Origin of the sequence: Autumnicola tepida (assembly GCF_031846485.1) — a bacterium.
Taxonomy (GTDB): domain Bacteria; phylum Bacteroidota; class Bacteroidia; order Flavobacteriales; family Flavobacteriaceae; genus Autumnicola; species Autumnicola tepida.
Genome location: NZ_JAVRHQ010000026.1, coordinates 1 through 56751 on the forward strand (window position 1 = coordinate 1; position 56751 = coordinate 56751).

The following is a 56751-nucleotide window of genomic DNA, read 5'->3' on the forward strand; positions in this document are numbered from 1 at the left end:
TGAGTTGTGAGTTGTGAGTTGTGAGTTGTGAGTTGTGAGTTGTGAGTTGTGAGTTGTGAGTTGTTTTCGCTCTGCTCAAACTTTTATTCTATAAGAAAATGAAGAGCTATAAAGATTTAGATATTTACAATCTTGCCTTTACCTATGCCATTGAAACGCATAAAGTTTCCCTAAAGTTGCCGAAGTATGAACTCTATGAACAGGGAAGCCAATTACGAAGGTCCTCCAAAAGCATTAAAGATAATATTGTGGAAGGATATGGCCGTAGAATATACAAACAGGATTTCCTGAAATTCCTTACCTATGCTCATGCATCTCTTTTAGAGTGTTTATCACAGTTGGAAATGGTCGATGAATTATATGAGATTGCGGAAATAAAAGAGCTTAAGCAGAAATATGATATTTTAGGCGGAAAAATTTTTTCCTTTATACAGTATGTTGAGAAGAACTGGAGAACATGATCTTTGCTATTTACAACTAATAACGCACAACCGCCAACTGACAACCCACAACTGACAAAAAAATTGCACCTACTAAAATCATACATAAATTTCCTTCGGAAAAGCCAGAACCAGCACGGGCTGCACTCCCCTTTTGTGTATGAACTGGTGACGAAATGTTTTTATGATAAAAAGAATTATCCTGCATATACATTATTAGAAGAATACCGGAAAAGCCTGTTTCAGAATAATAAAAAAATAGAAGTCACCGATTTTGGTGCGGGCAGCAGGGTTTTTAAATCGAATTCCCGCAAAATTTCAGCTATTGCGAAAAACGCCGGAATTACTAAAAAAAAGGCAAAACTCTTATTCCGGCTAGTAAATTATCTTAAATGTAAAAATGCGCTGGAGCTGGGAACTTCCCTGGGCATCGCCACTTCCGCCCTCGCTGCCAACCAAAAAACTAGCGTTACAACAATTGAAGGTTGCCCGGAAACCGCTAAAACCGCACGTCAGCGTTTTGAGAAATTTGGATTTAATAATATCTCTCTGGAAACCGGCAAATTTGAAGAGGTGTTTAAGAAGTGGAGAGTGGAGAGTGGAGAGGGACCAGGGGAAATAGAAAAGAGAATAGAGAATAGAGACAAGAGACGAGAGACAAGAGACAAGAGACAAGAGACGGGAAACAGGAAACAGGAAACAGGAAAAACGACAACTTACGACCTGGTGTTTTTTGATGGCAATCATCAGAAGCAACCCACGCTGGATTATTTCAGGCAAACCCTGCCTTTTGCTCATAATGATTCCGTATTTATTTTTGATGACATTCACTGGTCATCCCAAATGGAAGCAGCCTGGGAAGAAATAAAGAAACATCCGGCAGTCACCGTTTCTATAGATACTTTTTACTGGGGACTTATTTTTTTCAGAAGAGAACAGGCAAAACAACATTTTGTGATCAGGTTGTAGGCTGCAGGCGGTAGGCTTTAGGCTTTAGGCTTAAAAAAAATACTTGAACTATTCACTCTCCACTCTTCACTTTTTCACTTTTTCACTTTTCACTCTCCACTTTCCTCCTTTCTCTTTTTAACTTTTTTACTTTTTTACTTTTCTATAGATGTAACAATTCTTAGTAAATTACGTCCTATAGCAGCAAAGATCAGCATTTATGAGTAAAGTCATTGAAATTAAAGATATCACCCGGGATTTTCCCCTGGGACAGGAAGTGGTAAAGGTGCTTAAAGGTATAGACCTGGAAATTGAACGGGGAGAATATGTTGCTTTTATGGGCCCATCTGGATCGGGTAAATCAACATTGATGAATTTACTGGGCTGCCTGGATACTCCTACTTCCGGAAGTTACATTTTAAATGGAAAAGATGTAAGTAAAATGAGTGATGACGAACTTGCCGAAATAAGGAATAAGGAGATTGGCTTTGTTTTCCAAACTTTTAATCTTTTACCCCGGACAACGGCACTGGACAATGTGGCTTTGCCAATGGTTTACGCCGGCTATTCTAAAACTGAAAGAAACGAACGTGCAAAGGAAGTACTCACCAATGTGGGGTTAGGAGATCGTATGGACCATAAGCCCAACCAGCTGTCGGGTGGGCAGCGCCAAAGGGTTGCTGTTGGCCGGGCCCTGGTGAACAAACCCTCCATTATTTTGGCCGATGAACCTACCGGAAACCTGGATTCCAAGACTTCGGTAGAGATCATGAACCTTTTTGATGAAATTCATGCCGCAGGAAATACAGTGATTTTAGTAACGCACGAGGAAGATATCGCTGAACATGCACACCGTATTATTCGCCTGCGCGATGGCATCGTGGAAAAAGATGAACGCCGGGAAACCGTCAGAAGCTAATTGCCTGATTGAATTGTTTATTTTCCATTGCTGATTTTCCATTGTAAATTGTGCATTGTCAATTATCAATTTCCAATTGTGCATTAACCTTAATTCTTTTATCTTAGAAAAAACATTTCTTCAGGATGTTAGACTTTGACCGGCAAACATGGCTGTACCTCGCGATTATCGCCATTGCTTTTCTTTTCTTCAGGTGGAATTCCCGCCGTGCAAAGCAAAACCGTAACGACAGGAAAAATCGAAATTTCAGAAGAAGGTATGAAGAACGCAAGCGCGAAAATAAAAAAGCGCGGGAGGACCTTGATGAGAAATCTTCAGGAAAATAAGCTTTAAACTTCCCTTCCCTGATATTCTTCGTAAATTTGAATTACAGCAGCAAACACTTCAGCTTCTAAAAAATGCTATTATGAAGATTTATACCAAAACAGGAGATAAAGGTACAACAGCTTTATTTGGTGGAACCCGCGTTCCCAAACATCATATAAGGATAGAAAGTTACGGGACGGTAGATGAACTTAACTCCCATATTGGGCTGCTTAGGGACCAGGAAATAGAGGAAAGCGATAAAAACATCCTGATGCGAATCCAGGACCGGCTTTTTACAATAGGTTCGGTTTTAGCCACAGATCCGGAAAAAGCTGTGCTCAAAAATGGAAAGGAAAGGCTGAATATTCCTAAAATCACCGCACAGGATATCGAGCTCCTGGAGCAGCAAATAGATCAAATGAATGAAGATTTACCGGAAATGACCCATTTTGTGCTTCCGGGAGGTCACCAAAGTGTGTCATTCTGTCACATTGCCCGCTGTGTCTGCAGGCGGGCAGAACGCATGGCAACTGCTTTATACGAAATAGAAGCTTTTGACGAAACTCTTTTAATGTATCTCAACAGGCTTTCCGATTATTTATTTGTACTGGCACGAAAATTGTCAAAATACTTCCGTGCTGAGGAGGTAAAATGGATCCCCCAAAAAGAATAACTTTTCCATACTACTTTTCTTCAAAATAAAATTCTTTCAGGAATTAAAACTGGAATAAGTTCTTAACAGTATTGATTAATTATTAGATTTTTTTCTTGGCTATATCGGTAAAAAAATTATTTTTGCAGAAATTATAAACCGATTTCAACCATGTATTGGACTTTAGAATTAGCATCTTATTTGAGTGATGCGCCCTGGCCTGCCACAAAAGACGAGTTAATTGACTACGCGATTAGAACCGGAGCTCCATTGGAAGTTGTTGAAAATCTACAGGCCATAGAGGACGAGGGAGACTCCTATGATTCTATTGAAGAAATTTGGCCAGATTATCCCACAGATGATGATTATCTCTGGAATGAGGATGAATATTAAAATAAAACATTAAAAAATAAAGCGAAAAAGTCTCCAAAGTGAGGCTTTTTTTTTGCTTACATTTGAACCCTATTAAAACAAAAAACTATTATGAGTTTTTTAGATTCTGTATTAAAGGTATTTGTTGGCGACAAATCCAAAAAAGACGTCAAAGAAATACAACCCATAGTTCAGAAAATCAAGGCCTTTGAAGCCGAATTCGAAGCCCTGAGCCTGGACGAATTAAGAGCTAAAACTTCTTCTTTTAAAGTAAAAATTGCTGAAGCTCTTAAAGAAGTGAATGAAAAGATTGCCAGTTTAGAGAAGGAAGCAGACGAATCTGAAGATATTACCAGAAAAGAGGATATCTATACTGAAATTGATGCTTTAAAAGACAAAGCTTACGAAATCTCTGAAGATGTTCTAAATGAAATCCTTCCCGAAGCCTTTGCCACGGTAAAAGAAACCGCCAAGCGTTTCGTGGCCAATCCTGAACTTAAAGTAACGGCTTCTGCTTTTGACCGCGAAATTTCCGCGGAAAAAGATTACGTAACATTGGAAGGCGACCAAGCCATCTGGAGCAATTCGTGGGATGCCGCCGGTAAACCAGTAACCTGGGATATGGTTCATTACGATGTTCAGCTTATAGGTGGTGTGGCCATGCACCAGGGAAAAATTGCCGAGATGCAGACAGGTGAAGGTAAAACCCTTGTAGCAACCCTCCCTATGTACCTTAATGCCTTAACCGGGAAGGGCGTACATCTTGTAACCGTTAACGATTACCTGGCTAAAAGGGACAGCGCATGGATGGCGCCTATATTTGAATTCCACGGGCTTAGTGTAGATTGTATAGATTACCACAGGCCAAATTCTGCCGCAAGAAGAAAAGCATATAATGCCGATATTACCTACGGAACCAATAACGAGTTTGGTTTTGATTATTTAAGGGATAACATGTCCCACTCTCCAAACGATCTGGTACAGCGCCCGCACAATTACGCCATTGTGGATGAGGTGGATTCGGTCTTGGTAGACGATGCCCGTACTCCATTAATTATTTCAGGGCCAATTCCAAAAGGAGATGTTCACGAATTTGATGAATTAAAGCCTGCGGTTGCCAATATTGTGGAAGTACAGCGCAAGCACCTGGTGAAAGTTCTTGCGGAGGCAAAAAAACTTATTGCTTCCGGGGATACCAAAGAAGGCGGAAAGCAATTGCTGAGAGTGTACCGCGGTTTACCAAAAAATAAAGCGCTTATCAAGTATTTAAGTGAAGAAGGCATCAAGCAGTTACTGCAAAAGACCGAAAATCACTACATGCAGGACAACAACCGTGAAATGCCAAAGGTTGATGAGGAGCTTTATTTCACTATAGACGAAAAAACCAACCAGATAGACCTTACCGATAAGGGTATAGAATTCCTTTCGGCCAACGGTGATCCCGACTTTTTCGTAATGCCTGAAATTGGTATGGAAATCGCCAAGATCGAAAAAGAAGACCTTCCCAAAGAAGAGGAAGCCGAGAAGAAAGAAGAACTTTTCCGTGATTATAGTGTGAAAAGTGAGCGAATCCATACGATGCGCCAGCTTTTAAAAGCCTATACTTTATTTGAAAAAGATACCGAATACGTGGTGATCGAGAATAAAGTTAAGATTGTAGACGAGCAAACCGGTCGTATTATGGAAGGCCGCCGCTACAGTGACGGGCTGCACCAGGCGATTGAGGCCAAGGAAAGCGTGAAAATTGAAGATGCCACCCAAACTTTCGCCACGGTAACCCTTCAGAATTACTTCAGGATGTACCGCAAACTTTCGGGGATGACGGGTACTGCGGTAACAGAAGCGGGCGAATTCTGGGAAATCTATAAACTTGATGTGGTGGAGATTCCTACCAACCGTCCTATCGCCAGAAAAGATAAAGAAGATCTTGTCTATAAAACCAAGCGTGAAAAATATAACGCGGTGATCGATCATGTGACCGATCTTTCCAACGAGGGAAGGCCGGTGCTTATCGGTACCACTTCCGTGGAAATTTCAGAATTGCTTAGCCGAATGCTGAAGCTGAGAAATGTGCCGCACAACGTATTGAACGCGAAATTGCATAAAAAAGAGGCCGATATTGTAGCTGAAGCAGGTAAATCTGGGATTGTGACCATCGCCACCAACATGGCGGGCCGTGGTACCGATATTAAGCTGAGCAAAGAAGTAAAAGAAGCCGGCGGACTGGCAATTGTGGGTACAGAGCGTCATGATTCCAGACGTGTGGACAGGCAGTTGCGCGGGCGTAGTGGCCGGCAGGGAGACCCGGGAAGTTCGCAGTTCTACGTTTCCCTGGAAGACAACCTGATGCGCCTTTTTGGTTCTGAACGTATTGCCAAACTTATGGACAGGATGGGGCTTGAGGAAGGCGAAGTGATTCAGCATTCCATGATCTCCAAATCTATTGAGCGCGCCCAGAAGAAAGTGGAGGAAAATAACTTTGGGATAAGGAAAAGATTGCTGGAATATGATGATGTGATGAACGCCCAGCGCGAAGTGATCTACAAACGTCGTTACCATGCTTTATTTGGGGACCGTTTAAGAGTGGATATCGCCAATATGATTTTTGACACTTCTGAAGTTATTGCCGAAACCAATAAAGCCGCTTCTGACTTCAAGAATTTTGAATTTGAACTCATTCGCTATTTCTCCATGAGCTCTCCTATTTCTGAAGAAGACTTCGGAAAAATGAATGTTCAGAAGATTGCGGGAGAAGTGTATAAATCTGCCTACAAACATTACCAGGAAAAAATGGAGCACAGCGCTTCCAGGGCATTCCCGGTAATTAAGCAGGTTTACGAAGATGAAAGCAATAATTTCGAAAGAATTTCAGTTCCGTTTACCGATGGCACCAAAACCCTTCAGGTAGTCACCAACCTGGAAAAAGCTTATGAAACCGAAGGTAAACAGCTGGTAAAAGACTTTGAAAAGAATATCACCCTCGCCATTATCGATGATGCCTGGAAGACGCACCTGAGGAAAATGGATGAGTTAAAACAGAGCGTTCAGCTTGCGGTTCACGAGCAAAAAGATCCGTTACTAATCTACAAATTTGAAGCCTTTGAACTTTTCAAAACCATGATAGACCAGGTGAACAAAGATGTGATTTCCTTTCTGTTTAAAGGAGAAATTCCTGAAGGAAATACTTCCAGTATTCACGAGGCAAGGCAAAGAAGGCGTGAGAAAGTGGAAACTACAAAAGAAGAAATCCCGAATATAGACGAAAGAGCTGCACAAAGCCGTGCCGCCGGTCAGCGCCAGCAGCCAAAACCACAGGTTACCGAAACCATCGTTAGGGACCATCCAAAAATTGGACGTAACGACAAGGTTACTATAAAAAATGTGATGAGCGGTGAGAACAAAACCGTGAAATACAAACAGGCCATCCCGCTTCTTGACAAGGGAGATTGGGTGCTTGTAAATGAGAAATGAGAAGTTAGACGTTAGACGTTAGACGAAAATATAGATCCCGGAGTCGAATTTCTGCTTCGGGATTTTTTTTCTTTTAGCAAGCGCTCCTCTTTTTTTAAGAAGCGATGACCGTAGGATGGAGTGGTTTTAAAAATTCTGTGCATCAAAATAACAAAAAACTCCCTTCCTTTTAGGTGGGACCGCCTGAATGGCAAAGTCGGGAGAAGACCGTGAAAGGCCGGGGTGATTTAAGTCTGGAGTTTATAGTTCAAGGTCTTTTGTTCTCAAAATTAGCAACTTTCCGCTCCCTCTTTTTTTTCAGGGAGGGGTGGCCGAAGGTCGGGGTGGTTTCTTAGTTTATTTCGGTTCTTTGTTCGGAGTTCTATGCATTACTTAACAACCACCAAAGCGAACAACAATCCCAAAACTTCAAGAAAAGCTCCCCTCATTTTCGAGAAGGGTCCGCCTGAATGACTGCGTCGGAATCTTAAAAACCAGCTGAGTTCAGGCAGCACGTAACTTACAACAGAGACAGAGAACACAGAACAGGCAACAGAAAACACACAACAGAACAGTTTTTCTACTTAATCATACTGCTTTACCAGAAACCTCTTTAAAAACGGGATTTCAAGGAAGAAAAGGGAAATAAAAGCCACGGCATACATCATTGTGCTGGATAAGTTCAGTTTTGGGAAGGAAAGCGCGTTTATAAAACTAAAGTCTATATTTAGAGCCAAATCTGAAGAAATCACATAAAGTCCAATTACAGCAACTATAACTGCTCCTGCTATACCGAACCAGGTTTTTCTGGAAATGAGCGGCTCATATTTTAATACCTTTTGCCTTGCCTCGACAGCTTTCAATACGTTCGCTGAAAAATCTGCCGAAGGTTTTTCCAGTCCGGCATTTTTCATGATTTTTTTAGCTAAAATTTCTTTTCTAGATCGCTTTTCCATTTTCTTCCGGTATTTCTGCCTGCATATACTTTTTTAGCAATGAAAATAATGCTTTTCTGCTACGGTACAGCTTCACTTTAATATTATCTTGAGTTAAACCGGTGATGGCGGCAATTTCTTTAACCGATTGTTCTTCAAAATAAAACAAGGTAATAATTGCCGATTCCTGTTCCGGTAACTTCAAGATACAATTCTGAATGATTTCAGAACGTTCTTCCTGTAACATTATTTCGAGTCCGTTTTCCAGTTTTTCGGTATCATCTTCAGTTATTTCCTCTATTAATTCTGAAGTGGAAAATCGCGAATTTTTCCTAATTCTGTCCAGCGTTTTCCTGTATGCTATTCTGTAAAGCCAGCTGGAAAATTTCGCATCTCCCCTAAAACCTGGAAGTGCTTCAAAAGCTTTTAAAAATACATCCTGAGCAACTTCTTCCGCCTCTTCCCTCACCTTCAGCATCCGGTAAACTATAGTGAAAATATAATCCTGATACCTTTCAACCAATACTCCAAAAGCACGGGTATCGCCATGCATGGCTTTCTCAATGAAATATTGGTCAGGTTGTTGGTTCATTTCACATAAGACGCCAGCTTTTAGGCATTGGTTACAGAAATTCAGAAAAAAGAAGTTAGCTTTTTTTTGTAACCGGACTTAAAAAATCTACGTCCTATGGAAAAACGAACAGTAAATTAACTTTAAAATTTTATCATCATGGGATCTGAAGTAATTGTTTTACCCGTAATTTTTGGCTCTGTTTTCGGCATGTATTATTTATACATTTCTGCCCGTAACCGTGAGCGACTGGCTTTAATTGAAAAAGGGGCCGATGCCACTATTTTTTACAGCAAAAATCGCAGGATTACCCCTGTTTGGAGGGTAGTAATTTTAAATCTGGCCTTGCTTTGTATTGGTATAGGACTGGGTATTTTTTTAGCGAATCTTTTTATCCATAGTTTTAATATGGAGGAAGATGTTGCTTATCCAGCAACCATATTCGTAATGGCAGGAATTGGTTTACTTCTTGGCTTCTACCTTACCAAAAAAATGGATTAAGAAGCTAAGCTGCATTTCTTATAATTTTCAGGTTTTCCTTTTGGCTTAGTTATGAGGCTGAAAGGAAAACTTTTACTTTTAACCTCTGTTTTGCATATACTTTCCTGTTTTAACAGCCATTTAGCAGAGAAAAAATTCTCCTGTTGCTAACTTTAAAGGTATAACCAAAAAAAATTAGTTGAATTATGAAGATTGAAGACAATGCAAAGAAAATTAAACTGGCTGAAGAACAGGGAAACGCACTTAATGCTGCTGCCGACTATATGAAAGGCATGGATAATTATGTTGAAAAGGAGGTAGAAGATTATATTATTTCTGTGGTTTCTGAAGAAGCGGAAGGTACTTACCAGTTTCAGGATGGAGAATTGAAGTGGCACGTACCACCAAAAGAATTTAATACCCATATGGAAATCCTGGTAAGAAACAAGCATGATAAAAGATTTATACCCTGCTTAAAAATTTCAGCAAAAGTCTTTGATGAAAATGATAACCTGGTGGAAGAAAAAGAATTTCCATTTTTCTGGCACCCGTTCCTAAATCACTATGGCGCGAATTTCAAAATCCCAAAAGAAGGAAAATATACTATAGAGGTTAATTTTCCCGCTCCGGAATTCCCGCGGCATGATGAAATTAAAGGGAAAAGGTTCGAAAAAGGCGTAAATGAAAAATTTGGCCCGCTTGCCCTTGAAGCCGGAAGAAAACCTCACGGACCTGAATAAAAATGCCCTAATTTAGCACTATTCCCATATAGCAGAAAATCATGCAGGAAACTAATCTACACGCTAAAGGCAAAGTTTTATTCCTCAATAAAGATTACATCTCCGAATTTGTATACGGCGGTATAGATGGAGCCATTACCACTTTTGCCGTGGTCGCGGGAGCTGAAGGCGCAAGCCTGGGAATTACAGTAGTGATTATTTTAGGAATTGCTAACCTTATTGCCGACGGATTTTCTATGTCTGTCGGCAATTTTTTTTCTACTAAGGCTGAAAGGGATCTGTATGAAAAACATAAGCAGGTAGAATACTGGGAAATCGAAAACCTGAGGGAGAAGGAAATTGACGAAATACGGGAAATTTACGCAGCTAAAGGTTTCCACGGGGAATTACTGGAACAGGTGGTGGAAGTTATTATTGCAGATAAAGAAGTTTGGGTAGACACCATGATGAAAGAAGAACTGGAAATGGTAAAAGATGACAAAACGCCATTTAAAACTGCCGGGGTTACTTTTTTTAGCTTTCTGCTGGTGGGATCGGTGCCACTTCTCTCCTACTTTTTTGCCGGAACCACCGAGGCTAGTGATCAGCAACTTTTTCTTTATTCCTGTATTCTCACCGCCATTGCCCTTGCACTGGTAGGCAACCTTAAAAGTATGGTAACTGAAAGAAATGTGTTCATGGGAATTTTTGAAACCGTAGCCCTGGGAGGATTGGCGGCTATCCTGGCATATTTTGTTGGAGATATCCTGGAAAATTTTCTGTTGTAAACCCGGATGAACTAAAATTTCAGCTTTTTTGGCTAATTTTGCTGTAACCAACCATTCTTAGCATGAAAAAGTTCGCAATCGAAATAAAATGGGGAATCATCTTCTCCTTTGCCGCCCTTCTATGGATGATGTTTGAAAAAAGAATGGGCTGGCATGACGAATTGATAGCGAAGCAGCCTATTTACACCAATCTTTTTGGGCTTGTGGCTATTGCCATTTTTCTTTTTGCCCTTTATGATAAAAGAAAACATTTTTACGGCGGAAGAATGAGCTGGAGCCAGGGCTTTGTTTCAGGAATAGTTCTTACGGTAGTGATCACGCTGCTCACTCCGTTGATGCAATACATTACCAATGCCTGGATTACACCCCATTATTTTGAAAATGTGATTAATTATACGGTAGAAACCGGCCAGATGGAACGTGCCGCCGCTGAAGAATATTTCAACCTGCAGTCTTATATTCTTATGAGCACCTTCAGTGCTTTGGCAATGGGAATAGTTACCGCCGCTATTGTGGCGCTTATTCTTCGGAAAAAGTAAAACCTGCTAAATTTTAAGAAGAAGGTTGGGATCGGGGCAGTTTTGTAAAAACAAATCCAGTTCTTTTTTTGAAGTCACCCCCGGAAAATCCCCAATATTGCCCATTAGGTCTTCCATAACCTGAAAATGAAGGTGTGGCGCATAATCGCCATTTTCTGAAGGTTTTCCCAGTTCTGCTATTTTTTCAGATTGGGCAACTTTCCTTCCTTCTTTTAAACCTTCCAGGGACTTTCGGCTTAAATGGCCGTAAAGCGTATAAAATTTTCTTCCATCCTTTTCGTGCTCCAGAATAATTGTGGGCCCATAATCCCCAAAATTGGCATTATCCCGAAAACTATGAATTTTACCCTCAAGTACGGCAAGCACCTCGGTTCCTTCTGCTGCCCAGATATCCAAGCCAATATGAATATTCCGGTTTAAAAATTCATCTACATTTTTATTGAAAAGCCTGCTTCTTTTGTACAAGTTCCGCACTTCGTTATAACCACCAAAAGCGGCTTTTTTACCGGCGCTTCTAAGGGAATTATTGAGAAAAACCGAGAAAGCTTCAGAAGAAAGCATTTCCAGCTTCATCAATTCAGGATTATTTTCAGAAAGATCTATAGGCACAAAATCTTCATGTTCCAGGTTTTCTCCTACCACGGGAGTATATTCCGTAGTTAGTCCGGCTATAAATTCAGCAAAATTCTCAGGTTTCATTCAGCAATTTTTTCAGCAAAAAAGATCGTCTCAAAAGTACATTTTCGTCTCATGAAACTGTACCTTAAGACGACCTTTTAAGGTAGCTAAAAATAAGTCTTGTGTTTTACTTTACCAAGACATCGCTAAAACTTGCTTTAATGTTTACGCTCGCCGCCCCATCTTTAGATTTATTATACCCGTTCAACAGGACATTGTCGTAGGTTTTAGTAGTTTTTAACTGCATGCCGGAAGGATAATCAATATCACTCTGGGTGCCGTCGTAGCTAAACGTAAAAGCGGTATCGGGCAAAGAAAGTTCAAGATCGCTGTTTTCAAGGCTAATCCTAAGGGTTTTAAAACCAGGGGCCAGCTTCATGATCCCAAGCTCCCCGAAAGAACCGTTTAAAATTCCTGTTTCTCCAATTTCTCCTATCAGCACATTGCTGGAATTGGAATTTAGTTTAATACTTACGGCTTTTTCTATCTCCAGGTCCTGAACGTAACCCGCTGTTAACACACCATAATCCCATTGTTTAATTTTTACAGGGGAATAAGAAACATTCACATCGGTTTTATTACCGGTTAACCTGTTGGCATGAAGGGAACCGTGGGAAACTTTGGCTTTTACATTAGAAGTAGTGCCGCTAAGTTTTAGCTCCCCGTGGCGTACATTTAAATTAAGCTGCGCATTTTTGGGAACACTTATTTTGATGCTCCTGTTGGCCCTGGCGGGAGCGCCGGGCAACATGAATACTTTAGCATCCTTGCCTGCAAATTTAGCTTCCATCTCCTTTCCAAACTGTTCGCCCCATTTTTCCATTTCTTTGCCAAACTGTTCTCCCCATGCTTCCATGTCTTCTCCAAACTCTTCGCCCCAGGCCTCCATTTTAGCACCATATTCTTTTTCCCATTTTTCGGAATTTTTCTCAATCTGCGCCGCCCATTTTTCCATATCCTTTTCAAAATCTTTTCCGAATTTCTCTTCCACCTGGGCTTCCCATTTTTCCATATATTCATCTGGATTGCGCTGGTAGGCTTCATAATCAAAATTCATGTCCCCCACTTTGGCGGTAAAATTCTCCGGCAGGGGATTGGAGGCTATATTCTGGATCATGGGCATAAGGTTCTCCATCATTGGTCCCAGCAACTCCTGTAGGCCTCCCAGGGATTCATTAAGGCTGCTCATATCAATATCCATGTTAACTTCAGGGTTCCAGTTAGCATTGCCCCCAGAAATAATACTCACATCGTTTGATGAACCCGATGCTTCCAGTTTCCAGCTGTTCAACATTTCCTGTACCTGCTTTTTATCTGAGGTTTCAGAATTAAGGTAAGCCTCAACTTTAACTTCATTCCTATCCCATTTTTCGATACTGATGTTGGTGTGTTTGGCATCCACATTTACATTTACTGTACCGCTCGTATTAAAGGATTTTTCCAGTTTTTTCGTCTGTGCCTGCAGCCCCGCGGTTAGCAGGAGCAGCATCAACAGTATATTAAGCCTGTAGGTTTTCATAGTTTTCGTTTTTTGATTCATTGATTTCTTTGATTTTATTTTTCAGTTTAAAGAGCAGTTCCAGCCTAAGCTGCAAATTGGCAACCATGGCTTCCACCGTTTGTTCATTGGGGCCACTTTCATTTAAATCGGCATTAAGGCGTTTATATTCTTTATCCAGCTCGGCAAGTTTTGCCATAAACGCGTCTATTAGCGCCTTGTTATCATCATTAATATTAAGCTTTGCCAATTCCAGGTTTAAACTTGCCATATAATAATTTTCGATTTCCTTATACTGTGGCGAAACATCGCTTAGCTGAAACTGCTTCTCCGGTTGTGTAGTTGTCTTATCTGCATTTTCTTCCATCGGCGTTTCCACGATCCTGTTTTCGTCAGCTCCACTACCAGGCTTCAGGAAAAACATTGCTATTCCAAAAGCCACCACTAACACAGCGGCTATTTTTAAGTAAGGAAACCTGTTAGTTTTTTTCTCCTGCGGTAATGCCTTGTCCAGTTTTGCTTCAAAGCGTCTTTGATGGCCGCTGCGCAGTTTCTCAGATTCGCGGCTTTCATCATTCCTGAACATATCTCTAATATCCTGTGCCATTTTTCATAAGTTTTAATTCTTCCTGCAATTTTTTCTTTCCCCTGTGTACCAAGGTGCGGGAAGCCACCTTTGTGATATCTAGTATTTCTGAAATTTCCTCGTGATCATATCCTTCTATCAGGAATAACATCAGCGGATATTTATACTTTTCCGGCAGTTGCCCTATCACTGCTTTCACCTCCTCTATTCCAATTCCATCTTCAATCTGCCAGTTTTCATCCTCTTCCACCGTGGTCATGGTCCGCTCATTTATGGCGACCAGTTCCATTTTTTTCGCCTTTAATTTGTCCAGGCATTTGTTGATGACAATTCGCTTAAGCCAGGCTCCAAATGTTACTTCCCCGGTGAACTGGTGAAGTTTCTGAAAGGCCTTCACAAAAGCCTCCTGCATGGCGTCCTCTGCTTCAAATGAATCCTGGATAAACCTCAGCGCCACATAATACATACCCTGGCTGTACTTATTGTAAAGCTTCAGTTGGGCCCGGCGGTCGTTTTGCTTGCAAGCTTCTATTAACTGATGTTGTAACAAAATTCTTTTTGGTTTGGTTGCTATTTACTTTAAAGACGATTGCTTTTTAGGCATGTTGCAAAATCGCGGGAATTTTTTCTGAAAATAAATTCAAATTGCTACAAATTTTTGGATGAGCTGCATATTTGCACATTTTTTGAACTTAATACTGAAAATTACCTGAATGAAACCTGTACTGAAAAATGCCCTGAAGTTAGCTGGAGGGATTGCCGTCTTAAGCCTGATAATTGTACTTATCCTGCGCTATAATACCAAAGCCCACAGCCCTGAAGCGACCGTACAATATGAAGATAACGGACTAAAAATGGAGGTTTTTTACAACCGGCCTTACAAAAAAGGCCGAAATATTTTTGGCGGACTTGTACCTTACGGGGAGGTATGGCGCACCGGCGCCAATGAGGCCACAACTTTTGAAACCCATGAAGATATAATGGTGGATGGCTCTTTATTAAGAGCAGGAAAATATACTTTGTGGACTATTCCGGGCAAAAATTCGTGGAAAGTGATTTTTAATTCCCAAATGTACCCATGGGGAATAGACATGGATAAAAAAGCTTACCGGAACCCGCAATATGACGCCCTTGTGGTGGAAATTGGAGTGGACAAACTTCAGGAAAATGTCGAGCAGTTTACCATCTTTTTCAGTAAAAGCAATGATCTTGTTTTTATGATCCTAACCTGGGACCATACCAGTGTTCCTGTTCCCATAAAGCCGGCACCACCAAAAGTCTTTTAGCAAAAAAAAGGCCGCCCGAAAAAAGCAGCCTCTATTTTAAAAAAAATTATCGATTTATTCGTCTTCGTCAAGCAAGAGATTTAGCGTTACATCTATGTTATCCCAGGTTGCACGGGAATAAGGGCAAATTTCATGCGCCTGGTTTACCAGTTTCTCCCCACTTTCCACGTCTACACCAGGAATATAACAATCCAGTGTTACAGCCAGGTCCAGGGCATCCTCATCTTCGTTCTGCCCAATTTCAACAATACCGGTAATACTGAAATCCCCCAGGTCGATTTTGTGGCTTTTGGCTACCAGTTCCAGGGCGCTGCCAAAGCAGGCAGAATATCCTGCCGCAAATAACTGCTCTGGGTTTGTGTATTCTCCACCCTCTCCGCCAAGGCTTTTGGGCATGCTCAATTTCATATCTAAAACACCATCATCACTTGTAGTGTGGCCATTGCGGCCTCCTGTGGTTGTAACGGTGGTTTTGTACAATGTTTTCATTTCGGGAATTGTTTAAAATTATTTTTATCAGCTTCAATATACAAATAATATTGCCACACAGAATGAATTCCTAACTTTGCAAGAAACCATTTCACCCTTTGAGCAAAAGTTCTGAAAAATCAGCTTTAAACCAGTCAGGAAGCAATCCGGCCTCCAGGAATGTCAATCCCGATTCTGCCAGGCGCATCAGGTCCTTCCGGAAAAAAGGCGCTTCAGAAAAAAAACTGCTGGACAACTTGCTGGAGGGAAATAAAACCGCGCTGGGCAGGGCCATCACTTTAGTGGAAAGCAACCAGCCCCTTCACCAGGAAAAGGCGCGCTCCCTGGTGGAGGGTGCCGTAGCATTAGCCGGTAAATCCATCAGGATAGGAATAACAGGAGTGCCCGGGGTTGGAAAAAGTACCTTTATTGAGAGCCTGGGAAAGTTCCTTATTAAAGAAGGAAAAAAAGTGGCCGTTCTTGCGGTAGATCCCACGAGCAGCCTTTCCCATGGGAGTATTCTGGGAGACAAAACCCGCATGGAAGAACTGGTAAAAGAAGAAAATGCTTTTATACGCCCCTCGCCCAGCGGTGATTCCCTGGGAGGCGTATCCAGGAAAACACGGGAGAGTATACTTTTGTGCGAAGCCGCAGGTTTTGATGTCATCCTTATAGAAACAGTGGGCGTGGGCCAGAGCGAAACCAGCGTGCACAGCATGACCGATTTCTTTTTACTGCTGAAACTTGCCGGCGCGGGCGATGAACTGCAGGGCATAAAACGCGGTATTATTGAAATGGCAGACGCCATTGTAATTAACAAAGCTGATGGGGAAAACCAGAAAGCCGCTCGGGAGGCACGCCTGGAATTTAAAAGGGCGCTTCAGCTTTACCCTGCCAAAGAAAGTGGCTGGCAGCCAAAAGTGAATTTATGCAGTGCCCTCTATAGTACCGGCATTCCCGAAATTTGGAAAATGCTGGAAGAGTATCAAAAACTGGCGAAGGAAAATGGATATTTTTACAAAAACCGCCACCAGCAAAATAAACAATGGTTGTTACAAACTATAGATGAACACCTAAAGCGGAATTTCTACCAGCATCCTGAAATAAAAGAGGCGCTTGCCGCACAGCTGGAAGAAATTTCCAGGAATAACACCACGGCATTTGCCGCCGCAAACCTTCTTCTGCAAAAATACCGCGACTTACAGAAAATTTGATTTATACCAGTTTATCTGCAACTGCAAACCTTCTTTTAAGGTGGTAGTAGGCATGTAATCCAGTATTTTTTTTGCCTTGGCGATATTGGCCCGGGTATGCCACTGGTCTCCAGCTCTTTTTGGAACCAGCTCCAGCTCAATTTTTATCCCCAGTAATTCCTGTACCAGGTCTATCCCTTCCTGGGTAGTATATTCTGCTTCAGTGCCCAGGTTGATGATTTCCCCATTAAGCACATGATGTTTCTGCACCGCCATAAAGATGCCTTCAACAATATCACCCACATAGGTAAAGCTCCTTAAATGTTTTTCGCTGCCGCTAAACAAAGGAAAGGACTCTTCTTTATAGGCACAGGCGATAAGCTTGGTGTACAGCTTTTCCGGGCGTTCCCTCGGGCCGTAAACCGAATATAACCTTAAGGAAGACGCATTCATTTTTTTAGTGCGGCTTTCTGCCAGCACCAGCTGCTCTGCCGCCAGCTTTGTTACCCCGTAAAACGATGCCGGTTTGGGAGCGGCATCTTCGGGATAAGTAGCCTCCAGGCCATACACCGAAGAAGTGGAAATATTAAAAAAATGCTTTAACCGCTTGTTCCGGTGTGCAAACCCAATCAAATTTTGAGTGGCCTTGACATTATTTTCCAGGTACTCTTCAAAAGTGACCGAAGCCGATATTCCCGGTTGCGCGGCAAAATGGATGATAAAATCGAAATCCTGCTCCAGTTTTTGGTACTCATCAGGATTTCGTAAATCCATTTCAATAACTTCAATCCCCTGTTGCTCCAGGGTATCCCTGTTCAGCTTTTTAAGAGAGGTGTCGTAATAGTTAGAAAAATTGTCGATCCCTTTAACACTGAAGCCTTCCCTTTTGAGGCGTTCAGCCATATGTGAAGCGATAAAGCCGGCCGCGCCGGTAACCAGAATTTTCATGTAAAACATTTTGAACTTACCGGGAATTTTTTCTTCCCGCTAAAGTTTGCGGCCGCAAAGTACAATGTTTCTTTTTATTTTCCTTTTTTTCAGAAAAGCGAATTCCTGAATTTAATTCATATTAATACCTTTGCGCCCAATCTATGTTATGAATTACGAATTTACCATCATCGTTCCGCTTTACAATGAACAGGAAAATTTAAGGCGGGTGGAAGAAGCCTTAACAAAGTATATCGAAATTGCGAAAAAAAAGACCTGCGTGCTCTTTGTAAATGATGGTTCTGTAGACGAAAGCCTGGTGATCATCAAAGATATTTGTAGTCGCAATCCCGACTTTAAATTTATTTCTTTTGAAAAAAACTGCGGCCTGAGCGCCGCGATAAAAGCCGGTTTTGATTATGCACATACCCCGCTTATAGGTTACATTGATTCTGACCTGCAAACAGATCCTGAAGATTTTAATATTTTAATGGATTATATTGCGGAATACGACCTGGTGACCGGCCACCGTGCAGACCGAAAGGATTCTTTTGTAAAAAACATGTCTTCCCTTGTCGCCAACGGCATACGCAGGAGCTTTACCCATGATGGTATGGACGATACCGGCTGCCCCCTGAAGATCATTAAAGCCGATTATGCCAAACGCATTCCCATGTTTAAAGGGCTGCACCGGTTTTTACCGGCCATGATCCTGCTACAAAAAGGTAAAGTGGTGCAGGTCCCGGTAAGGCATTACCCACGTATTGCCGGAAAAGCCAAATTTCACCTTTTAAATCGCCTGGTGGGGCCTTTTATAGACTGTTTTGCCTATTTATGGATGAAAAGAAATTACATTAATTACAATGTAGTTGCTAAAGATGAATAGCTGGCAAATATATGCGGTGGGGTTCACCGCCCAAATTCTCTTTTCGAGCAGGCTGTTAATGCAATGGATACTTTCGGAGAGAAAGAAAAAGGTAATCACTCCTTCCCTCTTCTGGAAGATAAGCTTGTTCGCCTCTTTCCTTTTGTTCGTGTATGGTTATTTGCGGGAAGATTTTTCCATAATGTTAGGCCAGGCCATCACTTACTTTATTTACATCCGCAATTTACAGCTGCAGGGAGAATGGCAAAAAGCTCCCAAAGCCCTGCGCTGGTTCCTGTATTTTTTCCCAGTGCTGCTCACCATATATTCTTATAATAATGGTACTTATGATGTGCAAAAGCTATTCTTTAACGAGCAGATTCCTTTATGGCTGCTCATAATGGGTTCGGCAGCGCAGCTTATCTTTAACCTGCGCTTTTTTTACCAGTGGATTTATTCTGAAAAAATAAAAGAATCGGTTTTACCGCTGGGGTTCTGGCTGTTAAGCCTGGTGGGGGCATTGCTTATCCTTACCTACGCGATTATAAGAAAAGACCCGGTGCTGTTTGCGGGACATGTACTGGGAAGTTTTATATACGCCCGAAACATCCTTTTAAGCCGAAGTTTTTCCCGAAAGGTGCAGAGGTAACTTCAGCTGGAAACAGGCTCCTTCAGCCTATCCTTATAAAACCTCGGATATTTATTCCAAAACTTCCATATAAAACCTGCAGCAGTGGTTATACGCGAAATTTCTTCCGCAGAAAAAGATGAAATAAATAATAAATATAGCCCAATATGCCTCCTATCGTCATTCCCGTAAGTATATCGGCCGGATAATGAACCCCCAGGTAAATACGACTATACGAGGCGAGCAACGGCCAGAGGAGGATAAGGTAAATCCACTTTTTATAAATGCCCCTGAACAGAAGAATCAAAAAAACGGCCACTCCCATGGAATTAGACGCATGTGCCGAAAAATAGCCATAGCTGCCACAGCGCACCGCCACAAAACGGGCCTGCTCCATGATTCCTTCCTGCCGGCAAGGCCTTAGCCTTTGGAAGCCATCTTTAAAAAGATTGGCCAGCTGATCTGTAGAAGTTATCAAAAGCGCGATTACCAGAACGCTGAGCACCGTATTTTTCCATCCAAAGTTGCGGTAGAGCAAATAAATTAGAAGTATGTATAATGGAATACCGGTAAATTTATTGCTGATAGCACGCCAGAAACCATCCCAGGCCGGTGTTCCCAGATTGTTAAGGAATAAAAACACTTCATGGTCCAGCCTTATCAATTCTTCCATCTCCTACTCTTCGTAACGGCTTACTTCCCGGTCGTAAAAAGCACTGGCCTGCTCAATTAAAGATTCGGCTTCATTTGCCAGTTCTTCCTCGTCGCTGGCATCAAAATCCTCCAGCCATTCTACCTCATCATTTTCAAGGTTGATAATAAAGCGGGGAAATTCAGTATGAACAATAAAAACAGCATCGGGATAATCGGTATTATCACCAAGCAGAAATTTTGGAAAATCCATGTTTAATTTTGATTTATGTTTGTTCCCAATTTCGGGTTAAATTTACTCAATATCAATCTTTTACTCAGGTAAGCGAACCTAAAATACAACATTAATGCTGAAGAAGTCAAGCCTGCGAGCAACCCCAGCCATATTCCCATACTGCCCAATCTTTCCTCTCCGCCAAAATACCAGGAAACGGGAAAACCGATGATCCAGTATGAAATAAAACAGATTACGGTGGGAATCCGCACATCCTGAAGGCCTCTTAAAGCCCCAAGGATTACCACCTGCAGCCCATCGCTTAACTGGAACAATGCCGCTACAACCAATAGCTGGGCTGCAAGAAAAACAACCTCGGCATTATCTATATAAAAGGTGGGCAGTATATTTTTCAGCAAAATAAAACCCAGGGCAAAAACGGCTTCTATAAGGAATATCAGCAAAAACGTAGACAGGGCTATTCTTCGTAAGTCTTTAAAATGCCCAAGCCCTTTCTGGTTTCCCACTCTTATGGTGGCGGTAACCCCCAGCCCCACCGCAACCATAAACGTCATGGAAGCAAGGTTAAGGGCAATTTGATTTGCCGCCTGAGGATTGGTGCCCAGCTGCCCCGCAAGAAATACCGTAGCGGTGAAGATGGCCACTTCAAAAAACATCTGCAGGGCGGTCGGAAATCCCAGCTCCAGTAACCTTCGGAATACCCCTGCCTTTAAAAATTCCTTTTTAGTCCATTTAAAATAACCGGCGAATTTCTTCCTGCGCTTCAAGATTTCCCAGATAAACCACAGCATAAAAAACCTGGAAATCAAGGTGCCAATGGCCGCGCCTTCCAGTTCCAGCCTTGGAAAGATCCAGAACCCATAAATAAGGATATAATTAAAAACCACGTTTACCACGTTGCTGAGCAAAGTGGCATACATGGAATATTTTGTTTGGGAAAGCCCATCGGCGAATTGCTTAAAAGCCTGAAAAAGCATTAAAGGCAGCATGGAAAAAGCCACAATTTCAAGGTAAGGAATGGCCAGTTCCACTACTTCCGGCGGTTGGTCTAAATAATATAAAATCGGCTTTGCCAAGAGCAGCAGTAAAAACAGAAGGATGCCGTTTATGCCACAAAGAATGATCCCGTGGTGAAAATAGCTTCTTCCTTTTTCGATATCTCCTGCCCCATCTGCTTCAGCAATAAGTGGTGTAATGGCGAAAGAAAAGCCAATCCCGAGGGACAAGGCTATAAATACAAGGCTGTTTCCCAAAGAAACCGCTGCCAGAGGCGCCGCTCCCAGCCGACCAATCATCAGGTTATCCACCAAACCTACCATTACATGCCCTAACTGGCCCAACATAACCGGAAAGGCCAGCTTCAGGTTTTTAGGAAATTCTTTAGTGTAAGCCGATAATTGCAAGCGCTTGATTTTTTTGGAGTGCAAAGATAGGAGGTTTTCCCTGCTTAAAAATTATAATCTATTTGAAATTTTCCTTGAGGAAAACCTTATCTGAGAAAAATATTAACTCCCAGTTTTAACTTCAAAATGTCAATGGGAATGCACTAACAAAAAGTATTATTTTCAAGAATTAATTAACGGAATCTTTATTGTCTTCTATTTTACTTCAGAGAGAAAACACTCCTAAGTCTTTTGGAGTATAATTGGAAAAATAAGTGAATTAATGAGTTAACGTAGGATTTTTCAATCAATCGTTTCCGTTATAGCCTTATTTAAATAAATAATTGATTTTCAGTTAATTAAACCTTATATAAAACTCATAAAGTGTTAAAATAAAAAATACAGATGGATTTTTAACGCAACCGATTGCGTTCGATCAATAATTTATTTACATTTAGGATATCACAAATTTTTCCGGTTTAATTATAAATCTCACATATTTTAGAACCTAATAATATGAATATAACATTACACCTCATTAATTCCCCACAAGGCGTTCATGAAAAAACTTTAATTCATTTTGAGTTTCAATTTCGCCTAAATTGACAGCCCATGAAGTCACCAATGGAACGGCCCCTGTATCCAGAGCAATCATTTTAGTAAAGTAGATCAACATTGGCACCAGCGCAGGCCTTGACGGAACTATGTGATTATAATGTACCTACGGATTTTATTATGGTTTGAAAGATTGAATCAAAATTAATATTAATCAATAACCTTTAAATTATGAAAAACTTTAGGTATTACGTGGTTTTTTTATTACTGTCAACTTTGCTCTTCACCTTCTGTAGTAAGGATGACAAACCGGGAAATGATCTTAGCCCCGACAAGGCTAGTATTTCCTTTGGTGCATTACTCAATGATCTTGTTAGCAGAAAGCCAGATTTAAAGCAGGCCCTGGAAGACCTTCCGGAATGTAGTGAAGGTATTCCTGTCTATGTTGAAGTTGCCCTTTCTCAGGACGGAGAATGGATTGTGGGAGATGATGAAAATCCTTTAATGGTGCAACTAAGCCCTACTCCCGCCGACTATGATGGGGATGGAGTTGACAATTACTTTACTGAAGCATCTCCAGATTTGGAACTAAGTCCGGGTACTTATACTCTGGAATATTTTACAGTTATGGATGAAAATGGCAACACCCTCTGGATCGCTCCCCGTGATTTAGAAGGAACTGATGATTATGCCAATTTTGTGGAAAATCCTTTACCCTTGGATATTTCCCTTGGGGCCGGAGTAAAGAAATATGTAGATGTAGATGTACTGTGTTATGATAACCGCATGGTTAACCAGTATGGCTACCTCTTTTTCGATATAGAACAAAGCCAGGTGATTGACTTTTGTATTTTTGGAAATTATTGCGATGAAAACGGCAGGCATTTTCCTGCACATTTCAGTGCAGATGTCTGGTCCTACAGTGGTGATCCTGACAATCCCAGGGGAGAGGTACTTCAAAACAATATCATGAATGAGGTAGGAATGAATAATGATGGTGATTATTATGCCGATCCTTTATGTCTTCCTTTGCCGGATAGAAGCGGAGAAGATCAATACTACGTAGAAATCAGGCTTATGAATTCTGATGCATACGAGGCTGATGCCCGTTTAATTAGAAGCGGAGTGATTACCGATGATGATGTTCGTGCTTTATTTGACGGCGAAGATAATGCTGATTACTATCATTTTAAGTATGGCTACTGCAATATGGAGGACGTACCGATGTTGTTTGATGAAGCATTGCCTCAATTTGGTGAACTGCCTGTTGTAGAACCATTAACCGATCCTTTTGCATGGGCTGATGGTAATGGTCGTTCTACAGATTTTGGGGACTGGGAAAGACGCAGGGAAGAAATTAAAGCAGAAATTGAACAGTATGAAATAGGAACAATACCTGAGCGGCCAGAAAACATTACAGCCAGTTATGATAATGAAACGCTTACCGTAAATGTTACTGTTAATGGTAAGACTATAACACTTACCTCTCAAGTTTTACTCCCTTCGGGTAATGGACCGTTTCCGGCTGTAATTGGAATGAACAGTCCTAATGGAAGTATTCCTTCCGATATTTTCACTGATAACAATGTAGCCAGAATCAGGTATAACCATAATCAGGTAACAACCTATTATAATCCTCAGTTATCTGATCCATTTTTTCAACTTTATCCAGAACACAATTTGGAAAATACAGGACAATACAGTGCCTGGGTTTGGGGAGTTAGCCGTATTATTGATGGCCTGGAATTAGTTCAATCCTCACTGCCCATTGATTTAGATCATATAGCTGTAACCGGATGCTCCTACGCTGGGAAAATGGCCTTATTCGCAGGTGCTTTTGATGAACGTATTGCCCTTACTATTGCACAGGAATCCGGAGGAGGAGGTGCTCCTGCCTGGAGGGTTTCTGAGACTTTAGGTAATGTGGAAACTTTAGGTAGAACAAGTTATGACTGGTTCCGGGATAGTATGCGGGAATTTTCAAGTGATGTCAATAGACTGCCATATGACCATCATGAACTTATGGCGTTGGTAGCCCCCAGAGCATTACTAGTTACTGGTAATACTTCCTTTGAATGGTTAGCCAATCCTTCTGCATATGTATCGGCAAGAGCTGCTCGTGAAGTTTATAAAGAATTTGGAATAGCTGATAGACTTGGATTTTATATCGATGGCGGGCACAATCATTGTGCAATACCAGATACACAGCGTCCCGCAATAGAAGCCTTTGTTGAAAAGTTTCTTCTAGGCAACAATGGTGTAAATACAGATATTACCGTTAATCCTTATCCTGAATTAGATTATGAACGCTGGTATGAATGGTGGGGAACAAACGATCCTGTTTTACCTCCTTCATCATAATCAAGGAATTGAAATGGAATGCGTGTAGTCAGATATTCTATTCTCCAGCAACAAAGCAAATGATAAAACCGGATGATAGTACGGATACTTTTAGCTGGCTGATCTAAAGCTTATGATTTGTAAAATTTTATAAAAAGAAGAACTAACTGACCGATTGTCGCATAGTAAAATGACCATCTAAGAAATTAGGTGGTCATTTTTAATATTAGCAGAAAGCATTAAAACTTCAACTTTAAAAGATGAATCGATATTTATGGAGCTTTTGGCACAGCGAAAAATATAAACAATAATGCCGTAAATAATTAAAAGATTTATCTGTACAAAATAAACTACATCTTCTCTTTCTTTGCTGTATTTATTTGCTTTAAACCATGATTATCTACAAGATAAACCAGGGAAGCCATTGTGGCCGCGCCAAGTTCCAACTCCCTTTTATTTACTTCTTCGAAAGTATCGTTAGCGGCATGGTGATAATCAAAATAGCGCTGTGAATCCGGGCGCAATCCTGCCAGTACCACATCGCCTTCTTTTAAAGGTCCAACATCGGCCCCACTCTCTCCCAGTTCAAAATAGTGGATCAGGTAAGGCTTAAAAAGTTCCTGCCAACTAAGGATTTGTGCAAACTGGGCTTTATCGGCATCAAAAGAAAATCCGCGGGGGGTGAAACCTCCGGAGTCACTTTCCAGGGCAAAAACATGATGTTCTCCTTTTGTTTTGGCAACTTCAGCATATTTTTTTCCGCCACGAAGTCCGTTTTCTTCATTCATAAACAAAACCACGCGCAGGGTTTTCCTGGGTTTATATCCAACTTCCTTAAAAAGCCTCAACACTTCCATAGACTGTACCACGCCTGCACCATCATCATGGGAACCATCTCCCAGGTCCCAGGAATCCAGATGGCCGCCAACCACCATTATTTCTTCAGGATTTTCGCTTCCGGTGATTTCCCCTATTACATTATAGGATTGTACATCTTCATGCTGTTCACAATTTAATTTATAGTAGAACTCAAGATCTTTGTTCATTTTAAGAATTCCGCTAAGGTAAGATGCATCATTTGTGCTTATAGCCGCGGCAGGAATCCTTTTGGAAACAGGAGTATCACCATAACCCATAGAACCTGTATGAGGAAAATCGTCCATTCTTAAATTCATGGAGCGCACAATCACCCCAACAGCGCCATATTTTGCCGCTTCTGCCGCACCGGAATAACGTTGGTCCACACATCCGCCATAAGCTTCGAATGTATTTATCAGATCTGCCCGCATAGGACGGTTAAAAAAGACAATTTTTCCCTGTATTTGTTCTTTACCATAGCGTTCAAGATCTTCTATCCCCTGCACTTCAATTACCCGGGCTTTTGTACCTCCTGCTGGTGTTGCCACTGAACCGCCCAAAGCGGCTATATTTACGTTTTTGGTCACCCCGGGAGAGGTTTGCACGTAAGCAAACTCTTTGGCTCCACGGGTCCACTTTGGCACCATAACCGGTTGTAACCATACTTTATCCAGTCCTAATTCTTCCAGTTGCGCTTTGGTATATTCCACCGCCTGCTGTGCCTGGTAAGAACCTGAAAGCCTGCCACCAATTTTATTGGAGAGGTAATCCAGCCAGTCATAACTTTTCCCATTCAGGAGGGACATATCATAAATTTTGCGCAGCATTAAAGAATCTGCTTCTTCAGCCTTCATTTGTGAAAAAGCGGAATGTGCGCTAAGAAAAACCAGTACGGTTAAAAAAATTCTTTTCATTATTCTTGATCTCAGTTAAGTGAATTAGATTTTGGCGGGAAGATAAAGATTATTCTTTTTCCAGTTGCCTCCGGTAATCATCTAAATTTTCCAAAATATCCGGCGGCAGACTTGGCTCCTGTACTTCCTGGTAAGTTTCCAGCTTCTCCTGCATGATTCTGGCAACCAGATAACGTGCCGCATGCTTGCTGTCTGCCGGGATCACATACCAGGGTAAATCTTTAGTAGCCGTGTTATTTATGGCTTCTTCATAACTGCTGCGATAAGCATCCCATAGCTTTCTTTCCTCCAGATCACCGGGAGAAAATTTCCAGTTTTTATTTGGTTTTCTAAGCCTTCTTAAGAGTCGCTGCCTTTGCTCTTCTTTTGAAATATTCAGGAAAAATTTAAATACAATAATGCCGTTGCGGCTAATATGCTTTTCGAAATTATGTATTTCCTCATATCTCCTTTTCCAGAAGTTCTCATTAATATCATTAATAGAAGTTACTCCCGGAAGGCGCTCATTCAGGATATATTCGGGATGAACCTTGGTGACCAAAACATTTTCGTAATGCGTCCTGTTGAAAACCCCAAATTTCCCTCTCTCCGGAAGGGCGCAATAATGCCTCCATAAAAAATCATGTTTCAGTTCCCGCGAAGTTGGGGTCTTAAAACTGTGCACCACAACTCCCCGGCTGTTAAAACCTTTAAAAACCTCCCTTACAAGGCTGTCTTTCCCCGCCGTGTCCATTCCCTGCAGGCAAACCAGCACGGCATAGCGGTTATGGGCATACAACTTATCCTGCCAGTCTGCCATTTTCTTGCGGGTGGCTTTCAGCGCTTTTTTTAATTCATGTTTTTCAGGTTGATCTTCGAGAGCGGTGGGTAAAGATTCCAGCTGAACGGAATCTGTTATTTTGAATTTATTTAAATCGACATCTTTCATATTGTAAAAGCTTGGAATCCTAAATATACAATCTTTGGGAGACTTATTTTTTTTATCTTCGCGGCAAAAGAACGTCAGCTTGAATCCACAAGAAAAAGAAGAAATTATTGAAAAGGTAAGCCTCCTGCTTAAAGAGGTTCCTTCTTCAATGGATATCGTTAAAAAAGGAAAAGACAGGGAACGCAGGTTCAGGTATCTGGCCACTTATATGGTAGAAAAAGCCATAGAAAAAGATGCCCTTATCATTTCTGAAAATCGAAAAGGCATTGCCATTCTTTTTAAAACAAGCAGAAAAGAAGAATCTTTCTGGAAAGATTTATGGCAGGAAATAGGACTTGTATGGAACGTTACAGGCGTGAAAAACGCTTATAAAATCCTCAAGAACCAGAATTACATCAAAAAACAGCGCCCTCAAAAAGGACAATATCTTTATTGCTGGTTTTGGGGAATCCTTCCCGATTCCCGTGGTGCCGATACGCAGGTGGGAAAATCTATGAAAGATGAATTTTACCGCCAGGCCCGGGAGTATCAAATTCCTCTTTATGCTGAAACGCGTATTAGAAAAAACGCGGTAGTTTATCAACGGTTTGGATTTGAACTTTTCCACACCTGGCAGCACCCCAGCGGGGACACCATGTACTTTTTAAGGTATGTTCCGGATAATGTGAAGAAAGTAGAGTAGTAAAAAACATCAGGTTTTGAGCTATAGGCTTTCTGTTGTCTGTTGTCTGTTGTCTGTTGTCTGTTGTCTGTTGTCTGTTGTCTGTTGTCTGAAATTAATATTTAAATCTTACTTTAAGAAGTTTTTTAAAAGACTTCTCACTTCTCACTTCTCACTTCCTCTCCACTTTCTAAAACTTACTCGCGAAAAGGTTTACATCTTCTGCGGTCACTTTTTCCCCGCCCAATATAATAAGGCGTTCCACTACATTCCGCAATTCCCTCACATTCCCGCGCCAGTCATATTCTTTTAAAATTTCCAGTGCTTCTGCGGTAAATTCTTTTTTATTGGTGCCTTGTTCACTGGCAATTTTAGCGCTGAAATGTTCTACCAATAGCGGGATATCCTCCTTTCGCTCATTAAGCGCCGGTACCTGAATAAGAATTACCGCTAAACGGTGGTAAAGATCTTCCCGGAATTTATTATCATCTATTTCGGCCTTAAGGTCTTTGTTGGTAGCCGCGACTACCCGAACATCTACCTTAATGTCCTTGTCACTTCCCACCCTGGAAATTTTATTTTCCTGAAGTGCCCGCAGGACCTTGGCCTGGGCAGAAAGGCTCATATCCCCAATTTCATCCAGGAAAATGGTACCGCCATTAGCCGCTTCAAATTTACCGGCACGGTCTTTATTTGCTGAAGTAAATGCTCCCTTTACATGCCCAAAGAGTTCACTCTCAATCAATTCTGAAGGGATTGCAGCGCAATTTACCTCAATCATAGGACCTTTTGAACGTTCACTCTTTTGATGCAGCCAATGGGCCACGAGTTCTTTTCCTGTTCCGTTTGGGCCGGTAATAAGCACACGGGCATCGGTATGGGCAACCTTTTCTATAAGGTCTTTAATCCGCACAATGGCTTCAGATTCCCCGATCATTTCATAATTCTTGCCGACTTTTTTCTTCAGCCTGGAATTTTCCACCACCAGTTCTTTTCGGTCTAAAGCATTACGCACAGTATTAAGAAGTCGGTTTAGGTCCGGCGGTTTAGAAATATAGTCGAAAGCGCCCATTTTCATCGTATTCACGGCAGTTTCAAGGTCGCCATGGCCGGAGATCATCACCACCGGGATTTCAGGTTTGATTTTCCGGATAGATTCCAGTACTTCAACTCCATCCATTTTAGGCATTTTGATATCACAAAGAACAAGATCGTAATCTTCATCCTTAATTTTTTCCATTCCCTCAAGGCCATCGGCAGCTTCTTCTACGGAATAATTTTTATTTTCTTCAGTAAGAATTTTTATCAGCACTCTCCTGATTGCCGCTTCGTCTTCTATCAATAAAATCTTAGCCATATTTATTGCTCAATTTTAATTATTCATCTGCCTCACCAGTATCCTCCGGGTTTGACTTTGGGTAAAACATATGTACATCCCGCTGAGGGAAAGGAATAGTAATATTATTTAGCCTGAATTTCTTATCTATATTGAATCTTAACTCACTTTTAACTTTAGGATCTACAAAACTATCAGAAATGTAGAAGTGCAGGCCAAATTGTAAGGCTGAATCTCCAAAATCTTCAAAAAGCACAAAGGGTTCCGGGGTTTTAAGAACTCCTTTTTGTTCTTTGGCACATTCCAGCAACACCTGGCGTACCAGCTGGGTGTCACTTCCATAAGCCACCCCAACCTTTACAGCTTCCCTGGTGGTTTTATGGTTTTGAGTGTAATTGTAGATGGTGTCACTAATAAACTTATGGTTGGGAATTACCATAACTTTATCGTCCCTTGTTAAAGCACGGGTAGTCCTTAATTTGATTTCAAAAACCCGTCCTACCCTTCCATCTACTTCAATAATATCACCTACCAACAGCGATTTATCGATAATGATGAAAATCCCCCCAATGATGTCCTGAAACAGTTCCTGCAGGGCAAGTCCAACACCCACAAACAATACTGCAGAAGCCGTAAGCACCACGGTGATATCTATCCCGGCGGTACTTAAAGTAATGAGAATCACCACCAGGTAAATGATGTACTTAACGAATTTAAAGATGCTTATAAACTTCATCTTATCCTCGTCCAGCAATTTTCCAAAAATAAAAGACCTTAATACCCGCAGCAGAATACTGGTAAGCACGAAGGAGATCACTACCATAAAAATAAGTCCTACGGTTATTTTTATGGTTTCTACTGAAGCTCCATCCTTAACGTCATATGTGAAGAGAACAAATTCCCAGAAATCTTTTATAGCGCCCCAGATATCCTGTTCTATTACCTCTGATATTTTCTCCTGTGCACCAGACTGCAGCATCCCTCCTTAATATTTAAGCCATTTGTAAATCTCCTTATAGCTTGCTTTTTTGCCGTACATTAAGATACCTATCCTGTAGATCCTGGCGGCAAGCCATACCACTGCAAGATTAGTAAGTATAAGGATGAGAATTGAAATGCCAAGTTCCCACCACGGCACTCCAAAAGGAATACGCATTAGCATAACAATGGGGGAAGTAAGGGGGATCATTGAAAAAATTGTAGAAACCGTACCATGCGGATTTTCGATAACAGCAAAAAAGCCTACATAAATCCCCAGCATTAACGGCAGGATAACCGGAAACATAAATTGCTGTGTATCGGTCTCGCTATCTACCGCGGCACCAATGGCGGCATAGATCGCGCTATATAAAAAGTAGCCTCCAATAAAGAAAATAAGGAAAAAGATAAGCAGGCTTAAAATTGGAAGATTAAGTACATCCACAATTAACTGCTGAACTTCGGGCTGCATCATTTCTTCTACCTGCCCCTGGGCCGGTGATTGTATGGTAAGCGGATCTATCCCAAAAAAGAAAGCAAGGATCGCAAAAAGAATTCCGCCCAAAACAACCCAGATACTAAACTGCGTGATTCCTGCCAGGGATGTTCCTATAACTTTCCCCAGCATTAGCTGAATTGGTTTTACTGAAGAAACTATAATTTCAATGATTCTATTTGTTTTTTCCTCTATTACACTGCGCATCACCATATTGCCATAAATAATGATAAACATCATGAGCAGATATCCGGCAGCCCCGCCAAAGAACATTTTGATGTAATTGGACATTTTCGAGCTGCGTTCTCCTGAAAAATTCTGGATCTGAACACTTACCTGTGCCCGGGCGTCTTCAATTTCGGAAGTATCGATTCCGCGATCCTTAAGCTCCTGATCGGTGAGTTTATCGGCTATAATTTTTTCTATATTCTGTAAAGTGCCCATCCCCGGGGATTCTTTTCCGAAGAAACGTACGTCTTTGGCAAGATCGGCATGATTGGAAATGTTGGGAATCTGGATAAGGCCATAATATTCCTGGTCCAGAACCTTTTGTTTGGCCTCCTGCAAATCAAGATTAGAAAAATCCAGATACTGCACCTGCTCATTATCTTTAAACTCTTCTGTAAAAAGCCCTGTTTCATCATGAATCCCAATAATACGCTGTTCACTACTGTTAAGCATGCTTAGATAGGCGATCAACAAAATCATTCCCACCAGGATTAGCGGACTAAGGAAAGTCATCACTATAAAAGTTTTGTTCCTGACCCTTGCCAGATATTCCCGCTGAATTATAAGCTTCAGATTACGCATTTTGAGTAACTGTTTTAATAAAAATATCATTAACCGAAGGGATTACCTCTACAAAATGGTTAATTTTTCCTTTTGAAATTAAATACTGCAACAAATCGTTTGGCGATTCCCCATCTTTTAACTGCACACTCACTTTTAGGTCGTCATTTATGCTTTTAAAATAAGCCGTTCCTAAAACAAATTTCTCCTCCAGTTCTCCCAACAACGCAGCCTCATCCTGCACCTCCACTCCTATTTCGTAAGTATTAGACTTATATTGCTTTTTAATGTCTGATACCTTGCCATCCAGCAATTTGTTGGATTTATTGATAAGCGCCATATAGTCGCACAACTCTTCCACACTTTCCATCCTGTGGGTGGAAAAAAGAATAGTGGCGCCTTCTTCTTTTAGCTGAAGGATTTCCCTTTTGATTATTCCTGCGTTCACGGGATCAAAACCACTAAAAGGTTCATCAAAAATCAACAATTTGGGATTATGAAGTACGGTGATCACAAACTGGACTTTTTGAGCCATTCCCTTAGAAAGCTCCTGAATTTTCTTGTCCCACCAGCTGGTAATTTCAAGTTTCTCAAACCAGTACTGCAGGCGTTCTTTGGCTTCAGCTTTTGATAGACCTTTAAGTCGTGCAAGATATAAGGCCTGTTCCCCAACTTTCATAGACTTATAAAGCCCCCTTTCCTCAGGCAGGTATCCTATATGAACAATATCATTAGGGTGTAAAGGTTTCCCTTCCAGGAAGACCCTGCCTTCATCGGGCATGGTAATTTGGTTGATTATCCTGAGCAAAGTAGTTTTCCCTGCCCCGTTTGGGCCCAGTAATCCAAAGACACTACCCCTGGGAATAGTTATCGATACGTTGTTAAGTGCAGTAAATTTTCCGAAGCGTTTGTAGATATTTTCCGCTACTAAAAGATTCTCCATATAGAAATTTTCCAGATGAGGTAAAGATATAGAAATAGCATGAGAGATAATGGGATTAAAAACACTTTCTAAATTCCGGAACCCCTTAAAAACAAAACCCACCCTCAATTGAAATCAAGGATGGGAAAAAAATTGCTATGAAAAAGAAAAATTATCACTAAACGATTAGTGATACTCAAATATATAAATTTTTTCTTAAAACCATAGGATTAAGAAAACATATCTTTAACTTTTTCAAAAAATGACTTATCACTTTTCTCCGGATTAGGCTGAAAATTCTCGTCATTAGCCATTTTCTCGAAGAATTCACGTTGTTCTTTATTTAAGGTTTTAGGCGTCCAGACATTTACATGTACGAGCAAATCTCCTTTTCCGTAACCGTTAAGGTTGGAAATTCCTTTTCCCCTTAAACGGAGGATTTTCCCGGACTGCACCCCTTCATCAATCTTAATGCGCACTTTTCCTGAAACCGTATCAATTTCACGGGAACTTCCTAAAGCTGCTTCAGAATAACTTATATAAAGGTCATAATGCAGATTATCGCCTTCCCTTTGCAGGCTCGCGTGTTCCTTTTCATCAATAGCAACAAGCAAGTCACCGGGAACACCATTTCCAGGGGCGTCATTACCCTTTCCGGAAACTTTAAGCTGCATGCCGTCTTCCACACCGGCAGGAATTTTAATCGAAACCGTTTCCTCCTGCGTTACCAGTCCATGCGCATCAGCATCGGCAGGTTTCTTATCAATTATCTGTCCGCTGCCTCCGCATACATTACAGGGTGATGCGGTTTGCATTCTTCCCAAAATCGTATTGGTTACGCGGGTAACCTGGCCCGTACCATTACAGGTAGAACAGGTTTTATAAGTAGTTCCAGGGGCCTGGACCTTTCGTTTTACTTTTATCTTCTTCTCTACGCCATTGGCGATTTCTTCCAAAGTAAGTGAAACCCGGATCCTGAGATTGCTACCCTTGGCACGACGCTGGCCTCCGCCAAAGCCGCCACCAAAACCAGAGAAACCTCCTCCACCAAAGCCTCCGCCAAAGATGTCACCAAACTGGCTAAAGATATCATCCATATTCATGCCGCCGGCTCCTCCGCCAAAGCCACCACCTTCAAAAGCCTGGTGTCCGTAACGGTCGTAGCGCGCTTTCTTCTCCTCGTTTCCTAAAACTTCATATGCTTCTGCTGCCTTTTTAAACATTTCCTCGGCCTTCGCATCTCCCGGGTTCTTATCTGGGTGGTACTTAATGGCCATCTTGCGGTATGCCTTTTTTATTTCAGCAGAAGAAGCTCCTTTACTTAGTCCTAATATCTCGTAATAATCCTCTTTCATGGTTAATTTTTGCGGGTTCTAAAAGTGGTTTCTACTTACCGGTAACAACTTTGGGATAACGGATAATACGTTCTCCCAACTTATATCCGCGCTCAACAACGTCTACGATCTTTCCTTTAAGATCATCCGACGGGGCAGGGATTTGCGTAATGGCCTCATGAATATCGGCATCAAAGGCTTCACCTTCCTCCACATTCATAGGCTCCAAACCTTTACTTCTTAAGGTTTCGCGGAATTTATTATTAATAAGCTCCACACCCTGCAGCAGGTTTTTATCTTCGGTTTTCCTAATTTCTGTCAACGCGCGGTCAAAATCATCCAGTACCGGCAACATAGCTGTCATGACTTCCTGGTTGGCCGTTTTAAACAATTCCAGACGTTCTTTAGAAGTCCGTTTTTTATAATTTTCGAATTCAGCAAAGAGACGAAGAAATTTATCTTTTTCTTTTTGAACTTCCTCTTTCAGCAATTCTGTCTCAGACATTCCAAAATTGGAATCATCCTCGGCGTCTTCCTGGTTTTCATCTTTTTCTTCAACCTCTTCTATTGCTTCGTCCAATATATCTTCCACACGATCTTTTACAGACTCCTGTTCGTCTTTTACCTTATCGTTTTTCTTTTTGCTCATTTTTTTACGTTTTAATCTGTGCAATTCAGGGCAAAAGTATTGCCAATTCCTGCTAAATGTCAAAATGTCATTGAAAATTTTTAATAATAAATTATGAACATCCAATTGATCTTCGTTGTAATTTTGCCGACTAATCCAAAAAATAATTGTGAATTATGAAAACTAACTTGCTAAGTACATTTATGTTTGCCTTTATGGCCATATCCATTGTTGGATGTAAAAATAACCAAAACCATGAAGCAGAGGTAGAAGAGGCTAAAGAAGCTGCCGTTGCCCAAGGGGAAGTTATGGAATATATGGTAGATACCACCGCATCTGTAATAGAATGGGAAGGATCAAAACCTACCGGAACACATACCGGAACAATTAAACTTGCTGAAGGAACTTTTTCTGCAAACGACTCTTTAGTTGAAAGCGGAAGCTTTAAAATTGATATGGTGACTATTGATGTAACCGATCTTGAAGGTGATGACAAACAAAATCTTGAAGCTCACCTAAAAGGTACTGTGGAAGGAAAAGAAGGAGATTTCTTTAACATCATGGAATATCCTCACGCGACTTTTGAAGTAACCGGCATTACCGAAGAAAACGGTCAAAAAATGATGGAAGGTAATCTTACCATTAAAGACCAGACTAAAAATATTTCTTTCCCAATTAATATCGACCGCTCAGGAGACGAAATTAATATTACCAGTGAAGAATTTGTTATTGACAGAACGCAATGGAACGTAAACTATGGTTCTAAATCTGTTTTTGATAATCTTGGAAATAACTTTATTAGCGACGATATCCAATTGAAATTGGACATTAAAGCTACAAAAGCCTAAAATCTTTAGTAAGATATATTACAAGGCTGCTCTTATATGGGCAGCCTTTTTTATTGCAGTAAATCCTGAAGCGCGTTAGAAAGATGGGAATATTTAAAGCCGAAGCCTGTACTTTCAATCTTGTTGTTGCTTACCAACTGGCTGGAAAGCACTATTGTGGACATTTCCCCCAATAATGTTTTTAAAACAATAGCAGGAACATTGGGCAACCACATCGCTTTTCCCATTGTTTTTGCCACGCATTTTACCAGTTCTTTGTTCGTAACAGGGTTTGGCGCCACGGCATTATAAGTGCCTGATAGCTCATTCTCCAGGGCATGAATAAAAATATTCGCCAGATCTTCTATATGTATCCAGGACTGCCACTGTTTTCCATCACCCAGGGGCGCACCCACATTAAAACCAGCCGGTTGTTTTAGTTTTTCCAGCATTCCGCCGTTTTTAGCCAGGACAAGCCCAATCCTGATTTTTGTCACATCTATTCCTATATCCTGAAAATTGTTTACCGCGCTCTCCCATTTTACCACAACCTTACCCACAAAACTGTCATCAACCGCGGTTTCATCTTCAGCATATAATTTATCTTTTGAACTGGGATAGATGCCTATGGCACTGGCTGAAATAAACTGATCTACAGAATGTTCATTTTTAGAAAGTACATCAAAAAGCAATTTTGCAGTTTCTGTCCTGCTGTTCACAATGGCCTTTTTATTGCTATCTGTCCATGGTTTCGCAATGCTCGCCCCAACAAGGTTTATAATAGCATTCACTCCTTCCAGCGCTTTTAAATCCATCTCCCCTTCAGAAGGGTTCCAGTAAAAGCCCTTATAATTATCCTTCTTCTCTATCTTGCCTTTACTGGTACTAAGGTAATTCACCCCAATCCCCTTTTCATGACATAACCTGGTGACATGCGAACCTATTAATCCTGTTGCTCCTGTAATTAAAACACGCATATTTTTTCTTTTAATATACTAACAGAAAAACATGCATGCTAAAGTTTATTACAGGTTTAACATGTAGAAACTAATTTTTTAACGCCCTTAGCATTTCCCGCTTCCCCGGCGGCCCGGGAAGTTTTTCCACGCTAAAACCTACTTCCAGCATGGCACGGCGCACACTGCCCTTTGCAGCATAAGTAACCAAAACGCCGCCGGGTTGCAGAGCGTTATACATACTTTGGAAAATTTCTACAGACCATAAATCGGGTTGGACCCTCGCCCCAAAAGCATCAAAATAGATAAGATTGTATTGAGAATTATCCTCTATTTCTTCAAATTTCTTCTTCTGTTTTTCCAGCTGAAATCTTTCGGAAACAGCCCCTTGTTTTTCCCATGGAAGCTTATGCATCTTTAAAAAGCTATTCTTCTGATCCTCTGCGGAAAGAATTTCAGGATAATTGAGCACGGCAACTTCTTCTGAAGCTACAGGATAAGCTTCCACGCCAGTATAATTAACTTTCTTCTGAAGCTTTTCCGCTTCAAGAAAAGTAATAAAAGCATTTAAGCCCGTTCCAAACCCTATTTCCAGGATGCTGACTTCGGCTACATTATTTTTCTCCAGATAATAATGCAGCCCCATTCTTATAAAAACATGCCGGGCTTCCTGTACAGCCCCGTGACGGGAATGATACTGCTCATCCCATTCCGGAAGATGAATGGTAACCGAGCCATCTGCAGTAGTAATAATTTTTCTCTCCAAATCTATTCTTTTATAAGCACGCCTTCAGCCAGGAAAGACCTTTGTTTTTCGGGAGTGGTGATGGCTGCTATTTCGGCTTCAGATTTCCCGGCGTCTTTTGCCAGGTGCTTTAATTCCTCTATCGGCACTTCTTTTACATAAGCTTTTCCTTCCACAATTACTTCCTGCCCTTCAATATCCTTGGGTACAAAAAAAGCATAATCTTTAAACTTCACCATCACTTCCTCTTCCCCGGGCATCTTAAGCGTCATCCAACAGCCTTTCATTTTACACACACTGGTTACACTTGTTTTAAAACTTACCTGAATACTATCTCCAACCTTCAACTGGTTATAATGCTCCTGCATTTGGGAAGCTGTCAGGATTTCCTGAGGCTTTATTTTCCTGCCATAGGCTTCATAGGCCATAAGATCTTCAGTCTTTTGAGCAGAAAGGTTATTAGTAAAGCCGATTATTGACAGCGCAAAAAAGAGGCTAAAGATTAATTTTTTCATGTTATTTCATTTTGAATCGCAGTGTAGTAAATTCAAATTTACCAAAACTTTAGATTTTGATTCTGTTTTAATTTGGGTAAATTTGTGAGTATAAACAGAGAGCAATGAAAACCGACACCACTACTATAGATATACAGAAGGCTTCGAAGTCCAAAATAGAAAATGTTGATTTTAACAATCTTGTCTTTGGGCAGGTTTTCACAGATCATATGATGGTGTGCGATTATAAGAATGGGGAATGGCAAACCCCGCAAATTAAACCTTACGGCCCTTTGCAACTGGATCCTTCTGCTAAAGTATTTCATTACGGGCAGGCGGTTTTTGAAGGCATGAAAGCTTTTAAGGACGAAAAAGACCAGGTTTGGCTGTTCAGGCCCGAAAAGAATTTTGAGCGTATTAATAAATCCAGTGAACGGCTTGCTATTCCCGAATTTCCTAAAGAATATTTTTTTACCGGGATGGAAGAACTATTAAAGCTTGAAAAAGACTGGATTAAAAAAGGCTTTGGAAATTCTTTATACATCAGGCCTTTCGTAATTGCAACGGAAGCTGGCGTATCTGCGGCACCTTCAAAAGAATATAAATTTATGATTATTTGCTCTCCGGCCCAGGCTTATTACAGCGGGGAAGTGAGAGTCCAGTTTTCAGAAAAATACAGCCGTGCTGCCGATGGCGGAGTTGGGTTCGCCAAGGCTGCCGGAAATTACGCAGCTCAGTTCTACCCCACTAATCTGGCCAAAGAGGAAGGTTTTCAACAAATTGTGTGGACTGATGCCAGCACACACGAATACCTGGAAGAAGCAGGAACCATGAATATTTTCTTTAGGGTTGGGGATAAACTCATTACCGCTCCTACCAATGACAGGATCCTGAATGGTGTTACCAGGGATTCTGTAATCGCCCTTGCTAAAGAATACAATATCGAACTGGAAGTACGCCGCGTTACGGTCAAGGAAATCGTAGAAGCTGCAGAAGCCGGGGAACTAAAAGAAATGTTTGGCTCCGGAACCGCAACCGTTATTAATCCAATTCTCGGTTTTGGTTATAAGGGCGAAAAGTATGAACTCCCAAATATGGAAGATACTTACGCGAGGTTCTTCAAAGATAAGCTGACTAAAATCCAGTATAACCAGGCTGAAGATAAGTTTGGCTGGAGATACCAGATAAAGTAGACTGATTTTTCCTAAAAAACCGTATAGACTTTACTGAGGCGGAAAAATTACAGGAAACCGGTGAAGCTTTTCATTTTCAGGTTTTCCTGAAGGATTTGCACATTTAAAAGAAGATAACCGCATTACTTTTGGGAGAAAAACCGTATAGCTGCGGGTGGGATTTTCTTGTATGGCGTAAGGAGGATTGTCGCCCCCGGCGGACTTATAAATATTGATCACCGGCACCCCCAGGCAATTTACTTTCCAGCACCCGATAATCTCCCGGATGCTTTACAGAAAAATGCCAATCCTGTGCAGCGTACTCCTCCTGTAAATTCCCCGTCTTGTTTTTCTTTTGGTCAACCGAAGCAGGCTCTAACGACTTTTTCTGAAGATTTCCATTTGCTTTCCCTGAGTTATTTTCCTTACAGGAAAAGCAACAATCAGAAGCAAATAAAGCAGATAGATAACTTGCATCTTTTTCATTTAAAATAAGAAGAAAGAATCGGTTTTCTAAATTTTACCAAAACCCTATTTAATAAAAATACTCCGGATATCCGGCTTCATGAAATTTGGTCCTTTAAGCACTTTCCCATCCTCCCTGTAAACCGGCTTTCCATCTTCTCCTAATTTGCTCATATTACTAGCCTGTATGGCATCAAAAACCTCTTCAATTTTATGCTGCATTCCATGCTCCAAAATTGTTCCGCAAAGTATATAGAGCATATCCCCCAGCGCATCGGCCACTTCAATAAGGTCATTACTTTCTGCAGCTTCAAGATATTCCTTATTTTCTTCTTCCATGAGCTTGTAGCGCAACAGGTTTTTATTTTTGCCAAGAGAGGCAACGGGAGCTTCATTAATACCCAATCCAAATGCCTCATGAAATTCTTTTACTGCAGATATTCTTTTCTTCATCTTAAGATTTTTCTATGTTCGCCCATGTTACAGCCAAAGAAAGTTGTAGGGCCAAATCTCTCTTAAAAGCTTAACTTTGCGTAAAAATAAAGAAAATGTTCAGCACGGGACAACTCATTTTTGCAGGCTTTTTTGTTGTTGCATTTGTGACTATTATTACTATTAGTTATAGAAAAGATATCGCCCTGCATAGAAAATATTATAAAGGAAGTGTTTTTGTACTCGTAGGATTTATTGTTTTTATACTTCTTCTTTTTCTCATTAAAAACCTTCTGAAGCATTAGGAACTAGAGGAAGTTACCTACAAACATTATGGAAATTATTTATCTTAGCTCTAATTAAAACCAACATTCATGAAAATCTTCAAATATCTCCTGTTCCTTATTCTCATCCTCATTATTGGAACTTCCATTTATGTGGCCACTTTAAAAGGAGATTTTCAGGTTGAAGAGACCCGGCTAATAAATGCGCCCCAGGAAGTTGTATTTAATGAAGTTAATGAGCTTCGCAACTGGCAGGATTGGGAGCCATGGTCTGGTGATGCACAGGACATGATTGTTAATTACGGTGATACCACCAGTGGTGAAAACGCCACCTATGCCTGGAAAAGTGAAAGCATGGGCAATGGAAAAATTACCACCACCAAAGCCAATCCTTTTTCCTCCATCCAGCAAAAAATCACTTTTGAAACCTCCTTTGGGGAATCTTCAAGCGATGTTTACTGGAACTTTGAAGAAACCGAAAACGGAACTCAGGTAACCTGGGGTATGAAAGGAGAACAAAGCTTTATGGAAAAAGCGGCTTTTATGTTTCGCGACGAAAGTATTACAGAAATGATGCGGCCTGAATTTGCTGAAGGCTTGCAGAATATGGAGCAGGCTATAGAGAAGAAAATGAATGTTTATTCCATTAATGTGGACGGAATTACCCAACATGGAGGCGGCTATTACATGTATACCACCACGGCCAGCAAAGTGAGCCAGATAGATGAAAAAATGGGCAATATGATTGAAGATATTGCAGCTTATATGGACCAGAATAATATTGAAAGAACCGGTAATCCATTTGTACTTTACAATGAATGGAACCAGGAAAATAATTCCGCCATTTTCTCTGCAGCCTATTTTACCCCCAGTGAAGTTATTACTCCGGCTGAAAGTCCTGTTCTTACAGGATATATGCCAAATCAAAAGGTTGTGAAGACCACCCTCAAAGGAAATTACGACAAACTTCAGGAAACCTGGGACAGAGCCTACGCTTTTATCCAGGAGAATGATCTCCAGCTTTCAACAGAAGAAAAAGCATTTGAAGTATACCTTGTAGGCCCTGATAAAAGTAAAAATCCGGCGGACTGGGTTACCTCCATCTATATCCCGGTTCAGTAAAAATATTAAAGTATGAAAAGCGCCATATTGGTTTTTTTGGGAGGAGGACTGGGAAGTATTCTGCGTTACTACATAAGCAAACTCCTGAATAACTCTGCTGTTTCCCAAATTCCTTTTGGCACTTTTACTGTTAATATTTTAGGCAGCCTGTTTATTGGCTTCCTTTTCGGTTTAAGTGCAAAACATCAAAACTTTAATCCCGGTATCTCCTTATTTTTTGCAGTGGGTTTCTGTGGTGGCTTCACCACCTTTTCCACCTTTGCCCTGGAAAACCAGGCGTATTTGAGAACCGGCGATTATTACAATTTCTTTCTCTATACACTCCTTAGTATTGTTGCTGGTTTACTGGCAGTATTTTTTGGATTGTACCTTTCCAGGCTTACCTGATCATTTCCTTTTCGGCATATTTAATATATAAGTGCGGAAACTCTATTTCTTCAGAAAGAGGTGATATTTTCTTAAAAATATTCAATCTGCTCATTTTTAAACAGTTTATGCTTATGGTTTTAACTGTTTTGCATCAGGAATTGACAAAATCCATAAATTATCGCTAATTAAGCAGGTAAATAGACTACTTTAAATTCATACCCCTAAAATTTATGGGGTTATTATTCTTAATTCCATAAAAATAACCCGAGACCCCCTTTAAAATAGGGGGTTTTAAGATAATTTTATAAATTTGATCAAAGTCTTAATGAAAAATTATGAAAAAAATTGAAGCGATTATTCGTAAGTCAAAATTTGACGCAGTTAAAAAAGCATTACATGAGACCGATGTGAATTTTTTTAGCTACTGGGATGTTACCGGCGTCGGGAACGAAAAACGTGGCAGGGTTTACCGTGGGGTCTCATACAGTACAACAGATATCCAGCGCAGGATGATCTCTGTAGTAGTCTCGGACGAATTTCTGGAAAGGACAATCCAGGTGATCCTTGAGGCAGCACACACGGGCTCTGTAGGTGACGGAAAAGTTTTTGTAAGCACGGTTGAAGAAGCATACCGTATAAGAACAAAAGAATCTGGAGGAGACTCTCTTATATAATCTGACTAACTAACAAAATAACCAAAAATATTATGGAAGTAAACGCTGTTTTAGACTTAATGTGGATCGTTGTCTGCGGAATCCTGGTGTTTTTTATGCAAGCCGGTTTCACCCTTGTGGAAGTAGGTTTTACCCGCGCTAAAAATACCGGAAATATTATTATGAAGAACCTCATGGACCTTGCTATAGGCTCCCTGGGATTCTGGCTTATTGGATACACCATTATGTACGGGGAAGATGTAGGAAGCTTTATAGGTGTACCTGAATTTTTCTATTCGGTTAGGGATGACATGCACAACCTCTTTTTCCAAACGGTTTTCTGTGCTACTGCCGCAACAATAGTTTCAGGGGCGATAGCAGAAAGGACAAAATTTTCAACTTATCTCATTTTTTCATTAATCATTACTACTGTAATTTATCCTATCTCAGGCCACTGGGTGTGGCAGGGGGACGGCTGGCTAACCAGCCTTGGATTTATTGATTTTGCAGGTTCTACCGTTGTACACTCTGTTGGAGGCTGGGCAGCTTTAGTGGCTGCCACACTTGTAGGGCCAAGAATCGGGAAATACGTAGATGGCAAGTCAACCGCAATCCCGGGCCATAACATGCTTTATGGCGCTCTTGGGGTATTTATACTTTGGCTTGGCTGGTTTGGATTTAACCCAGGCTCTGAGCTGGCAATTTCGGGCGACAGTGCCAACAACGTGGCAGGCATTGTAATTACTACAAACCTTGCCGCGGCGGCAGGAGCAGCAACCTCGCTTTTCCTTACCTGGATGAAGTACGGAAGAGCAGATATTTCTATGACTTTAAACGGTGCCCTTGCCGGCCTGGTGGGAATTACTGCAGGCTGTGCCGCAGTGAGTCCCGGCGGAGCGGCCATTATTGGTGTCATTTCAGGAATAGTGGTTGTATTTTCTATTGAATTTATAGACCAGGTCCTAAAAATTGACGATCCTGTTGGAGCAATTTCCGTACATGGAGTTGTTGGGGCTGTTGGAACACTTTGCGTAGGCCTTTTTGCAACAGATGGCGGCCTCTTTTATGGCGGCGGTTTTGGCCAGTTAGGAGTACAGGCCATTGGTGTGGTAGCCATTGGTGCATGGGCCATGATCACTGCATTTATTGTTCTTTTTATCCTGAAGAAAACTTTAGGGCTACGAGTAACTGAAAAAGAAGAGCTTGAAGGACTGGATATGCACGAACACGGGATTGATTCCTATCCTGAATTCGGCAGTAATCTGGATAAATAGTTTTGAAATAAAAAACGGAGCGTTTGGCAGAACGCTCCGTCAATAATCACTTCAAAACATCATTAATTGTTAAAAATTCGATCAATTGGTCATACTACTAACATTCAAACCAAATTATTAATCAATCTCGTTATGAAAGTAATTACAACACCAAAATTAATAAAATTTCTACTTTTAATAGTAGCAGGTTTTACAGGTTTTCAAGCTTCAGCTCAGGAAGATGAAGAAGAAGCAGCAGGATGGGTCCTTAGCGGAAGTGTGGACACTTATTTCAGGGTCAATTTTAATGGCCTTAACAAGTACGAATACAACAATAACGGCGATGTTATTGCCGGCCCGCAGGCCCCGGCCTCCTCTTTTGCAGATAATCCAGGTTTTGCCATAGGGATGGCTAATGTTATCTTGGGTTACGAAGGTGAAAAAGTAGGTTTTGTGGCAGATCTTGTTTACGGGCCACGTGGGGAAGACGCTGTTTTCCTTTCGGTAGGTTCCAGTAATATTGTTAACCAGCTGTACGTGTATTATAAAGTGAATGATGCGCTTACTTTTACCCTAGGGAACTGGAACACCTATCTAGGTTATGAGGTAATTTCTCCCGCCGCAAACTTCAACTATTCCACCTCCTATATGTTTTCTTACGGGCCATTCTCCCACACCGGGTTAAAAGCAGATTTTAACTTTGATGATAACTGGACGGGAATGCTGGCCATTATGAACCCTACAGATTTTACTGAATTTAATCCCTACGGAAAATATTCCTTTGGTGGGCAGTTAGGATACTCCAATGATTCCGGTAGCGCTTATCTTAATTTACTTTACGGGGAGCAGTCCCCGGTTTCAGATGAAGCCACTTTCCAGATAGACTTAACTACCGGATGGGATCTTAGCGACATGTTTTATTTAGGGTTAAACGCTACTTACCAGGATACAGATGGAATAGGATTTTATGGGGCAGCACTTTACCCACAGCTGCAAACTTCAGAAAATTTCGCCATTGGTTTAAGGGCCGAATATTTTAAGGAACTGGAAGATGGAGGGCCTGTTTACGGTGCTGATGTAAGGGCACTGGATTTCACCCTTACCGGAAGCTATACAGTTGGCAACCTGATAATAAAACCTGAATTAAGGCTGGATAGTATTTCTGAAGATGTTTTTGTGGACACCGATCTGAATGCGAATGACAATCTTTCTTCTTTTGTACTGGCCGCTATTTATGCATTCTAAGAAACTATTTTTTATATGATTTTACACCGGCAGCAATTTCTGCATCCAGGTGGTTCTCCTCAGGAGGAATGGGGCAGGAATAGTTGCCGCTATAAGCGCAGTAAGGATTATACGCTTTGTTAAAATCCAGAATTATGGAATCACCCTCCGGTATCCTTAGATCCATATACCGTCCGCCGGAGTAGGTGGTTTCACCATTGGTATCATCTGTAAAAGGAACAAAAAGATAATCGTACAATTCAGGATCTGACAAAAATGACTGGTTCTGGTAAACGTTAAGCTTCCTCTTCTTTCCCTTCAGAAAAAAATACAACTCGCCGTACTTCACATAAACCGGCTGCCTCTCGGTTGTAGTGGGCATCACAAAGGGAGCTTCTCCGGGTGTTCTCACAAAATTAGCTTCCACGGTATAAGCAGTGTCAATTTTAAAAAATTCCAATCCTTTAAATTCCTTTATTTCTTCTTCTGAAAGCGGAGATTCTTCAGGATTTCTAAATTCTTCATTTAAATGCATCTGATATGCTTTTGCGCTTTTCATCTTTTCTGAAGTCTGGGCAAGGCCGCAGGCACAAATTAGCAGTAACAATAGGGATATATGATGTTTCATATCAAAAATTTTCTAAAGCCGGAAATTAAAAATAAAAGCTGATAAAATTTAATATAATTTTATCAGCACATATTTTCAGCATGCTTTCTGCAATTTTTCGCTCTTATACTGGCTCCTTTGGCGACCTGAGGAAAGAAGTTTGGTTTCTTGCCCTTATCACCCTTATTAACAGGGCAGGAACTATGGTAATTCCTTTCCTCTCACTGTACCTCACCAAAAGCAAAGGCTTTTCCCTTGAAGAAGTAGGATGGATTTTATCTTTCTTCGGAATGGGTTCTGTTGCCGGTTCCTGGCTTGGCGGCAAACTTACCGATACTATTGGCCACTACAAAACCATGACAGGAAGCCTTATTTTTTCTTCAGTTCTATTTGTACTCCTGCAATTCCCACAATCTTTTTGGGAACTTTGCATAGGGGTATTCCTGGTAATGCTGGTTGCCGACGCCTTCAGGCCGGCAGTTTTTGTAGCCATAAGCGCCTACAGCAAACCCCAAAACCGAACCCGCTCGGTGACTTTAATACGGCTGGCCATAAACCTTGGTTTTTCGGTTGGGCCGGCTATTGGTGGTTCTATAATTGCTGGGACGGGTTACGCAGGATTATTTTGGGTAGATGGCATTACCTGCCTGCTCGCGGGTATTTTATTGCTTAAGTTGCTTGACCCTAAAAAAGCCCTGGCAAATGCAACCGAAGTAAACTTAAAGCCACAATCTGTTTTAAAAGACAAGCCTTACCTCCTCTTTATCTTTGCGATGGTGCTATTTGGTTTTGTTTTTCTGCAATACTTTTCCACCGTACCCCTTTTTTATGCCCAGGTGCACCGGCTTAGTGAATTTGAAATAGGTGTGCTGCTGGGCCTAAACGGATTTTTAATTTTCCTGCTGGAAATGCCCCTTATTAAATTCCTCGAAATCAGGAAGAAATCAGTAATTACTTATATTGGCCTTGGGGCTGCGCTTACCGGCCTTAGCTTTTTAGCTCTCAACCTGGGACAATGGATTGGAGTGCTTGTAATTGGAATGGTTTTGCTCACAGTTGGGGAAATGATCGCTTTTCCCTTCTCAAACACTTTTGCACTGCAGCGTGCAGATAAAGGAAGACAAGGCTCATATATGGCATTTTACAGCATTGCTTTTTCTGCAGGCCACATCTTTGGACATAACTCTGGTATGCAACTTATAAACCACTTTGGCTTTACAGTAACCTGGAATTTTATGATTGTTCTGGCCGTAATTTCCTGTGGACTCTTAATTTGGCTAAAATTTATCCTGAAAAAGGAGAACTAATTAACCTCTTCTAATTCGGCCTGATAATATTTGGAATTCCCCAGGTTTTTACCAATGAGCTCATTATATTCCGGGCTCAGCTTTAAATCCAGGATCCCTGGGATATTATATAAAGCTTCCATATCATCAAAACCGGTTTTCAGCAGGTCTTCCAGGTACAGCAAAGCGGTCTCATGATCTCCGTCATGACCTGCCAGTTTTATAATATTTAGGTAAGCTTCGGGATTTTCCTTATCAAGTACAGTTCTTAATACACTGGTAAAGATTTTCGCATCTATATTCCGGAGATTTTTTACGGAAACGCCCTCGTAACGCTGTTCGATAAAATACTTTAAAAAATCTTCCAGGCGATGTGCCATTTGCGCTTCAGCCAAACTTCCTTCTTTTTGAATCCTGTGAAGTTCATCAACCTGGTACGCCCACCAGCCTATATTATCAAAATTCGCGGTGGCGAGATCATTTTCCAGGAAATAGATATAATCCTCTTTATGGATCTGCTCTTCATCTTTCAGGTTTCTTATTTCCCTGCGCTGTTTTCTAAAAGCTCTTGTTCTTCTAAGCTCTTTTCTTCTTTGCTTCAGAGTATCTTCAAATTTTTCATAATTCTGGTATTTTTCTTCCAGCTGTTCCAGCTTTTGATAAGAAGCATAGTACTCTCTTGTTCTGCGCAGCCGCTCCGCATAAGCCAGCTCATCCTGGAACAAGCCATTTATAAACTCCGGATCCGCAGGCCGCTTACCTTGCTGAATAGCCTGTAAAGTAAAGCCGCTTACAGCGTTACTAATTACCCTGGCTTCCGGCCATTCCCCCGCAGCTTCACTATAGTAGCCAATCTCTACAGGGAAGTCCTTTTTTTCAAAAAAGCCAACTATATCTTCAAGTTGGTCCTTCTGAAAATCTTCCATACTTACCAATGCGCTAAACATAAATTTGTTTTCTTCCGCCAGATATTCTGGGTTAAAAAGAGCATCCCCTACAGCCAATACGCCATCCACCTCCTTATAAACCATAGGCATAGCCGATGCCACCTGAGCTCCCTCATCAAGCCCGGCGGTATAGATCATATCTGTATCTACAGGGACTAATTGCAGAACACTGCCAACCATTTTAAATGCTTCATTAAGATTGTTCTTAAGCGAATCCTGGGAATAGCGTACATTAGATGCCGCTACTATATAAGACTGCTCCTCGGCAACCCGGCGAAACAACTGGGCTGCATGTACTCCGCGGCCTTCAGGGTCAAATACAAAAATTACGGGATTTGGTTTCCCTGCTTCAACAGATTGGGGAATATATAATGCATAGGTCCCGGAAAGGCTGTCCCTTACCGGAATGGAGTCTGTAACCCTGCCTTTCAGGATTCTCATCTCCTGGGCCCCTGCCGTACCAATAAATAATAATAGCAGGAAATTAATATACCAATTCACATTTTTCATAATAACGCTTTGAAGTAAATATAAAAAAAAGCCTCTACCCTAAGGTAAAAGCTTTCGTGTTGTCCTTTAAAATCAAGGTTCTTATCTATTTCTGATCCTTTTCAATTTTAAATTCTGTGTTGGTTGTGCTGAAAAGAAAACAGATGCCAGTAAACTTACAATCAATAGATCGGCAAATATCAGAAAAGCTATCCTTACCAATTCTATCCCATCAAAACTTATTCCTGAAAATCCAATGATCCCTGTTATCACTGCGATTACCAAGTAAATTAATATCTTTTTCATAGCATTTTTTTTCAAATATAGCCTTTAACAGCCTCAACTATTCTAAAAATTTAAACAATTACCAGTAATTTAACGGAAATAGCGCAATAGCCTTTTTAGTGTTAAAAATCTGATGTAAGTCTCCTGCGGAATGCAATCTGCAATTAATTATCTTTACAGAAAATTACTGCTTGAACAATAAGTCTAAAAATAAAGGCCACTCCGAAGATTTTTTTGGGGATTACAGGGATTTCTGGTGGAATAAGCCCTTCCTGGACCTCACCGCCGAAAGGCTTCAGCTTAATAAAATTGAAAGTATGCTGGACGTGGGCTGCGGCAAAGGGCACTGGACCAGGATCCTTGCACCTTACCTTAAAGATAATGCTGAAATTACCGCCGTGGATAATGATCAAAAATGGCACTTCTCCAACGCTGAACTTAATCATTTTTTTGCCACCCGGCAGCAAAATTTCACTCTTATGGCCGGAGATGCCCAGAAATTGCCATTTCCAGACAACAGCTTTGAATTTGTAACCTGCCAGACCGTGCTTATCCACCTTCCCGAGCCAAAAGCAGCCCTGAAGGAAATGAAAAGGGTACTGAAAAAAGACGGGCTTCTTTTATGTGTGGAACCCAATAATATTGTGCAAAGCCTGGTAAAAAATTCCATTTCCAAAAATGATTCCCTGGAAGAGACTTTAGACCATATCAAGTATCGCCTGATTATTGAGAAAGGTAAGCGCAAACTTGGGCGCGGGGATAATTCTTTGGGTGACCTGCTTCCGGGAATGTTCGCGATGGAAGATTTTAAAGATATTGAAGTAAGGCTTTCAGATAAAGCAATTGCCATGTACCCCCCTTATGATAATGAAGAACAGGTGGCGACTGTAAAACAATGGATGACCGGCGGTTCATGGAAGTCTGAGACTCAGAAGGACATTGATTTCTTTAACGCGGCAGGAGAAGAATATATGCCATTTTACTTTGAATACCAGGAGAAATACCAAACCCGGGACGAGCATATTCTGGGAGCGCTACAGCGGGAACAATATCACGCTGCCGGCGGTTCTTTGATGTACCTGGTAAGTGGAAGAAAATAACTATTTAATTAATGGCCAGGGCCTGGGAACTGGTGCGTCCTCAATAACGTTGGAAAGCACAATATGCGTTTTCGTTTCTCCATAAGTAATCATCTTATCTATAAAAGCTTCCAGGTGCGCCTGGTCGTATAGCACCACTTCCATGATAATATTTTCATTCCCGGTAATGCGATAGCAGTTAACAATTTCCTGGAACTCCTTTACTTTTTCAAGGAAAGCTTTTAACCTGCCCATAAATGCGCGCAGGGTAATAATTGCTTTTAGCTGATGTCCCGCCTGTCGGTAAGAAATTTCAGTTCTATAGCCCTGGATTAAGCCTGCATCCTCCATTTTTTTAATCCTTTCGGAAACTGCCGGCGAACTTATGCCTACTTTTCTTCCAATCTCGGCATTAGACAACCTGGCATTGGCCTGCAGAAGGGAAAGGATCTCCCAGTTGATTTTATCGACTTTCATTTTAAAGTTTTTTTCTTCAAAATTAAATGTTTTTAAAGTTAATCATATATTTTCCTTTAAAATCGATATTCAAAAAAGTTTTCTTGTAGTTAAATTTGATAGAGAAATTTTAATCTGATAACTGTTCATATGTCCCCATTACAGGAAAATAGTCCTTCGCACTCTCCTATTTACCAGAAAGCTATGGAAATATTCAGGCTTTCACGGAGTATTTCGGAGTACCTTGTGCAAGACCTGAACCATTTGCAGAGGAACGGAGAGGAAGATCCTCACATTTACTTCTCAGGAGATATTGTGCAGCAATCCATTTCACTTGCGCCGGAAATACTGAAAGCAGAGAGCAAGACTTATTCTGAAGAACGGCATCCTCATATCGCTTCAGTAAACAGGCTCATTAATCTTTTGCATAAAAATTGCGACCGCCTGGAACTCTCCAATAGCAACGGCCGGGAATTTCTCAAGCTACTTAGAACCGAACTGAAAAAGTTCAGAAAACTTCAGCGTATCTGGATGCTGAAAATGTAGAATTTTGGGACTAGCTTTTAGTCCACCTTCGAAGCAATAATTTGTATAAAATGTCTTCAACTAAGCCGGTTCGAAAAATGCTATATGAATTCCTTCAATAAGCATATTAGTGCCAATAATGGCAATTATTAGCCCCATAATCTTTTCAATTACCACAATCTTATTCTGGCCAATAAGCCTTACCAGGTAATCGCTCGAGATAAATGCCAGGTGGTTTAACCACATTATAAGCCCGAACATGAGGATAATTACCAGCATATCCAAATAACTGGCGGTGGTAGTATAGTTTACAGCTGTTACAATGGTACCCGGGCCGGCCAGAATTGGAATGGCCAAAGGTGAGATGGAGATGCCCTCGTTAAAATCAATTTCAGTCTGGTTATCGATACTCGACTGCTGCGCGCGAATCATCTCAAAACCGACAAAAAACACTAAGATCCCACCGGTAATTTTAAACGCCGGAATGGTCAATCCGAAAAGCTGAAAAATATATTTCCCCAAAACCACAAAACCAGTAACAATAACAAAAGCGGTAAAGGTAGCTTTTTTGGAAATGTATCTTTTCCGTTTCCCGTCAGCCTGTTTGGTGAGGCTCAAAAAAATAGGCATATTACCAACAGGATTGTTGATCGCGAAAAAAGCGGTAAAGGCACCTATGGCATACAACCAGATATTTTCCATTTTTTTACCTTTTGAGGTAGAACAAATTATCGAAATTTCGAACCGCAAAAATAGAAGTTTGCCTGAAACTGCATAATCCTGAAAGCACTTTCTTTTTTAAAAAGTAAAAATCCTTCCGGCTAGGATTTGTAAAATCCTGCGAGATATTTTTTAAAGGTTAATCCTACAAGGTTTTGGAAACCTTGCAGGACTAATTTGGAATAATGGGATTTTCTCCTCCTATTGTATTAAATTTTCAGCTTACATATTTCTCCTGTACTGCCCTCCTACTTCAAACAAAGCATTGGTGATTTGCCCTAAAGAACAAACTTTGGTAGCACGCATTAGTACCGCAAAGAGATTTTCATTATTTACGGCGGCATCTTTTAATGCTGCCAGGGCATCATCTGCTTTTGTCCCTTTGGCCTCATGCAAGGTAGTAAGCGTTTTTATCTGGTGCTGTTTTTCTTCTTCGGTGGCACGTATTACCTCTCCAGGCGTAACTGTTGGAGAACCGGTTGAGCTAAGGAAGGTATTCACCCCAATAATGGGGTAATCGCCATTGTGTTTTAAGGTTTCATAATAAAGGCTTTCTTCCTGGATTTTCCCGCGCTGGTACATGGTTTCCATGGCGCCCAGCACTCCTCCTCTTTCGGTAATCCTGTCGAACTCGGTAAGCACGGCTTCTTCAACAAGATCGGTAAGCTCTTCAATAATAAAAGAGCCCTGGATAGGGTTTTCATTTTTGGCAAGCCCGAGTTCTTTGTTGATAATAAGCTGAATTGCCATCGCCCTTCTTACCGAAGCTTCGGTAGGCGTGGTAATAGCCTCGTCATAAGCGTTGGTATGCAGGGAATTACAGTTATCATAAATCGCATACAGCGCCTGAAGGGTTGTTCTAATATCATTAAAATCTATTTCCTGCGCATGAAGGGAACGGCCTGATGTCTGGATATGGTATTTTAGCATTTGCGCCCGTGCGTTCGCTCCATATTTGTGTTTTAAAGCCTTGGACCATATTTTCCTGGCCACACGTCCAATTACAGCATATTCGGGATCTATTCCGTTGGAGAAAAAGAAAGACAGGTTAGGTCCAAACTTGTTGATATCCATCCCCCGGCTAAGGTAGTATTCCACATAGGTAAAGCCGTTGGCCAGAGTAAAAGCCAGCTGGGTAATGGGGTTTGCCCCGGCTTCGGCAATATGATATCCCGAAATGGAAACCGAATAGAAATTACGCACCTTTTCTTCAATAAAATACTGCTGCACATCTCCCATTAACCTCAGCGCAAATTCCGTGGAAAAAATACAGGTATTCTGTGCCTGGTCTTCCTTAAGAATATCTGCCTGCACCGTACCTCTAACTGAACTTAAGGTTTTTTGTCTTATTTCTTCATAAACATCTGAAGGCAAAATCTGATCACCGGTCAAACCGAGCAGCATCAGCCCAAGGCCATTATTACCTTCAGGTAACTCTCCTTTATACGAAGGCCGGTCAATACCGTTATCATCATAAAGTTCCTTCAGCTTAGCCTCAACTTTCTCTTCTAAACCATTTTCTTTGATATATTTCTCACATTGCTGATCTATGGCTGCATTCATAAAAAACCCCAGCAACATGGGCGCGGGGCCGTTTATCGTCATGCTCACCGAAGTTAAGGGATCGGCCAGGTCAAATCCCGAATATAATTTTTTAGCGTCATCCAGGCAGCAGATGGACACACCGGCATTCCCTATTTTCCCATAAATATCGGGCCGATGATCGGGATCATTTCCATAAAGTGTAACCGAATCGAAAGCCGTTGACAATCTTTTTGCTGGCAATCCCAGGCTTACATAATGAAACCTGCGATTGGTACGCTCTGGCCCGCCTTCCCCGGCAAACATCCGTGTTGGATCTTCTCCCTGCCTCTTGAAGGGATAAAGCCCGGCGGTATACGGAAATTCTCCAGGCACATTTTCCTGAAGGCACCATTTTAAAATATCGCCCCATGCTTCATATTTAGGCAACGCCACCCGTGGAATCTGGGTGTGGGATAGTGATTCCGTATGTGTTTCAATTTTAATTTCTTTGTCCCGAACTTTAAAAGAATATATAGGCTGCCGGTATTTATTCACTTTTTCCTCCCAACCCAGGATCATTTCCCAGTTGTAAGGATCGAGATCCATTTTTACACGGTCAAACTCCTTTTTCAGCAGGCCGGCAAATTCTATATTTTCTTCGGAAGTAGACTCTTCAAGCGCCTCTTCTTCAATTCCGTATTTATCAAGGCTTAACTTTGTTCCTGTAACACTTTCCAGGGTTTTGTAAATTCCATAAAGCTTTTGGGCAACTTCAGCCTGGGATTTCGCTTTTTCGTCATAACTCCTGTTATTTTCAGCTATTTCTGAAAGATAACGGGTCCTTTTAGGCGGAATTACAAATATTTTTTCGCTCATTTCCCTGGAAATCTCGAAAGTGGAATTCAGGTTCGAATTGGTTTTCTCATCGATCTTATCCATGATCTTTTTGTAGAGCGTATTCATTCCTGGATCGTTGAACTGGGAAGCAATGGTACCAAATACCGGAAGTTTTTCAGCATCTTCATGCCACAGGGCATGGTTTCGCTGGTATTGTTTTTTCACATCCCTAAGGGCGTCCTGGGCTCCTCTCTTATCGAATTTATTGATGGCCACCAGATCGGCAAAATCGAGCATATCGATTTTTTCCAGCTGTGTGGCCGCTCCAAATTCCGGCGTCATCACATAAAGCGAAACATCGGAGTGGTCTAAAATTTCAGTATCTGATTGTCCAATTCCAGAGGTTTCCAAAATTATAAGGTCGTAACCTGAAACTTTTAAAATATCAACCGCTTCAGCAACATATTTTGATAACGCCAGGTTAGATTGCCTTGTAGCCAGGGAACGCATATAAACCCGCGGATTATTGATAGAGTTCATCCTGATGCGGTCTCCCAGCAATGCCCCGCCGGTTTTCTTTTTTGAAGGATCTACGGAAACAATCCCTATGTTCTTCTCAGGAAAATCGGCCAAAAAGCGCCTTACCAGCTCATCTACTAAACTGGATTTCCCGGAACCTCCTGTCCCGGTGATCCCTAAAACAGGAATGGCCATCTTTTCTTTTTCTCCCGATTTCTTTATTCCGCAGAAATGCTTTTGAAATTCCTCATGCTTATTTTCAGCAAGGGAAATTAACCTGGAAATTGTGTTGACATCCTTTTCCTTTAAAGATTTTTCAACATCTTCCTTCTCCTGGAGTGGCAAAGTTGGTTCATCCACCCGCTTCACCATATCGTTGATCATCCCCTGCAAGCCCATTTCCCTGCCATCATCGGGAGAATAAATCCTATCAATCCCGTAATCCATCAACTCCTTTATTTCTTCAGGAAGAATTACTCCGCCGCCGCCTCCAAAAATCTTGATATGCCCGGCATTTTTCTCTTGCAGCAAATCGTACATATATTTAAAATATTCGTTATGGCCGCCCTGGTAAGAGGTCATCGCGATGGCGTTGGCATCTTCCTGGATAGCGCAATTCACCACCTCTTCCACACTGCGGTCATGGCCAAGATGAATTACTTCCACCCCTGTCGACTGGATAATGCGGCGCATAATGTTTATGGCCGCATCGTGCCCGTCAAAAAGGGAAGCTGCGGTTACTATTCTAATTTTATGTTTGGGAGTATATGGTTTCTGTTGTTCCATTTCTAATGATATCAATTTTTTGATGCCGCAATTTACGAAAATTGTAAAAGATCACCGGCTTTTATAACAATAGCATAATCTTTATTAGGAATCGGGGAGACTGCTTCAAAATACCTAATTTTATCAGGCAAAACCTGATTATGTTTAAAATAACCTTGCTTATTCATTGCCCTGATACTTCAGGGATTATTTCCAAAGTCACTACTTTTTTTCATAACCATAAAGGTAATATAATCTATATAGACCAATATGTAGATACCGAAAACAAGATCTTTTTTATGAGGCTGGAGAGTGAATTCCGCAGTAAAATTGAGATTGCTTCCTTTAAAAAAGCTTTTAGCGAAGAGATTGCTATGCCTTACCAGATGTCCTGGCAAATGTACACGGCGGGCAATCCTATTAAAATGGCTGTTTTCGTTTCAAAATATGATCATTGCCTTTATGACATCCTCAGCAGGTATAAATCTGGGGAGCTAAATGTGGAAATCCCCTTTATTGTTAGCAACCATCCAGACTTGAAACCTATCGCGGACAGCTTCGGAATTGGTTTTCATCATATTCCGGTTACAAAAGAGAACAAAGAAGAAGCTGAAGAGCAGCAGCTGGACCTGCTTCAGAAAGAAAAAATCGATGTGGTGATCCTGGCGAGGTATATGCAGATTGTTTCTGGAAAATTGATTCAGCGGTTTCCGAACAGGATCATTAATATCCATCATTCGTTTCTTCCAGCCTTTGCCGGTGCAAGGCCCTACCACTCTGCCTACAAAAGAGGCGTAAAAATTATTGGCGCCACCTGCCATTATGTGACGGAAGAACTTGATGCAGGGCCAATAATTGAACAGGACATCAGCAGAATTTCCCACAGCCATTCTATACGAGACCTCATTCTAAAAGGCAGGGATCTTGAAAAAATAGTGCTGGCAAGGGGAATAAAACTTCATGTAGAGCGCAAAACACTGGTCTACAACAACAAAACAATCATTTTTACCTGATATTACTGGTCTCCGAATTTTAAAGTTCATCAAAATAAGAATACTTATATTTGACAAAAAGCATTCTATGAAAAAGTATTTATCCCTGTGCCTCCTGTTCATTTTAACCTCCTGTGCCGAATTGCAGGACATTGCAAGCCAGTTACCTGAAAGCGGTTACAGAGTAACCAATACTGAAATTGCTTCCGGCCTGCGCCAGGCCCTGAATTTTGGTATTGATAAAGAGGTTACCAAACTGGCAGAAGAAAACGGGTTTTTCAGCAATGAGCTGGTACGAATAGGCCTACCCCCTGAACTGCAAAAAGTGGATAAAACCTTGAGGGATGTGGGATTGGGATCCTTAGCCGATGAAGGCTTAAAAGTATTAAACCGTGCCGCTGAAGACGCTGTAAAGGAAGCCACTCCTATTTTTGTGAATGCCGTGCAGGAAATTACTTTTACAGATGCCCGTAATATCCTGTTAGGAGAAAACGATGCCGCCACACAATATTTGCTGAACAAGACTGAGTCTCAGCTTTATTCAAAATTTAATCCTGTTATCCAGAATTCATTAGACAAGGTTGGCGCTAATCAAATCTGGAGCAACATCATTCAAAAATACAATAGCATTCCCCTTACTAATAATGTAAATCCAGATCTTGCAGATTATGTGACTAAAGAAGCATTGGATGGAGTTTACACTATGATAGCTGTAGAAGAAGGACAAATTAGAGAGAAGGCAGCTGCCCGAACCACCCAGCTTCTACAAAGGGTGTTTGCTTTACAAGACTAACCGTTAGTATTAAAAGAATCTCATATTTTTAACAAATAAATATTATTTAAGGGGCAACATTACCAGAAGCTTAACTAGTATTTAATAAATCTTCAAATCTCTGCTACTTATCTTTGTAAGGTGAATACATGTAAGAAGAAGTATGTTTAGGATTTTTCAGCAAAAAAATAAAGAAGAAAGGCTTTGCGATAAATATAAGGAACTGATGCACAGGGCGTATAAAACCGCCTTATACGATAAAGAGAAGAGTGATAAATTAAATTCCAGGGCAAAAAAAATCCTTTCAGAATTAAAGAGATTGAATTACCGGGAAATAGATGCATGGTCCTGAAGATGCATAAAATAATCCATCGCATCTAAAAGTCGGCTGCCGTACCAGCTAAAAAATTCGCCGTCTACCAGTATAATTTTAGCTTTAGTATCCTTAAATATCTTTTTATCTTTTTCTTTGAAAGGGAATGGTTCCGAAGAAAGAAATACAAGGTCTGGTTTTAGCTCCTGCAGTTCCTGTAGATTGGTTTCAGGATAACGTCCCGTATATACATTCTTAAACCCGTTAAGCTCCAGTAAAGCATTGATAAAAGTATCGGTTCCAGCCACCATCAATGGTTTTTTCCAGATAAAGTAGGCGACTTTTAATTTCTTCCTTCCACTCAGCTTCTTTTCCAGCAGACTT

The 56751-nt window shown here is 41.1% G+C and carries 61 protein-coding genes (1 of these 61 only partly in view); 31 read left to right on the forward strand and 30 right to left on the reverse strand.

The window, feature by feature from the left end:
* The first annotated feature begins 98 nt into the window (after nt 1-98).
* The 7 genes from RM553_RS16295 to secA all read left to right on the forward strand — a co-directional run bounded on the left by RM553_RS16295 (nt 99) and on the right by secA (nt 7108).
* Nucleotides 99-461, forward strand: coding sequence for a four helix bundle protein (locus tag RM553_RS16295; protein ID WP_311536018.1), 363 nt, complete (start codon nt 99-101; stop codon nt 459-461).
* Nucleotides 462-524: 63 nt separating this feature from the next.
* On the forward strand, nt 525-1409 hold the full coding sequence (locus tag RM553_RS16300; protein WP_311536019.1) for an O-methyltransferase: 885 nt from the start codon (nt 525-527) through the stop codon (nt 1407-1409).
* Nucleotides 1410-1608: 199 nt separating this feature from the next.
* Nucleotides 1609-2307 (forward strand): ABC transporter ATP-binding protein, encoded by a 699-nt coding sequence (locus RM553_RS16305; RefSeq protein ID WP_311536020.1) that lies wholly within the window; start codon nt 1609-1611, stop codon nt 2305-2307.
* Between the two features lie 125 nt (nt 2308-2432).
* A complete protein-coding gene (locus RM553_RS16310) occupies nt 2433-2633 on the forward strand; it encodes a hypothetical protein (RefSeq protein WP_311536021.1) in 201 nt (66 codons plus the stop codon).
* Between the two features lie 80 nt (nt 2634-2713).
* Complete coding sequence (locus tag RM553_RS16315) at nt 2714-3286, forward strand: cob(I)yrinic acid a,c-diamide adenosyltransferase (protein ID WP_311536022.1); 573 nt, start codon at nt 2714-2716, stop codon at nt 3284-3286.
* Nucleotides 3287-3436: 150 nt separating this feature from the next.
* Nucleotides 3437-3658, forward strand: a complete 222-nt coding sequence (locus RM553_RS16320) for a DUF2795 domain-containing protein (RefSeq protein WP_013070580.1) — start codon at nt 3437-3439, stop codon at nt 3656-3658.
* A 90-nt stretch (nt 3659-3748) separates the two neighbouring features.
* Nucleotides 3749-7108 (forward strand): preprotein translocase subunit SecA, encoded by a 3360-nt coding sequence (gene secA, locus RM553_RS16325; protein WP_311536023.1) that lies wholly within the window; start codon nt 3749-3751, stop codon nt 7106-7108.
* A 563-nt stretch (nt 7109-7671) separates the two neighbouring features.
* Here secA and RM553_RS16330 read toward each other — a convergent pair.
* Together RM553_RS16330 and RM553_RS16335 are read right to left on the reverse strand one after the other, a co-directional pair.
* The gene (locus RM553_RS16330; RefSeq protein WP_311536024.1) at nt 7672-8043 is read right to left on the reverse strand and encodes a hypothetical protein; all 372 of its coding nucleotides are present in this window, start codon (nt 8041-8043) and stop codon (nt 7672-7674) included.
* Entirely contained in the window at nt 8027-8614 is a 588-nt protein-coding gene (locus RM553_RS16335) for an RNA polymerase sigma factor (protein WP_311536025.1), read from the reverse strand. Before RM553_RS16335 ends, RM553_RS16330 begins: the two co-directional genes overlap by 17 nt.
* 138 nt (nt 8615-8752) lie before the next feature.
* Between RM553_RS16335 and RM553_RS16340 the strand changes: the two genes are divergently transcribed.
* From RM553_RS16340 to RM553_RS16355, 4 genes are all read left to right on the forward strand, one after another.
* Nucleotides 8753-9094 (forward strand): DUF6249 domain-containing protein, encoded by a 342-nt coding sequence (locus tag RM553_RS16340; protein WP_311536026.1) that lies wholly within the window; start codon nt 8753-8755, stop codon nt 9092-9094.
* Between the two features lie 185 nt (nt 9095-9279).
* Nucleotides 9280-9813: an iron transporter gene (locus RM553_RS16345; protein ID WP_311536027.1), complete on the forward strand. Its 534-nt coding sequence runs from the start codon at nt 9280-9282 to the stop codon at nt 9811-9813.
* Nucleotides 9814-9854: 41 nt separating this feature from the next.
* Nucleotides 9855-10580 carry a VIT1/CCC1 transporter family protein gene (locus RM553_RS16350; protein ID WP_311536028.1) on the forward strand — a complete coding sequence of 242 codons (726 nt, stop codon included), beginning with the start codon at nt 9855-9857 and terminating at the stop codon, nt 10578-10580.
* A gap of 62 nt (nt 10581-10642) precedes the next feature.
* A complete protein-coding gene (locus tag RM553_RS16355; protein ID WP_311536029.1) occupies nt 10643-11119 on the forward strand; it encodes a DUF4199 domain-containing protein in 477 nt (158 codons plus the stop codon).
* A 6-nt stretch (nt 11120-11125) separates the two neighbouring features.
* On the opposite strand, the gene RM553_RS16360 is transcribed toward RM553_RS16355, so the two are convergent.
* The 4 genes from RM553_RS16360 to RM553_RS16375 all read right to left on the reverse strand — a co-directional run bounded on the left by RM553_RS16360 (nt 11126) and on the right by RM553_RS16375 (nt 14431).
* The gene (locus tag RM553_RS16360; protein WP_311536030.1) at nt 11126-11818 is read right to left on the reverse strand and encodes a peptidoglycan DD-metalloendopeptidase family protein; all 693 of its coding nucleotides are present in this window, start codon (nt 11816-11818) and stop codon (nt 11126-11128) included.
* 106 nt (nt 11819-11924) lie between these two features.
* The gene (locus RM553_RS16365) at nt 11925-13316 is read right to left on the reverse strand and encodes a DUF4097 family beta strand repeat-containing protein (protein WP_311536031.1); all 1392 of its coding nucleotides are present in this window, start codon (nt 13314-13316) and stop codon (nt 11925-11927) included.
* Nucleotides 13297-13902, reverse strand: coding sequence for a hypothetical protein (locus tag RM553_RS16370; protein WP_311536032.1), 606 nt, complete (start codon nt 13900-13902; stop codon nt 13297-13299). The genes RM553_RS16365 and RM553_RS16370 overlap by 20 nt, the downstream gene beginning before the upstream one ends.
* The gene (locus tag RM553_RS16375) at nt 13886-14431 is read right to left on the reverse strand and encodes an RNA polymerase sigma factor (RefSeq protein WP_311536033.1); all 546 of its coding nucleotides are present in this window, start codon (nt 14429-14431) and stop codon (nt 13886-13888) included. Before RM553_RS16375 ends, RM553_RS16370 begins: the two co-directional genes overlap by 17 nt.
* A gap of 163 nt (nt 14432-14594) precedes the next feature.
* Between RM553_RS16375 and RM553_RS16380 the strand changes: the two genes are divergently transcribed.
* Entirely contained in the window at nt 14595-15167 is a 573-nt protein-coding gene (locus RM553_RS16380; protein ID WP_311536034.1) for a DUF2911 domain-containing protein, read from the forward strand.
* Nucleotides 15168-15221: 54 nt separating this feature from the next.
* Here RM553_RS16380 and RM553_RS16385 read toward each other — a convergent pair whose 3' ends face one another.
* Nucleotides 15222-15656 carry an organic hydroperoxide resistance protein gene (locus RM553_RS16385; protein ID WP_311536035.1) on the reverse strand — a complete coding sequence of 145 codons (435 nt, stop codon included), beginning with the start codon at nt 15654-15656 and terminating at the stop codon, nt 15222-15224.
* Between the two features lie 98 nt (nt 15657-15754).
* On the opposite strand from RM553_RS16385, the gene meaB reads away from it, so the two are divergent.
* The gene (meaB, locus tag RM553_RS16390) at nt 15755-16849 is read left to right on the forward strand and encodes a methylmalonyl Co-A mutase-associated GTPase MeaB (protein ID WP_311536036.1); all 1095 of its coding nucleotides are present in this window, start codon (nt 15755-15757) and stop codon (nt 16847-16849) included.
* On the opposite strand, the gene RM553_RS16395 is transcribed toward meaB, so the two are convergent.
* Complete coding sequence (locus RM553_RS16395; RefSeq protein WP_311536037.1) at nt 16835-17776, reverse strand: NAD-dependent epimerase/dehydratase family protein; 942 nt, start codon at nt 17774-17776, stop codon at nt 16835-16837. The genes meaB and RM553_RS16395 overlap by 15 nt on opposite strands.
* A gap of 148 nt (nt 17777-17924) precedes the next feature.
* On the opposite strand from RM553_RS16395, the gene RM553_RS16400 reads away from it, so the two are divergent.
* Both RM553_RS16400 and RM553_RS16405 read left to right on the forward strand, forming a co-directional pair.
* Complete coding sequence (locus tag RM553_RS16400) at nt 17925-18641, forward strand: glycosyltransferase (protein ID WP_311536038.1); 717 nt, start codon at nt 17925-17927, stop codon at nt 18639-18641.
* On the forward strand, nt 18634-19269 hold the full coding sequence (locus RM553_RS16405; protein ID WP_311536039.1) for a lipid-A-disaccharide synthase N-terminal domain-containing protein: 636 nt from the start codon (nt 18634-18636) through the stop codon (nt 19267-19269). Before RM553_RS16400 ends, RM553_RS16405 begins: the two co-directional genes overlap by 8 nt.
* 88 nt (nt 19270-19357) lie before the next feature.
* Here RM553_RS16405 and RM553_RS16410 read toward each other — a convergent pair whose 3' ends face one another.
* The 3 genes from RM553_RS16410 to RM553_RS16420 are packed head-to-tail and all read right to left on the reverse strand — an operon-like array spanning nt 19358 to nt 21537.
* Nucleotides 19358-19921 carry a phosphatase PAP2 family protein gene (locus RM553_RS16410; RefSeq protein ID WP_311536040.1) on the reverse strand — a complete coding sequence of 188 codons (564 nt, stop codon included), beginning with the start codon at nt 19919-19921 and terminating at the stop codon, nt 19358-19360.
* A 3-nt stretch (nt 19922-19924) separates the two neighbouring features.
* On the reverse strand, nt 19925-20152 hold the full coding sequence (locus RM553_RS16415) for a DUF8828 family protein (RefSeq protein ID WP_311536041.1): 228 nt from the start codon (nt 20150-20152) through the stop codon (nt 19925-19927).
* A 2-nt stretch (nt 20153-20154) separates the two neighbouring features.
* Nucleotides 20155-21537 (reverse strand): MATE family efflux transporter, encoded by a 1383-nt coding sequence (locus RM553_RS16420; protein WP_311536078.1) that lies wholly within the window; start codon nt 21535-21537, stop codon nt 20155-20157.
* A gap of 765 nt (nt 21538-22302) precedes the next feature.
* Between RM553_RS16420 and RM553_RS16425 the strand changes: the two genes are divergently transcribed.
* Nucleotides 22303-24432, forward strand: a complete 2130-nt coding sequence (locus RM553_RS16425) for a glucuronyl esterase domain-containing protein (protein WP_311536042.1) — start codon at nt 22303-22305, stop codon at nt 24430-24432.
* A 329-nt stretch (nt 24433-24761) separates the two neighbouring features.
* Here RM553_RS16425 and RM553_RS16430 read toward each other — a convergent pair whose 3' ends face one another.
* Both RM553_RS16430 and RM553_RS16435 read right to left on the reverse strand, forming a co-directional pair.
* On the reverse strand, nt 24762-26123 hold the full coding sequence (locus RM553_RS16430) for a M20/M25/M40 family metallo-hydrolase (RefSeq protein WP_432271469.1): 1362 nt from the start codon (nt 26121-26123) through the stop codon (nt 24762-24764).
* 109 nt (nt 26124-26232) lie between these two features.
* Nucleotides 26233-27111: a PPK2 family polyphosphate kinase gene (locus RM553_RS16435; protein WP_311536044.1), complete on the reverse strand. Its 879-nt coding sequence runs from the start codon at nt 27109-27111 to the stop codon at nt 26233-26235.
* Nucleotides 27112-27190: 79 nt separating this feature from the next.
* Between RM553_RS16435 and RM553_RS16440 the strand changes: the two genes are divergently transcribed.
* Nucleotides 27191-27793 (forward strand): hypothetical protein, encoded by a 603-nt coding sequence (locus RM553_RS16440; RefSeq protein WP_311536045.1) that lies wholly within the window; start codon nt 27191-27193, stop codon nt 27791-27793.
* A 169-nt stretch (nt 27794-27962) separates the two neighbouring features.
* Here RM553_RS16440 and RM553_RS16445 read toward each other — a convergent pair whose 3' ends face one another.
* From RM553_RS16445 to RM553_RS16470, 6 genes are all read right to left on the reverse strand, one after another.
* On the reverse strand, nt 27963-29129 hold the full coding sequence (locus RM553_RS16445) for a sigma-54-dependent transcriptional regulator (RefSeq protein ID WP_311536046.1): 1167 nt from the start codon (nt 29127-29129) through the stop codon (nt 27963-27965).
* Between the two features lie 19 nt (nt 29130-29148).
* A complete protein-coding gene (locus RM553_RS16450) occupies nt 29149-30087 on the reverse strand; it encodes a mechanosensitive ion channel family protein (RefSeq protein WP_311536047.1) in 939 nt (312 codons plus the stop codon).
* A 6-nt stretch (nt 30088-30093) separates the two neighbouring features.
* Nucleotides 30094-31392 (reverse strand): ABC transporter permease, encoded by a 1299-nt coding sequence (locus RM553_RS16455; RefSeq protein WP_311536048.1) that lies wholly within the window; start codon nt 31390-31392, stop codon nt 30094-30096.
* A complete protein-coding gene (locus RM553_RS16460; protein WP_311536049.1) occupies nt 31385-32314 on the reverse strand; it encodes an ABC transporter ATP-binding protein in 930 nt (309 codons plus the stop codon). Before RM553_RS16460 ends, RM553_RS16455 begins: the two co-directional genes overlap by 8 nt.
* A gap of 209 nt (nt 32315-32523) precedes the next feature.
* Nucleotides 32524-33648 (reverse strand): molecular chaperone DnaJ, encoded by a 1125-nt coding sequence (gene dnaJ, locus RM553_RS16465; protein ID WP_311536050.1) that lies wholly within the window; start codon nt 33646-33648, stop codon nt 32524-32526.
* 31 nt (nt 33649-33679) lie between these two features.
* A complete protein-coding gene (locus tag RM553_RS16470) occupies nt 33680-34276 on the reverse strand; it encodes a nucleotide exchange factor GrpE (protein ID WP_311536051.1) in 597 nt (198 codons plus the stop codon).
* Between the two features lie 155 nt (nt 34277-34431).
* Between RM553_RS16470 and RM553_RS16475 the strand changes: the two genes are divergently transcribed.
* Nucleotides 34432-35103: a YceI family protein gene (locus RM553_RS16475; RefSeq protein WP_311536052.1), complete on the forward strand. Its 672-nt coding sequence runs from the start codon at nt 34432-34434 to the stop codon at nt 35101-35103.
* A gap of 50 nt (nt 35104-35153) precedes the next feature.
* Here the strand turns inward: RM553_RS16475 and RM553_RS16480 are convergent, their stop codons facing one another.
* The 3 genes from RM553_RS16480 to RM553_RS16490 form a co-directional block, all read right to left on the reverse strand.
* Nucleotides 35154-36059 (reverse strand): TIGR01777 family oxidoreductase, encoded by a 906-nt coding sequence (locus tag RM553_RS16480; RefSeq protein WP_311536053.1) that lies wholly within the window; start codon nt 36057-36059, stop codon nt 35154-35156.
* Nucleotides 36060-36129: 70 nt separating this feature from the next.
* Entirely contained in the window at nt 36130-36804 is a 675-nt protein-coding gene (mnmC2, locus tag RM553_RS16485) for a tRNA (5-methylaminomethyl-2-thiouridine)(34)-methyltransferase MnmC2 (protein WP_311536054.1), read from the reverse strand.
* Between the two features lie 2 nt (nt 36805-36806).
* Nucleotides 36807-37298 (reverse strand): DUF4920 domain-containing protein, encoded by a 492-nt coding sequence (locus tag RM553_RS16490; RefSeq protein ID WP_311536055.1) that lies wholly within the window; start codon nt 37296-37298, stop codon nt 36807-36809.
* A gap of 104 nt (nt 37299-37402) precedes the next feature.
* On the opposite strand from RM553_RS16490, the gene RM553_RS16495 reads away from it, so the two are divergent.
* On the forward strand, nt 37403-38470 hold the full coding sequence (locus tag RM553_RS16495) for a branched-chain amino acid aminotransferase (protein WP_311536056.1): 1068 nt from the start codon (nt 37403-37405) through the stop codon (nt 38468-38470).
* Nucleotides 38471-38980: 510 nt separating this feature from the next.
* Here RM553_RS16495 and RM553_RS16500 read toward each other — a convergent pair.
* Entirely contained in the window at nt 38981-39367 is a 387-nt protein-coding gene (locus tag RM553_RS16500; protein ID WP_311536057.1) for a nucleoside triphosphate pyrophosphohydrolase family protein, read from the reverse strand.
* A gap of 95 nt (nt 39368-39462) precedes the next feature.
* Between RM553_RS16500 and RM553_RS16505 the strand changes: the two genes are divergently transcribed.
* The 6 genes from RM553_RS16505 to RM553_RS16530 all read left to right on the forward strand — a co-directional run bounded on the left by RM553_RS16505 (nt 39463) and on the right by RM553_RS16530 (nt 44272).
* Nucleotides 39463-39651: a hypothetical protein gene (locus RM553_RS16505; protein WP_311536058.1), complete on the forward strand. Its 189-nt coding sequence runs from the start codon at nt 39463-39465 to the stop codon at nt 39649-39651.
* Nucleotides 39652-39720: 69 nt separating this feature from the next.
* Nucleotides 39721-40752 carry an SRPBCC family protein gene (locus RM553_RS16510; protein ID WP_311536059.1) on the forward strand — a complete coding sequence of 344 codons (1032 nt, stop codon included), beginning with the start codon at nt 39721-39723 and terminating at the stop codon, nt 40750-40752.
* A 12-nt stretch (nt 40753-40764) separates the two neighbouring features.
* Complete coding sequence (gene crcB, locus RM553_RS16515; RefSeq protein WP_311536060.1) at nt 40765-41139, forward strand: fluoride efflux transporter CrcB; 375 nt, start codon at nt 40765-40767, stop codon at nt 41137-41139.
* A gap of 317 nt (nt 41140-41456) precedes the next feature.
* Complete coding sequence (locus RM553_RS16520) at nt 41457-41795, forward strand: P-II family nitrogen regulator (RefSeq protein ID WP_311536061.1); 339 nt, start codon at nt 41457-41459, stop codon at nt 41793-41795.
* 32 nt (nt 41796-41827) lie between these two features.
* A complete protein-coding gene (locus tag RM553_RS16525) occupies nt 41828-43048 on the forward strand; it encodes an ammonium transporter (protein ID WP_311536062.1) in 1221 nt (406 codons plus the stop codon).
* Between the two features lie 132 nt (nt 43049-43180).
* The gene (locus RM553_RS16530; protein WP_311536063.1) at nt 43181-44272 is read left to right on the forward strand and encodes a porin; all 1092 of its coding nucleotides are present in this window, start codon (nt 43181-43183) and stop codon (nt 44270-44272) included.
* 4 nt (nt 44273-44276) lie between these two features.
* Here the strand turns inward: RM553_RS16530 and RM553_RS16535 are convergent, their stop codons facing one another.
* Nucleotides 44277-44879, reverse strand: coding sequence for a DUF1684 domain-containing protein (locus tag RM553_RS16535; protein ID WP_311536064.1), 603 nt, complete (start codon nt 44877-44879; stop codon nt 44277-44279).
* A gap of 80 nt (nt 44880-44959) precedes the next feature.
* On the opposite strand from RM553_RS16535, the gene RM553_RS16540 reads away from it, so the two are divergent.
* Nucleotides 44960-46165, forward strand: coding sequence for an MDR family MFS transporter (locus RM553_RS16540; protein WP_311536065.1), 1206 nt, complete (start codon nt 44960-44962; stop codon nt 46163-46165).
* Here the strand turns inward: RM553_RS16540 and RM553_RS16545 are convergent.
* Nucleotides 46162-47601 (reverse strand): hypothetical protein, encoded by a 1440-nt coding sequence (locus RM553_RS16545; RefSeq protein WP_311536066.1) that lies wholly within the window; start codon nt 47599-47601, stop codon nt 46162-46164. The genes RM553_RS16540 and RM553_RS16545 overlap by 4 nt on opposite strands.
* A gap of 81 nt (nt 47602-47682) precedes the next feature.
* Nucleotides 47683-47886 carry a DUF1328 domain-containing protein gene (locus RM553_RS16550; RefSeq protein WP_311536067.1) on the reverse strand — a complete coding sequence of 68 codons (204 nt, stop codon included), beginning with the start codon at nt 47884-47886 and terminating at the stop codon, nt 47683-47685.
* 170 nt (nt 47887-48056) lie between these two features.
* Here RM553_RS16550 and RM553_RS16555 point away from each other — a divergent pair, with 170 nt between their 5' ends.
* Nucleotides 48057-48965, forward strand: coding sequence for a class I SAM-dependent methyltransferase (locus RM553_RS16555; RefSeq protein WP_311536068.1), 909 nt, complete (start codon nt 48057-48059; stop codon nt 48963-48965).
* Here the strand turns inward: RM553_RS16555 and RM553_RS16560 are convergent, their stop codons facing one another.
* Nucleotides 48966-49421: an Lrp/AsnC family transcriptional regulator gene (locus RM553_RS16560; RefSeq protein WP_311536069.1), complete on the reverse strand. Its 456-nt coding sequence runs from the start codon at nt 49419-49421 to the stop codon at nt 48966-48968. It lies immediately after the preceding gene.
* Between the two features lie 129 nt (nt 49422-49550).
* On the opposite strand from RM553_RS16560, the gene RM553_RS16565 reads away from it, so the two are divergent.
* Nucleotides 49551-49946, forward strand: a complete 396-nt coding sequence (locus RM553_RS16565; protein WP_311536070.1) for a hypothetical protein — start codon at nt 49551-49553, stop codon at nt 49944-49946.
* Nucleotides 49947-50006: 60 nt separating this feature from the next.
* On the opposite strand, the gene RM553_RS16570 is transcribed toward RM553_RS16565, so the two are convergent.
* Nucleotides 50007-50627 (reverse strand): MarC family protein, encoded by a 621-nt coding sequence (locus RM553_RS16570; protein ID WP_311536071.1) that lies wholly within the window; start codon nt 50625-50627, stop codon nt 50007-50009.
* A gap of 240 nt (nt 50628-50867) precedes the next feature.
* Nucleotides 50868-54311, reverse strand: a complete 3444-nt coding sequence (locus tag RM553_RS16575; protein ID WP_311536072.1) for a methylmalonyl-CoA mutase family protein — start codon at nt 54309-54311, stop codon at nt 50868-50870.
* Between the two features lie 140 nt (nt 54312-54451).
* Between RM553_RS16575 and purU the strand changes: the two genes are divergently transcribed.
* The 3 genes from purU (at nt 54452) to RM553_RS16590 (ending at nt 56406) form a co-directional block, all read left to right on the forward strand.
* A complete protein-coding gene (gene purU, locus RM553_RS16580; RefSeq protein ID WP_311536073.1) occupies nt 54452-55303 on the forward strand; it encodes a formyltetrahydrofolate deformylase in 852 nt (283 codons plus the stop codon).
* A gap of 67 nt (nt 55304-55370) precedes the next feature.
* Nucleotides 55371-56075 (forward strand): DUF4197 domain-containing protein, encoded by a 705-nt coding sequence (locus RM553_RS16585; RefSeq protein WP_311536074.1) that lies wholly within the window; start codon nt 55371-55373, stop codon nt 56073-56075.
* Between the two features lie 142 nt (nt 56076-56217).
* Nucleotides 56218-56406, forward strand: a complete 189-nt coding sequence (locus RM553_RS16590; protein ID WP_311536075.1) for a Lacal_2735 family protein — start codon at nt 56218-56220, stop codon at nt 56404-56406.
* Here the strand turns inward: RM553_RS16590 and RM553_RS16595 are convergent.
* On the reverse strand, nt 56379-56751 hold the 3' end of the coding sequence (locus tag RM553_RS16595; protein ID WP_311536076.1) for an ABC transporter substrate-binding protein. The gene runs 437 nt beyond the window's last position; the window shows 373 of its 810 coding nt (coding positions 438-810); its start codon lies beyond the right edge, outside the window; it ends in the stop codon at nt 56379-56381. The two genes, RM553_RS16590 and RM553_RS16595, sit on opposite strands and share 28 nt — an antisense overlap.

Excerpts from the sequence above, each read along its gene's own strand:
- RM553_RS16295 (WP_311536018.1), top strand. The coding sequence starts at position 99 with ATGAAGAGCTATAAAGATTTAGATATTTACAATCTTGCCTTTACCTAT.
- RM553_RS16305 (WP_311536020.1), top strand. The coding sequence starts at position 1,609 with ATGAGTAAAGTCATTGAAATTAAAGATATCACCCGGGATTTTCCCCTG.
- RM553_RS16310 (WP_311536021.1), top strand. The coding sequence starts at position 2,433 with ATGTTAGACTTTGACCGGCAAACATGGCTGTACCTCGCGATTATCGCC.
- RM553_RS16315 (WP_311536022.1), top strand. The coding sequence starts at position 2,714 with ATGAAGATTTATACCAAAACAGGAGATAAAGGTACAACAGCTTTATTT.
- RM553_RS16320 (WP_013070580.1), top strand. The coding sequence starts at position 3,437 with ATGTATTGGACTTTAGAATTAGCATCTTATTTGAGTGATGCGCCCTGG.
- secA (WP_311536023.1), top strand. The coding sequence starts at position 3,749 with ATGAGTTTTTTAGATTCTGTATTAAAGGTATTTGTTGGCGACAAATCC.
- RM553_RS16330 (WP_311536024.1), bottom strand. The coding sequence starts at position 8,043 with ATGGAAAAGCGATCTAGAAAAGAAATTTTAGCTAAAAAAATCATGAAA.
- RM553_RS16335 (WP_311536025.1), bottom strand. The coding sequence starts at position 8,614 with ATGAACCAACAACCTGACCAATATTTCATTGAGAAAGCCATGCATGGC.
- RM553_RS16340 (WP_311536026.1), top strand. The coding sequence starts at position 8,753 with ATGGGATCTGAAGTAATTGTTTTACCCGTAATTTTTGGCTCTGTTTTC.
- RM553_RS16345 (WP_311536027.1), top strand. The coding sequence starts at position 9,280 with ATGAAGATTGAAGACAATGCAAAGAAAATTAAACTGGCTGAAGAACAG.
- RM553_RS16350 (WP_311536028.1), top strand. The coding sequence starts at position 9,855 with ATGCAGGAAACTAATCTACACGCTAAAGGCAAAGTTTTATTCCTCAAT.
- RM553_RS16355 (WP_311536029.1), top strand. The coding sequence starts at position 10,643 with ATGAAAAAGTTCGCAATCGAAATAAAATGGGGAATCATCTTCTCCTTT.
- RM553_RS16360 (WP_311536030.1), bottom strand. The coding sequence starts at position 11,818 with ATGAAACCTGAGAATTTTGCTGAATTTATAGCCGGACTAACTACGGAA.
- RM553_RS16365 (WP_311536031.1), bottom strand. The coding sequence starts at position 13,316 with ATGAAAACCTACAGGCTTAATATACTGTTGATGCTGCTCCTGCTAACC.
- RM553_RS16370 (WP_311536032.1), bottom strand. The coding sequence starts at position 13,902 with ATGGCACAGGATATTAGAGATATGTTCAGGAATGATGAAAGCCGCGAA.
- RM553_RS16380 (WP_311536034.1), top strand. The coding sequence starts at position 14,595 with ATGAAACCTGTACTGAAAAATGCCCTGAAGTTAGCTGGAGGGATTGCC.
- RM553_RS16385 (WP_311536035.1), bottom strand. The coding sequence starts at position 15,656 with ATGAAAACATTGTACAAAACCACCGTTACAACCACAGGAGGCCGCAAT.
- RM553_RS16395 (WP_311536037.1), bottom strand. The coding sequence starts at position 17,776 with ATGAAAATTCTGGTTACCGGCGCGGCCGGCTTTATCGCTTCACATATG.
- RM553_RS16400 (WP_311536038.1), top strand. The coding sequence starts at position 17,925 with ATGAATTACGAATTTACCATCATCGTTCCGCTTTACAATGAACAGGAA.
- RM553_RS16405 (WP_311536039.1), top strand. The coding sequence starts at position 18,634 with ATGAATAGCTGGCAAATATATGCGGTGGGGTTCACCGCCCAAATTCTC.
- RM553_RS16410 (WP_311536040.1), bottom strand. The coding sequence starts at position 19,921 with ATGGAAGAATTGATAAGGCTGGACCATGAAGTGTTTTTATTCCTTAAC.
- RM553_RS16415 (WP_311536041.1), bottom strand. The coding sequence starts at position 20,152 with ATGGATTTTCCAAAATTTCTGCTTGGTGATAATACCGATTATCCCGAT.
- RM553_RS16425 (WP_311536042.1), top strand. The coding sequence starts at position 22,303 with ATGAAAAACTTTAGGTATTACGTGGTTTTTTTATTACTGTCAACTTTG.
- RM553_RS16430 (WP_432271469.1), bottom strand. The coding sequence starts at position 26,123 with ATGAAGGCTGAAGAAGCAGATTCTTTAATGCTGCGCAAAATTTATGAT.
- RM553_RS16435 (WP_311536044.1), bottom strand. The coding sequence starts at position 27,111 with ATGAAAGATGTCGATTTAAATAAATTCAAAATAACAGATTCCGTTCAG.
- RM553_RS16445 (WP_311536046.1), bottom strand. The coding sequence starts at position 29,129 with ATGGCTAAGATTTTATTGATAGAAGACGAAGCGGCAATCAGGAGAGTG.
- RM553_RS16450 (WP_311536047.1), bottom strand. The coding sequence starts at position 30,087 with ATGCTGCAGTCTGGTGCACAGGAGAAAATATCAGAGGTAATAGAACAG.
- RM553_RS16455 (WP_311536048.1), bottom strand. The coding sequence starts at position 31,392 with ATGCGTAATCTGAAGCTTATAATTCAGCGGGAATATCTGGCAAGGGTC.
- RM553_RS16460 (WP_311536049.1), bottom strand. The coding sequence starts at position 32,314 with ATGGAGAATCTTTTAGTAGCGGAAAATATCTACAAACGCTTCGGAAAA.
- dnaJ (WP_311536050.1), bottom strand. The coding sequence starts at position 33,648 with ATGAAAGAGGATTATTACGAGATATTAGGACTAAGTAAAGGAGCTTCT.
- RM553_RS16470 (WP_311536051.1), bottom strand. The coding sequence starts at position 34,276 with ATGAGCAAAAAGAAAAACGATAAGGTAAAAGACGAACAGGAGTCTGTA.
- RM553_RS16475 (WP_311536052.1), top strand. The coding sequence starts at position 34,432 with ATGAAAACTAACTTGCTAAGTACATTTATGTTTGCCTTTATGGCCATA.
- RM553_RS16480 (WP_311536053.1), bottom strand. The coding sequence starts at position 36,059 with ATGCGTGTTTTAATTACAGGAGCAACAGGATTAATAGGTTCGCATGTC.
- RM553_RS16490 (WP_311536055.1), bottom strand. The coding sequence starts at position 37,298 with ATGAAAAAATTAATCTTTAGCCTCTTTTTTGCGCTGTCAATAATCGGC.
- RM553_RS16495 (WP_311536056.1), top strand. The coding sequence starts at position 37,403 with ATGAAAACCGACACCACTACTATAGATATACAGAAGGCTTCGAAGTCC.
- RM553_RS16500 (WP_311536057.1), bottom strand. The coding sequence starts at position 39,367 with ATGAAGAAAAGAATATCTGCAGTAAAAGAATTTCATGAGGCATTTGGA.
- RM553_RS16505 (WP_311536058.1), top strand. The coding sequence starts at position 39,463 with ATGTTCAGCACGGGACAACTCATTTTTGCAGGCTTTTTTGTTGTTGCA.
- RM553_RS16510 (WP_311536059.1), top strand. The coding sequence starts at position 39,721 with ATGAAAATCTTCAAATATCTCCTGTTCCTTATTCTCATCCTCATTATT.
- crcB (WP_311536060.1), top strand. The coding sequence starts at position 40,765 with ATGAAAAGCGCCATATTGGTTTTTTTGGGAGGAGGACTGGGAAGTATT.
- RM553_RS16520 (WP_311536061.1), top strand. The coding sequence starts at position 41,457 with ATGAAAAAAATTGAAGCGATTATTCGTAAGTCAAAATTTGACGCAGTT.
- RM553_RS16525 (WP_311536062.1), top strand. The coding sequence starts at position 41,828 with ATGGAAGTAAACGCTGTTTTAGACTTAATGTGGATCGTTGTCTGCGGA.
- RM553_RS16530 (WP_311536063.1), top strand. The coding sequence starts at position 43,181 with ATGAAAGTAATTACAACACCAAAATTAATAAAATTTCTACTTTTAATA.
- RM553_RS16535 (WP_311536064.1), bottom strand. The coding sequence starts at position 44,879 with ATGAAACATCATATATCCCTATTGTTACTGCTAATTTGTGCCTGCGGC.
- RM553_RS16540 (WP_311536065.1), top strand. The coding sequence starts at position 44,960 with ATGCTTTCTGCAATTTTTCGCTCTTATACTGGCTCCTTTGGCGACCTG.
- RM553_RS16545 (WP_311536066.1), bottom strand. The coding sequence starts at position 47,601 with ATGAAAAATGTGAATTGGTATATTAATTTCCTGCTATTATTATTTATT.
- RM553_RS16550 (WP_311536067.1), bottom strand. The coding sequence starts at position 47,886 with ATGAAAAAGATATTAATTTACTTGGTAATCGCAGTGATAACAGGGATC.
- RM553_RS16560 (WP_311536069.1), bottom strand. The coding sequence starts at position 49,421 with ATGAAAGTCGATAAAATCAACTGGGAGATCCTTTCCCTTCTGCAGGCC.
- RM553_RS16565 (WP_311536070.1), top strand. The coding sequence starts at position 49,551 with ATGTCCCCATTACAGGAAAATAGTCCTTCGCACTCTCCTATTTACCAG.
- RM553_RS16570 (WP_311536071.1), bottom strand. The coding sequence starts at position 50,627 with ATGGAAAATATCTGGTTGTATGCCATAGGTGCCTTTACCGCTTTTTTC.
- RM553_RS16575 (WP_311536072.1), bottom strand. The coding sequence starts at position 54,311 with ATGGAACAACAGAAACCATATACTCCCAAACATAAAATTAGAATAGTA.
- purU (WP_311536073.1), top strand. The coding sequence starts at position 54,452 with ATGTTTAAAATAACCTTGCTTATTCATTGCCCTGATACTTCAGGGATT.
- RM553_RS16585 (WP_311536074.1), top strand. The coding sequence starts at position 55,371 with ATGAAAAAGTATTTATCCCTGTGCCTCCTGTTCATTTTAACCTCCTGT.
- RM553_RS16590 (WP_311536075.1), top strand. The coding sequence starts at position 56,218 with ATGTTTAGGATTTTTCAGCAAAAAAATAAAGAAGAAAGGCTTTGCGAT.